This is a genomic window from Mesorhizobium sp. RCAM 05104, from assembly GCF_059683645.1.
The window spans coordinates 5050693-5106580 of sequence record NZ_CM185033.1; the positions used below are offsets into that span (position 1 = coordinate 5050693).

At 64.0% G+C, this 55888-nt stretch carries 61 protein-coding genes (1 of these 61 cut by a window edge); 18 read left to right on the forward strand and 43 right to left on the reverse strand.

Features of this window, described 5'->3' with window-relative positions; translation table 11 throughout:
- Positions 1-10 precede the first annotated feature (10 nt).
- The 7 genes from AC56QP_RS24740 to flhA all read right to left on the reverse strand — a co-directional run bounded on the left by AC56QP_RS24740 (position 11) and on the right by flhA (position 5578).
- Positions 11-295 (reverse strand): SCP2 sterol-binding domain-containing protein, encoded by a 285-nt coding sequence (locus AC56QP_RS24740; protein WP_489863086.1) that lies wholly within the window; start codon positions 293-295, stop codon positions 11-13.
- Positions 296-442: 147 nt separating this feature from the next.
- Entirely contained in the window at positions 443-958 is a 516-nt protein-coding gene (locus tag AC56QP_RS24745) for a hypothetical protein (RefSeq protein WP_489863085.1), read from the reverse strand.
- A 112-nt stretch (positions 959-1070) separates the two neighbouring features.
- Positions 1071-1496 (reverse strand): hypothetical protein, encoded by a 426-nt coding sequence (locus tag AC56QP_RS24750; RefSeq protein ID WP_489863084.1) that lies wholly within the window; start codon positions 1494-1496, stop codon positions 1071-1073.
- Between the two features lie 98 nt (positions 1497-1594).
- The gene (locus AC56QP_RS24755) at positions 1595-2137 is read right to left on the reverse strand and encodes a rod-binding protein (protein WP_489863083.1); all 543 of its coding nucleotides are present in this window, start codon (positions 2135-2137) and stop codon (positions 1595-1597) included.
- A gap of 209 nt (positions 2138-2346) precedes the next feature.
- Complete coding sequence (locus tag AC56QP_RS24760) at positions 2347-2739, reverse strand: hypothetical protein (protein ID WP_489863082.1); 393 nt, start codon at positions 2737-2739, stop codon at positions 2347-2349.
- 2 nt (positions 2740-2741) lie between these two features.
- A complete protein-coding gene (gene fliR, locus AC56QP_RS24765) occupies positions 2742-3494 on the reverse strand; it encodes a flagellar biosynthetic protein FliR (protein ID WP_256751510.1) in 753 nt (250 codons plus the stop codon).
- The gene (flhA, locus tag AC56QP_RS24770) at positions 3491-5578 is read right to left on the reverse strand and encodes a flagellar biosynthesis protein FlhA (protein ID WP_489863081.1); all 2088 of its coding nucleotides are present in this window, start codon (positions 5576-5578) and stop codon (positions 3491-3493) included. The genes fliR and flhA overlap by 4 nt, the downstream gene beginning before the upstream one ends.
- 116 nt (positions 5579-5694) lie before the next feature.
- Between flhA and AC56QP_RS24775 the strand changes: the two genes are divergently transcribed.
- The gene (locus tag AC56QP_RS24775) at positions 5695-5994 is read left to right on the forward strand and encodes a putative quinol monooxygenase (RefSeq protein ID WP_489863080.1); all 300 of its coding nucleotides are present in this window, start codon (positions 5695-5697) and stop codon (positions 5992-5994) included.
- Between the two features lie 40 nt (positions 5995-6034).
- Here AC56QP_RS24775 and AC56QP_RS24780 read toward each other — a convergent pair whose 3' ends face one another.
- A complete protein-coding gene (locus AC56QP_RS24780; RefSeq protein WP_489863079.1) occupies positions 6035-6514 on the reverse strand; it encodes a MarR family winged helix-turn-helix transcriptional regulator in 480 nt (159 codons plus the stop codon).
- Positions 6515-6576: 62 nt separating this feature from the next.
- On the opposite strand from AC56QP_RS24780, the gene AC56QP_RS24785 reads away from it, so the two are divergent.
- From AC56QP_RS24785 to AC56QP_RS24795, 3 genes are all read left to right on the forward strand, one after another.
- Complete coding sequence (locus AC56QP_RS24785) at positions 6577-7305, forward strand: NAD-dependent epimerase/dehydratase family protein (protein WP_489863078.1); 729 nt, start codon at positions 6577-6579, stop codon at positions 7303-7305.
- Between the two features lie 30 nt (positions 7306-7335).
- Positions 7336-7848 carry a cupin domain-containing protein gene (locus AC56QP_RS24790; RefSeq protein ID WP_489863077.1) on the forward strand — a complete coding sequence of 171 codons (513 nt, stop codon included), beginning with the start codon at positions 7336-7338 and terminating at the stop codon, positions 7846-7848.
- Positions 7849-8011: 163 nt separating this feature from the next.
- Positions 8012-9793, forward strand: coding sequence for a chloride channel protein (locus AC56QP_RS24795; RefSeq protein ID WP_489863076.1), 1782 nt, complete (start codon positions 8012-8014; stop codon positions 9791-9793).
- 22 nt (positions 9794-9815) lie between these two features.
- On the opposite strand, the gene AC56QP_RS24800 is transcribed toward AC56QP_RS24795, so the two are convergent.
- From AC56QP_RS24800 to AC56QP_RS24950, 31 genes are all read right to left on the reverse strand, one after another.
- The gene (locus AC56QP_RS24800; protein WP_489863075.1) at positions 9816-11459 is read right to left on the reverse strand and encodes an MFS transporter; all 1644 of its coding nucleotides are present in this window, start codon (positions 11457-11459) and stop codon (positions 9816-9818) included.
- 350 nt (positions 11460-11809) lie between these two features.
- Positions 11810-12076: a flagellar biosynthesis protein FliQ gene (gene fliQ, locus AC56QP_RS24805; RefSeq protein ID WP_023761707.1), complete on the reverse strand. Its 267-nt coding sequence runs from the start codon at positions 12074-12076 to the stop codon at positions 11810-11812.
- 13 nt (positions 12077-12089) lie between these two features.
- Entirely contained in the window at positions 12090-12497 is a 408-nt protein-coding gene (gene flgD, locus AC56QP_RS24810; protein WP_489863074.1) for a flagellar hook assembly protein FlgD, read from the reverse strand.
- On the reverse strand, positions 12497-12937 hold the full coding sequence (flbT, locus tag AC56QP_RS24815) for a flagellar biosynthesis repressor FlbT (protein WP_489863073.1): 441 nt from the start codon (positions 12935-12937) through the stop codon (positions 12497-12499). Before flbT ends, flgD begins: the two co-directional genes overlap by 1 nt.
- Positions 12934-13281, reverse strand: coding sequence for a flagellar biosynthesis regulator FlaF (flaF, locus tag AC56QP_RS24820; protein ID WP_489863072.1), 348 nt, complete (start codon positions 13279-13281; stop codon positions 12934-12936). The genes flbT and flaF overlap by 4 nt, the downstream gene beginning before the upstream one ends.
- A gap of 28 nt (positions 13282-13309) precedes the next feature.
- The gene (locus AC56QP_RS24825) at positions 13310-14353 is read right to left on the reverse strand and encodes a flagellar hook-associated family protein (RefSeq protein WP_489863071.1); all 1044 of its coding nucleotides are present in this window, start codon (positions 14351-14353) and stop codon (positions 13310-13312) included.
- A 3-nt stretch (positions 14354-14356) separates the two neighbouring features.
- Entirely contained in the window at positions 14357-15811 is a 1455-nt protein-coding gene (gene flgK / locus AC56QP_RS24830) for a flagellar hook-associated protein FlgK (RefSeq protein WP_489863070.1), read from the reverse strand.
- Positions 15812-15838: 27 nt separating this feature from the next.
- Positions 15839-17095, reverse strand: a complete 1257-nt coding sequence (locus tag AC56QP_RS24835) for a flagellar hook protein FlgE (RefSeq protein ID WP_489863069.1) — start codon at positions 17093-17095, stop codon at positions 15839-15841.
- A gap of 79 nt (positions 17096-17174) precedes the next feature.
- Entirely contained in the window at positions 17175-17843 is a 669-nt protein-coding gene (locus AC56QP_RS24840) for a response regulator transcription factor (protein ID WP_256751524.1), read from the reverse strand.
- Positions 17844-18065: 222 nt separating this feature from the next.
- On the reverse strand, positions 18066-18653 hold the full coding sequence (locus AC56QP_RS24845; protein ID WP_489863068.1) for a transglycosylase SLT domain-containing protein: 588 nt from the start codon (positions 18651-18653) through the stop codon (positions 18066-18068).
- Positions 18583-19974: a flagellar hook-length control protein FliK gene (gene fliK, locus AC56QP_RS24850; protein ID WP_489863067.1), complete on the reverse strand. Its 1392-nt coding sequence runs from the start codon at positions 19972-19974 to the stop codon at positions 18583-18585. Before fliK ends, AC56QP_RS24845 begins: the two co-directional genes overlap by 71 nt.
- The gene (locus AC56QP_RS24855; protein WP_489863066.1) at positions 19971-21353 is read right to left on the reverse strand and encodes a MotC family chemotaxis protein; all 1383 of its coding nucleotides are present in this window, start codon (positions 21351-21353) and stop codon (positions 19971-19973) included. The genes fliK and AC56QP_RS24855 overlap by 4 nt, the downstream gene beginning before the upstream one ends.
- A complete protein-coding gene (locus AC56QP_RS24860) occupies positions 21350-22729 on the reverse strand; it encodes a MotB family protein (RefSeq protein WP_489863065.1) in 1380 nt (459 codons plus the stop codon). The genes AC56QP_RS24855 and AC56QP_RS24860 overlap by 4 nt, the downstream gene beginning before the upstream one ends.
- The gene (locus tag AC56QP_RS24865) at positions 22726-23352 is read right to left on the reverse strand and encodes a hypothetical protein (protein ID WP_489863064.1); all 627 of its coding nucleotides are present in this window, start codon (positions 23350-23352) and stop codon (positions 22726-22728) included. The genes AC56QP_RS24860 and AC56QP_RS24865 overlap by 4 nt, the downstream gene beginning before the upstream one ends.
- A gap of 3 nt (positions 23353-23355) precedes the next feature.
- Positions 23356-25002: a flagellar basal-body MS-ring/collar protein FliF gene (gene fliF, locus AC56QP_RS24870; RefSeq protein WP_489863063.1), complete on the reverse strand. Its 1647-nt coding sequence runs from the start codon at positions 25000-25002 to the stop codon at positions 23356-23358.
- Positions 25003-25133: 131 nt separating this feature from the next.
- Positions 25134-26201: a flagellin N-terminal helical domain-containing protein gene (locus AC56QP_RS24875; protein ID WP_489863062.1), complete on the reverse strand. Its 1068-nt coding sequence runs from the start codon at positions 26199-26201 to the stop codon at positions 25134-25136.
- A 286-nt stretch (positions 26202-26487) separates the two neighbouring features.
- A complete protein-coding gene (locus AC56QP_RS24880; protein WP_489863061.1) occupies positions 26488-27471 on the reverse strand; it encodes a flagellin N-terminal helical domain-containing protein in 984 nt (327 codons plus the stop codon).
- Positions 27472-27673: 202 nt separating this feature from the next.
- Complete coding sequence (fliP, locus tag AC56QP_RS24885; protein WP_256751533.1) at positions 27674-28405, reverse strand: flagellar type III secretion system pore protein FliP; 732 nt, start codon at positions 28403-28405, stop codon at positions 27674-27676.
- Positions 28402-28896 (reverse strand): flagellar basal body-associated FliL family protein, encoded by a 495-nt coding sequence (locus AC56QP_RS24890; RefSeq protein ID WP_489863060.1) that lies wholly within the window; start codon positions 28894-28896, stop codon positions 28402-28404. The genes fliP and AC56QP_RS24890 overlap by 4 nt, the downstream gene beginning before the upstream one ends.
- 19 nt (positions 28897-28915) lie before the next feature.
- Positions 28916-29623 carry a flagellar basal body L-ring protein FlgH gene (gene flgH, locus AC56QP_RS24895; protein ID WP_489863059.1) on the reverse strand — a complete coding sequence of 236 codons (708 nt, stop codon included), beginning with the start codon at positions 29621-29623 and terminating at the stop codon, positions 28916-28918.
- A complete protein-coding gene (locus AC56QP_RS24900) occupies positions 29620-30201 on the reverse strand; it encodes a MotE family protein (RefSeq protein ID WP_489863058.1) in 582 nt (193 codons plus the stop codon). Before AC56QP_RS24900 ends, flgH begins: the two co-directional genes overlap by 4 nt.
- Before the next feature lie 9 nt (positions 30202-30210).
- Positions 30211-31452 (reverse strand): flagellar basal body P-ring protein FlgI, encoded by a 1242-nt coding sequence (locus tag AC56QP_RS24905; protein ID WP_489863057.1) that lies wholly within the window; start codon positions 31450-31452, stop codon positions 30211-30213.
- Complete coding sequence (gene flgA, locus AC56QP_RS24910) at positions 31449-31973, reverse strand: flagellar basal body P-ring formation chaperone FlgA (RefSeq protein WP_489863056.1); 525 nt, start codon at positions 31971-31973, stop codon at positions 31449-31451. Before flgA ends, AC56QP_RS24905 begins: the two co-directional genes overlap by 4 nt.
- A 6-nt stretch (positions 31974-31979) precedes the next feature.
- Entirely contained in the window at positions 31980-32768 is a 789-nt protein-coding gene (gene flgG / locus AC56QP_RS24915) for a flagellar basal-body rod protein FlgG (protein WP_489863055.1), read from the reverse strand.
- An 11-nt stretch (positions 32769-32779) separates the two neighbouring features.
- Positions 32780-33103: a flagellar hook-basal body complex protein FliE gene (gene fliE / locus AC56QP_RS24920; protein WP_489863054.1), complete on the reverse strand. Its 324-nt coding sequence runs from the start codon at positions 33101-33103 to the stop codon at positions 32780-32782.
- Positions 33100-33516: a flagellar basal body rod protein FlgC gene (flgC, locus tag AC56QP_RS24925; RefSeq protein ID WP_489863053.1), complete on the reverse strand. Its 417-nt coding sequence runs from the start codon at positions 33514-33516 to the stop codon at positions 33100-33102. Before flgC ends, fliE begins: the two co-directional genes overlap by 4 nt.
- A gap of 2 nt (positions 33517-33518) precedes the next feature.
- Complete coding sequence (gene flgB, locus AC56QP_RS24930; protein ID WP_256751541.1) at positions 33519-33899, reverse strand: flagellar basal body rod protein FlgB; 381 nt, start codon at positions 33897-33899, stop codon at positions 33519-33521.
- Between the two features lie 85 nt (positions 33900-33984).
- Complete coding sequence (locus AC56QP_RS24935) at positions 33985-34884, reverse strand: hypothetical protein (RefSeq protein ID WP_489863052.1); 900 nt, start codon at positions 34882-34884, stop codon at positions 33985-33987.
- Positions 34865-36268: a flagellar protein export ATPase FliI gene (gene fliI, locus AC56QP_RS24940; RefSeq protein WP_489863051.1), complete on the reverse strand. Its 1404-nt coding sequence runs from the start codon at positions 36266-36268 to the stop codon at positions 34865-34867. Before fliI ends, AC56QP_RS24935 begins: the two co-directional genes overlap by 20 nt.
- 3 nt (positions 36269-36271) lie before the next feature.
- On the reverse strand, positions 36272-36994 hold the full coding sequence (gene flgF / locus AC56QP_RS24945) for a flagellar basal-body rod protein FlgF (RefSeq protein WP_489863050.1): 723 nt from the start codon (positions 36992-36994) through the stop codon (positions 36272-36274).
- 7 nt (positions 36995-37001) lie between these two features.
- Positions 37002-38123 carry a DUF1217 domain-containing protein gene (locus AC56QP_RS24950; protein ID WP_489863049.1) on the reverse strand — a complete coding sequence of 374 codons (1122 nt, stop codon included), beginning with the start codon at positions 38121-38123 and terminating at the stop codon, positions 37002-37004.
- Positions 38124-38271: 148 nt separating this feature from the next.
- Between AC56QP_RS24950 and motA the strand changes: the two genes are divergently transcribed.
- From motA to AC56QP_RS24980, 6 genes are read left to right on the forward strand one after another with little or no spacing between them, the layout of a single operon-like run.
- The gene (motA, locus tag AC56QP_RS24955) at positions 38272-39147 is read left to right on the forward strand and encodes a flagellar motor stator protein MotA (protein WP_489863048.1); all 876 of its coding nucleotides are present in this window, start codon (positions 38272-38274) and stop codon (positions 39145-39147) included.
- A 32-nt stretch (positions 39148-39179) separates the two neighbouring features.
- On the forward strand, positions 39180-40127 hold the full coding sequence (locus AC56QP_RS24960) for a FliM/FliN family flagellar motor switch protein (protein WP_489863047.1): 948 nt from the start codon (positions 39180-39182) through the stop codon (positions 40125-40127).
- 17 nt (positions 40128-40144) lie between these two features.
- Positions 40145-40531, forward strand: coding sequence for a flagellar motor switch protein FliN (fliN, locus tag AC56QP_RS24965; RefSeq protein WP_489863046.1), 387 nt, complete (start codon positions 40145-40147; stop codon positions 40529-40531).
- 39 nt (positions 40532-40570) lie between these two features.
- Positions 40571-41581 carry a flagellar motor switch protein FliG gene (locus AC56QP_RS24970; protein ID WP_489863045.1) on the forward strand — a complete coding sequence of 337 codons (1011 nt, stop codon included), beginning with the start codon at positions 40571-40573 and terminating at the stop codon, positions 41579-41581.
- 9 nt (positions 41582-41590) lie between these two features.
- On the forward strand, positions 41591-42673 hold the full coding sequence (gene flhB, locus AC56QP_RS24975) for a flagellar biosynthesis protein FlhB (RefSeq protein WP_489863044.1): 1083 nt from the start codon (positions 41591-41593) through the stop codon (positions 42671-42673).
- On the forward strand, positions 42670-43107 hold the full coding sequence (locus tag AC56QP_RS24980; RefSeq protein ID WP_489863043.1) for a BspJ family T4SS effector nucleomodulin: 438 nt from the start codon (positions 42670-42672) through the stop codon (positions 43105-43107). Before flhB ends, AC56QP_RS24980 begins: the two co-directional genes overlap by 4 nt.
- 45 nt (positions 43108-43152) lie before the next feature.
- Here AC56QP_RS24980 and AC56QP_RS24985 read toward each other — a convergent pair whose 3' ends face one another.
- Both AC56QP_RS24985 and AC56QP_RS24990 read right to left on the reverse strand, forming a co-directional pair.
- Complete coding sequence (locus AC56QP_RS24985; protein ID WP_489863042.1) at positions 43153-43923, reverse strand: helix-turn-helix transcriptional regulator; 771 nt, start codon at positions 43921-43923, stop codon at positions 43153-43155.
- Positions 43920-44630: a helix-turn-helix transcriptional regulator gene (locus AC56QP_RS24990; protein ID WP_489863041.1), complete on the reverse strand. Its 711-nt coding sequence runs from the start codon at positions 44628-44630 to the stop codon at positions 43920-43922. The genes AC56QP_RS24985 and AC56QP_RS24990 overlap by 4 nt, the downstream gene beginning before the upstream one ends.
- 484 nt (positions 44631-45114) lie before the next feature.
- Here AC56QP_RS24990 and AC56QP_RS24995 point away from each other — a divergent pair, with 484 nt between their 5' ends.
- Positions 45115-46308, forward strand: a complete 1194-nt coding sequence (locus AC56QP_RS24995) for a TMEM43 family protein (RefSeq protein WP_489863040.1) — start codon at positions 45115-45117, stop codon at positions 46306-46308.
- A 36-nt stretch (positions 46309-46344) separates the two neighbouring features.
- Here the strand turns inward: AC56QP_RS24995 and AC56QP_RS25000 are convergent, their stop codons facing one another.
- Both AC56QP_RS25000 and AC56QP_RS25005 read right to left on the reverse strand, forming a co-directional pair.
- On the reverse strand, positions 46345-47376 hold the full coding sequence (locus AC56QP_RS25000) for a histone deacetylase family protein (protein WP_489863039.1): 1032 nt from the start codon (positions 47374-47376) through the stop codon (positions 46345-46347).
- Between the two features lie 23 nt (positions 47377-47399).
- On the reverse strand, positions 47400-48053 hold the full coding sequence (locus AC56QP_RS25005; RefSeq protein ID WP_489863038.1) for a TetR/AcrR family transcriptional regulator: 654 nt from the start codon (positions 48051-48053) through the stop codon (positions 47400-47402).
- A 259-nt stretch (positions 48054-48312) separates the two neighbouring features.
- Here AC56QP_RS25005 and AC56QP_RS25010 point away from each other — a divergent pair, with 259 nt between their 5' ends.
- The 7 genes from AC56QP_RS25010 to AC56QP_RS25040 form a co-directional block, all read left to right on the forward strand.
- A complete protein-coding gene (locus AC56QP_RS25010) occupies positions 48313-50007 on the forward strand; it encodes an amidohydrolase (RefSeq protein ID WP_497103679.1) in 1695 nt (564 codons plus the stop codon).
- Positions 50008-50127: 120 nt separating this feature from the next.
- Positions 50128-51228: an ABC transporter ATP-binding protein gene (locus AC56QP_RS25015; protein WP_489863036.1), complete on the forward strand. Its 1101-nt coding sequence runs from the start codon at positions 50128-50130 to the stop codon at positions 51226-51228.
- Between the two features lie 2 nt (positions 51229-51230).
- Positions 51231-52151 carry an ABC transporter permease gene (locus AC56QP_RS25020; protein ID WP_489863035.1) on the forward strand — a complete coding sequence of 307 codons (921 nt, stop codon included), beginning with the start codon at positions 51231-51233 and terminating at the stop codon, positions 52149-52151.
- A complete protein-coding gene (locus AC56QP_RS25025; protein ID WP_256751560.1) occupies positions 52144-52944 on the forward strand; it encodes an ABC transporter permease in 801 nt (266 codons plus the stop codon). The genes AC56QP_RS25020 and AC56QP_RS25025 overlap by 8 nt, the downstream gene beginning before the upstream one ends.
- A 23-nt stretch (positions 52945-52967) precedes the next feature.
- Positions 52968-54002: an extracellular solute-binding protein gene (locus AC56QP_RS25030; RefSeq protein WP_256751561.1), complete on the forward strand. Its 1035-nt coding sequence runs from the start codon at positions 52968-52970 to the stop codon at positions 54000-54002.
- A gap of 68 nt (positions 54003-54070) precedes the next feature.
- The gene (locus tag AC56QP_RS25035) at positions 54071-55267 is read left to right on the forward strand and encodes a serine hydrolase domain-containing protein (protein WP_489863034.1); all 1197 of its coding nucleotides are present in this window, start codon (positions 54071-54073) and stop codon (positions 55265-55267) included.
- A gap of 32 nt (positions 55268-55299) precedes the next feature.
- Positions 55300-55888, forward strand: partial view of a serine hydrolase domain-containing protein gene (locus AC56QP_RS25040; protein ID WP_489863033.1) — the 5' end (the start) only. The gene runs 593 nt beyond the window's last position; only the first 589 of its 1182 coding nucleotides appear in the window; it begins with the start codon at positions 55300-55302; its stop codon lies beyond the right edge, outside the window.

The window sequence follows — 55888 nt, forward strand, 5'->3', positions numbered from 1 at the left end:
CTGAAATCGATCAGCCCAGCAGCTGGCTGAGCGCCATGGCGACGGTCATGTCGCCTTCGACCTTGATCTTGCCGGTCATGAACGCCATCGTCGGGTTCAGGTCGCCTGATATCAGCGAATCCAGATCGTCGAGCGAGAGCTTGATGGTGCAATCGGCGGGGGCGTCGGTGGTCGAAATGGTCGCGCCGTCGATGACGATGACGCCGTCGCCGCCGGTGTCGAACTTCACGGAACGATCGAACCCGCTGCTGGCCACGCGCGACCTGATCTTCTCGGCAATCTCCTGAACGCTCACGCTGTTCTCCTTGTCTGGTTGCATCTGTCGCGCACCGACGCTTCGATCCGGCCGAAGCCCCATGCCGTGTTTTTCGCGATCCTGGTCGCTGCCGCATATAGCTTTGGGTTGACGTTTACGTCAACGCGAATTCCGGCTGCGGGCGGCTCAATGTTCCGTGGACGGCTTGGTCATTTCCGGCGCCGTCTCGCTTTTCTTGCGGCGCAGCCAGTTGTCGCGGATCTCGTCCTTCGACAGGAAGTTGACCTGATCGATCAGGACCTCATGCACCAGGGTGGCGCCGACACGCTTGTTGACGGTGTCGCGGATCGCGGCGCGGAAGGCATCGAGGTCGATCGCCTCCTTCTTGGTGAAGTCGACCTGCGGATTGGAATAGAGGTAGGAATAGACCTGGTCCGTAATGAGCGCTTCGGCCGGGATCGACAGCTTCTTTATCTGCTCGGGTTCCACGGTGTAGACGAGCTTGGTCAGGAAATAGCCGTCGATCCGGGAATCGCGGATCAGCGGCACTGAAATGATATCGGTCTTGACGTAGTCGAGCCCGCCCAGCATCGGCTTCGGGGTTTCGCCGACTCCTTTTTCGCCCGCCGCTTGGAACGAATAGAACACGGCGCCGAGCGTGGCGGCGCAGATCCAGATGGCGATGGCGATGACCTTGATCATCGGGCGTTGTCATTCCCTGGCGATGGAAACGCGGCGCTGTCTTCTTGCCTCGGCAAGATCGTCGGCGAAAACCGCTTCCCGTTTTTCGTCGACGCGGTCCTTCGGCTCGGCATCATGCCTTCGACCAGCCGAACTCGCCGGCGGAGTAGGTGCCGTCGGCTTCCGAGCGCTGGATGGCGCTCCGCAACAGGCTGGCGACTTCATTGACCGCGCTGAGGTGAGCCAGGATCGCCGCCTCGTTCTTCGCCAGCTTCTGGCGCAGCCGGGTCAGGCCCTCGCGGTGCTGTTCGAGGAACTCGGCTTCACCGCCGCCCTTCATGGCGCGGGCCAGTTCATAGAGATAGCGGCTCTTGCGGGCATTCGATGCCTTGAGGTCATAGCTGGTGTCGCTGCGGATGCCGGCGGTCTCTTCCTCGACCACTTCCTCGATGCGGCCGATGATGGCGGCGAGATTGCCAGGTCGCGCGAACGGGATCGGCGCTTCCGACGCGCTCGTGCGCGCGGGCAGGTTGGCGGTGAATTCCGAAAAGTCGGCCATGAGAATCCTGGTCTAGTTAGATTGAACTCGGATACGCGCTATCTCAGTGCTTGAGCATGATCTTTCCGCAAAACCGGTTCCGATTTCGGGGATCCTGCCTAGATCTTGATGTCGGTCTTGATGGTCGTGTCGTCACCGGTGATCGACCGCGCGGCCTTGCGCTGCAATTCGTGCACCAACGAGGTTGACAGGCTGTTCTGCTGATCGATCTCGGTCTTTTCCGGCCCGCCCGAAACCGGGCCGACCGGCACAACGCGTTTGCCTTCGAGATAGTGGTCGGCAAGCATCGACTTGGCGATGCCGATGCCGCCGCGCTCGGCCATGACGTCGGCCACCCGCTCGGCAAGCTGCGATTTCCACATGTCGCCGGCCAGGCCCTTGCCGTAGACGCCTTCGGTGTCCTTGGGCAGCATGTTCTGGATGAAGGTCTGCAGCACCATCGCCTCGAACTTCTTGAACTTCTTGGCCGGGTCGGTTGACGCGGCGGCCTTGTCGGCGGTGGCGCGCGACAGGATCGAGCCGGCATCCACCGACGCGGCGGTGTCGACCGAAAACGTCCCGGCGGCACCACCGGCCCGCTTTGTCAGCGCGGCGCGGGCAGCCTCGATATCCGTCGGGTCGACGGCTCGGGCAACATCCATAACGATGTCGCTGGGTGGAGAGATCGCCAAGAAAGTCCGCCTTTTGTCGGTTTTCCGTGGTTAGGACAATGCCTCAACAAGCTTGTGGCAGGCTTGCGCGGCCGCTGGCTGAAGCGCGTCGCCCCGAAACGCACTCCTGCGACGCGCTTCAAGTCCTTGTTTTCATGCATGCCGTTGTCCCAAGACCGGAACCACTTTTGGACCGTGCACTAATCGTCACTTTCCGGTTGCCGCTTCTGCGCGATCAGGTCGAGGCGCTCGCGGTCGGAGCGTTGGCGTTCGTCGCGGCTGCGCACATCCTTGTAGGTGCGCTCGACCATGTTGGTGCGCGCGGTTGCCGCGGCGATGAGGCCGGCCTCCTGCCTGGCGCTTTCGAGGTTCGCTTCCTGGCGCCCGACCGCGCTGGCGATGCGGCGATGATAAAGGTCGGGAAACAGGCCCGAAAGGGAATTGGCCTGGTCGAAATGTCCGACCAGATCCCTGGCCTCGGCCTCGGCAGCGCTGGCCGCGGCAAGGAAGGTGGCATGACGGGTTTCGTGCAGCGCCTTCAGTTGCTCCTGCACCTTGACCAGTTTCTTCAGGCGGTCCCTGCGTGCGCTCATTGTCATCTCGCCAGCGTCAGGTCGACAAAGCCGTTGACGAACAGCGACAGCATGGTGCCGACGGCGAAATAGAAGATGATCATGCCACCGGCGATGACGAAGGGCTGGGAGATGAAATAGATCGGGATCTGCGGGGTCAGCTTGTTGACGAAGCCGATCGTCAGATTGACCAGGATGGCATAGGCGACAAACGGGCTGCCGAGCCGGATGACAAGGAAGAACGTGTCCGACACCGTATCGGTGACATCGACGAGTGCGGCCTGCGGATTGAAGAAGATGTTGACCGGGGCGACCGTGTAGGAGGCGACCAGCGCCCGCACGATCTCATGGTCGAAATCGAAGACGAAGAGCATCAACAGCGCCGAGAACGAGATGATGGCGGCGAGCGCCGCCTGTGGTTCCGGCTCCTCGATCGCCGGTCCGCCGGTGCCGCCATAGCCGATCAGCATGGCGATGGCCGAGCCCATGAAGCGCAAGGCTTCCATGTACAGCCTGGTCATGGCGCCGATCAGTCCGCCGACCAAAAGTTCCGATATGATCATCGGCACGAGGATCTGCGGGCGCGGGTCGACGAAGGGAATGATGCGGTCCCAAAGGAAGGCGAGCAGGCCGCCGGTGGCGGCGACCGCCACGAACAGCCTGACCTGGACCGGAACGCGGGCGCTGGACAGGCCGGGCATCAGCATGAAACAGGCGCCGATGCGGCAGAAGGCGAGGAACGCCGCGATGACGACGCTCTGCGAAAGCACGCTCACGATATGGTTCCGAGCACCCTGATCTCGACGCCCTTGGCGATTTCGACATGGCTGAGCACCGGCAGGGTGGTGAACAGCCGCTCGATGATCATGCGCACATAGGGGCGGGCATCGGGCGCGGTGACCAGCACGAAACGCTCGCCGGCTTCCAGATATTTCTTGATCGCCTTGGTGGCGTCCTGGCCGAACTCCTCGAGCTGGCGCGGATCGATGTCGAACTCGCGCACCTCGCCCTTGGCGTCGCGCTTGAGGCTCTGGTGAAAGGCGAGGTCCCAGCGGTTGCCAAGCCGCAGCACCTTCAGCACGCCGCCCTCGGAGAGGTCGCCGCAGATCTGCTGGGCCATGCGGATGCGGACATGTTCGACGATCTGCTCGGTGCGGCGCACATGCGGCGCGATCTCGGCGATTGCCTCGATGATCAGATGCAGGTTGCGGATCGAGACCCGCTCGGCGAGCAGCAGCTTCAGCACCGCCTGCAGGCCGGGATAGGAGATATGCGTGGTGCAGATATCGTCGGCGAGCTTGCGGTATTCCTGGTCCTGCCGTTCGAGCAGCGCCTTCATGTCCTTGTAGGATAGAAGCTGCGGCAGGTTGTTGCGGATGACCTCGGAAAGATGGGTGAGCAGCACCGACATGTTGTCGGCGAAGGTATAGTTCTCGCGCTTCAAATCCTCGGCGAAGGTTTCGAGCACGGAGTAGGCGCGCATGCCGAAGGCCGGCTCGCGGATTTCCTCGCCCGGTATTTCGGGCAGGTCGCGATTGCCGAGCAGCACCATGATCTCGCCGACGCGCATCTGGTATTCGGCCACAACGGTGCCGTGCACCTTGATCTGGTAGCTCTTCGGCGGGATGGCGAAATCGTCGGCGACGCGCACCTCCGGCACGACGAAGCCGTACTGGGTGGCGAATTTCTTGCGCATCTTGGACATGCGGAACACCAGTTCCTGATGCGAAACCAGGAGCCGCGTCGAAAGCTGCTTGCCGATCAGCAGCTCGATCTCGGCGGTGGCGAGCGAGGCCTTGACCGAGTTCTTCTCCTCCTCCGCCTTGGTCGCCTTCTCCTGGTTTTTCACCGCTTCGGCTTCGGCGAGGACCCGGTTGGCGCGCATCGGGATGACGTAGCCGAGCCCGGCCATGCCGCCGGCCAGCGCAAAGAACGGAAACAGCGGCAGGCCGGGCATCAGGCCGAGCAGCACCAGTAGCGACGCCGCCACATAGAGGGCGCGCGGATGGGCGCCGAGCTGGCCGAAGACCGCCTGGTTGGTCGAGCCGCGGGTGCCGCCCTTGGACACCAGCAGGCCGGCGGCGAGCGAGACAATAAGTGCCGGGATCTGGGTGACGAGGCCGTCGCCGACCGACAGCTTGATGAACACGTCGGCTGCCTCGCCCATGCCCATGCCGTGCCTGATATAGCCGATGGCGATGCCGCCGACGATGTTGATGGCGGTGATGATGAGGCCGGCGATGGCGTCGCCGCGGACGAATTTCGAGGCGCCGTCCATCGAGCCGAAGAAGGAGGATTCCTCTTCCAGTTCGCGGCGTCGCAACTGCGCCGTCTTGTCGTCGATCATGCCGGCGGAGAGGTCGGCGTCGATCGACATCTGCTTGCCGGGGATGGCGTCGAGGGTGAAGCGGGCGCCGACCTCGGCGATACGGGTGGCGCCCTTGGTGATGACGATGAAGTTCACCACGATCAGGATCATGAAGACGATGAGGCCGATGACGAAGTCGCTGGCCATGACCAGCTTGGAGAAGCCGGCGATGACGTAGCCGGCGGCATGCGTGCCCTCATTGCCATGCGACAGGATCATGCGCGTGGTGGCGATGTTGAGCGACAGCCGCAGCATGGTGGCGATGAGCAGCACCGTCGGGAACGACGAGAAGTCGAGCGGCCGCTGGATCCACAGCGCCACCATCAGGATCAGCACCGAAAGGGCGATCGAGAAGGCGAGGCCGATGTCGATGAGAAAGGCCGGGATCGGCAGGAACAGCACGGCCAGGATGATGACGATGCCGATGGCAAAGAAGACGTCGCGGCCGTTCTTGGCTACTGCCCCTGCCGCTATGCTTTCGCTGATCGCCATGTCGTCCCCAAACCATAGGCTGCCGAACGTGCGACAGCCCGGTGAGGGTAGCTGGCCAAGCTTGCGCGAGGGTGGGAGACTGGCAGGTTCGAACGTCTTGCAAGAAGGGAAACCAGATGCTTCTGATCATCGGCACGATCCGCTTGCCGCCCGACACGCTCGGGGAGGCAAGGCCGGCGATGGAGCGCATGGTTCGCGCCAGCCGTGCCGAGCCCGGCTGCCTCGAATATTCCTATGCGCAGGATGTCTTCGACGCCGGGCTCATCCGGGTCACGGAAGTCTGGAGCGACAGGGCAGCGCTCGACGCGCATTTCCGCGCGCCGCACCTTGCGGACTGGCGTGCGAGCTGGCCGGCGCTTGGCATCGGCGAGCGCAACCTCGTGCTCTATGAAGCCGGGGAGCCCAAGCCGACCTGATCGATCCGCGGGCCGGTTCCCGCCCGCCGCTGACGAGCACTCAGGATTTGCTGGTTCCAGCCGTCGCGACGCCAACCAGCCAGCGCCTGACAGCTCGTTCTTCCGGCGCCGACAGGCCCTCGGTCAGTTCGCTCTCGATCGCATGCACCCGCTCGCGGCATGTCCGCAGCAGCGCCTGTCCGCTGTCGCTGAGATCGATATGCTGGATGCGGCCGTGGACGGCATGCGGCTTGCGGACCAGCGCGCCGGCCCGTTCCAAGTTGGCGACGATGACGCTGAGCGTCTGCGGCGTGAGCAGCGCCAGCCGGGCGAGATCGGCGTTTGAGATGCCGGGATACGCCGCAAGCATGGTCAGCGCCACAAATTGCGGTTGTGTCACGCCGAGATCGGCCAGCGCCCTTTCCACCCTGAGCCGATGAGCGCCGGCCGCCTGTCGCAAGAGATAGCCGAGATAGCCTTCCTCGCCGCGTTTGCCTTCGCCCGGAGCCGGAATCGATGGACGTTGATTTGGCTTGCGCATGATGTAAGAGCTCTTATATGTTGTTCGAATGCTGATATTATGATGACAGGGAGCTTGTGGCGATGGGTCATCGCATTTTTCTTGCCGGCGCCTCGGGCGCCATCGGGCAGCGGTTGATCCCGCAGCTTCTGGCGGCCGGCCATCATGTGACGGGCACCACGCGCAGTGCGGACAAGGCCGTCACGTTGTGCGCCCTTGGCGTCGAGCCAGCGGTGGTGGATGTCTTTGATGCCGAGGCCCTGTCGGGTGCAATGCTTGCCGCCCGACCCGACATGGTCATCGACCAGTTGACCGACCTGCCGCCGGGCCTGGACCCGAGCCGGATGGGCGAGGCGGTCGTGCGCAATGCGCGTGTCCGCGACGAAGGCACCCGCAATCTGGTCGCTGCAGCCACCGCATCCGGCGTCCGGCGCATGGTCGCGCAAAGCATCGCCTGGGCTTACGCGCCCGGTCCGGAACCGCATAGCGAGGCCGATCCGCTGGACAGCGCCGCGGGCGGAAACCGCGGCATCAGCGTCGGTGGCGTCATCGCGCTCGAAGCGGCGGTGCTGCACGCGCCATTCGCCGGCATCGTCCTGCGATACGGCCAGCTTTATGGCCCAGGGACGGGAGCCGACGCGCCCGCCGGCCCGTCGCCTCTGCATGTCGATGCCGCCGCTTATGCCGCGCTGCTTGCGCTCGACAAGGGTACGCCCGGCATCTTCAACGTGGCGGAACCCAACCAGGCCGTTTCGACGCAAAAGGCGGTCGAGGAACTGGGCTGGCGCGCCGATTTTCGCTTGCCGGCCTGAGGCCGCCGGTTCCTGTTCGGAGACATCGTCATGATCGGCACTCAATCCCGCTTGCGCACCGGCCAATATCTTGCCGCCGCCTGCACTGCCGCGGTTCTGCTCGTGCTCGCGGCAAGATGGGCCGGGCAGGGCCTCGTCGGCGCCGCGCCTGAGGGCATGGAAGGGCACATGGACATGCAAAGCGCTGATGCGGGCGGTTCCGCCACTGCACGGCCGAAGACGGTCGTCACGCCGATTTCCTGTGAAAAGCTGCCTGATATGCCGGGCAAGTCGGTCACCACGGTGATCGTGGAGTTCCCGCCCAACGCCTACACACCTCGGCACCGCCATCCGGGTTCGGTGAGTGCCTTCGTCCTGCAAGGCACGCTGCGCTCGCAGTTGGAAGGCAGTCCCGCCGGCACCTACACCGAGGGACAGACCTGGTTCGAGCCGCCCGGTGCGATCCATTTGTTCGCCGAAAACGCCAGCACGACGGAGCCGGCGGCGTTGCTGGCGACCTTCATCGCCGACGACGATTGCGGCGCGCTGACCATCCCGGACTGACGGCAGCGCCGCTCGCGCCCCAGCCCAGGCAGTAAAAGGCCGCAACCAGCCGGTCCAGCGCCACAATGGCGCCTTGCATGTCGCCATTGTGGTTGCCACGCCGTGTCGCCGGGCGTATCAGGCGAGCCTTCGATTGCCTTTCTGATATCGGCGAGCCGCCCCGGTGCTTTCCAGAAACCAACCGCAAGTCTACGCCCGCCGGCTGCGCGCGGTGCTGATCAGGTCGCTGCCGCTGCTCGAGGCGCGCGGCATCGCCGTGGTTATTCTGGCTGGCGGCGTCGGCGTGATGGCGGGTATCCTGGTCACTGCGATGAGCCAGATCGTGCAGGACCTGCACGGGTTGTTGTTCGGCGTCCAGCCCGGCGGCCGGCTTTCCGGCATGTTCTCGCTCGCCAACCCGCTGCAGGCGCTGATACCGGCGATAGGCGGCATCCTGCTCGGGCTTTCGGTGCTCTGGCTGAGAAAGCGGAAATTCCGCACCCCCGTCGACCCGATCGAGGCCAACGCGCTCTATGGCGGGCGCATGTCGCTGACCGACACCTTCATCATTGCCGGCCAGACGATGATTTCCAGCGGCTTCGGCGCTTCGGTAGGGCTGGAAGCCGGCTATACCCAGGTCGGGTCCGGCCTGGCGTCGCGGTTGGCGCGCGTGTTCAGGTTGCGCCGCAACGATGTCCGCATCCTGGTGGGCTGCGGTGCGGCCGGCGCCATTGCCGCCGCCTTCGACGCGCCGCTGACCGGCGCCTTCTATGGTTTCGAACTGGTCATCGGCATCTATTCGGTCGCCAATGTGGCGCCGGTGATGACGGCCGCGATCTCGGCCTCGCTGACCGCCGAAATGTTTGGCGGGGTGCCGTTTCCGCTTGAGCTTTCGGGCCTGCCGGCGCTCACCGCCAGCCAGTACGTGCCGTTCCTGCTGCTCGGCCTGCTCGGCGGTGCGGCCTCGATCGCCATCATGCATCTGGTGACGTTGATCGAACGCGCCTTTGCCAGGCTGTCGGTCGATGCGTCGCTGCGTCCCGTCATCGGTGGTGTCGTCGTCGGGCTGCTCGGACTGATCACCCCGCAGGTCCTGTCCAGTGGCCATGGCGCGCTGCATCGCGAATTCGCCATGAATTATGGGCTGGGCGTGGTGGCGAGCGTCTTCGTGCTGAAACTGGCGGCGTCGGCGATCTCGCTGGGGTCGGGTTTCCGCGGCGGCCTGTTCTTCGCCTCGCTGTTCCTCGGCGCGTTGCTCGGCAAGGCATTCGCCGGCGTGATGGCTTTCGTTTCGCCGGCGACCGGCATCGACCCGTCCGTCGCCGCCGTTGTCGGCATGACGTCGCTGGCCGTCGGTGTAGTCGGCGGTCCGCTGACGATGACCTTCCTGGCGCTGGAATCGACCCGCGACCTGACGCTGACCGGCGTTGTCCTGGCCGCCTCGATCATGGCGGCGATCCTGGTGCGAGAAACTTTCGGCTATTCGTTCTCGACATGGCGCTTCCACCTGCGCGGCGAAACGATCCGCAGCGCCCACGATGTCGGCTGGATGCGCAGCCTCACCGTCGGCTCGATGATGCGCAAGGATATCAAGACCATCGACGCGGCAACGACGCTGGCCACCTTCCGCAAGGAAGTGCCGCTCGGTTCGGCCCAGCGCGTCATCGCCGTCGACGCGGGCGATCATTATGTCGGCGTGCTGATCGTGGCCGAACTGCACAGCGATCCCTCCGACGGCGAGGTGCCGGTGCGCTCGCTCGCCCAGTTCCAGGACGCCGTGCTGGTGCCCAGCATGAACGTGCAGTCGGCCGCGGAGACGTTCCAGCGTGCCGGCGCAGAAGAACTGGCCGTCGTCGAGGATTTCACCGACCGCATCGTGCTCGGGCTTCTGACCGAGGGCCATCTGATGCGGCGCTATGCCGAGGAACTCGACAAGGCGCGCAGGGACCTTTCGGGCGAAGGGTAGGGAGCGCAAAGCCCCCCGGGTGTCAGTGCTCGATCGGCCCCTTGGCCATGACGAGAGTCGTGCCGGCGGTCGTCGGGCGCTCGATCATGCGGCGCACGCGGGGCGGCTCGCCGCCGCTGTGCAGGGCGCGCAGGCGTTCGCCGACGACGGCGTCGGCATGGGTGATGCGTCCATTGTGGCGCACATATTCGAGCCAGGTCGGCGTGTGATAATGCTCGATCCAGATCGCCGGGTTTTCAAGGTCGCGCGCCAGCGTCCAGTTGCGGGCGCCGTCACGGCGGCGGATGCGGCCACGTTCAGCCATGGTGGCAAGGAACTCCGGCACGTCGTCATCGCGGATGATGTATTCGATCATGATGGCGATGGGGCCGCTGCGCGGCTTCAGGTCGAGTGCCAGGTGCGGTTCCTTGAAGCGGTTGAGCGGGTCGAGGTTGAGCACCTGCTGTTGCGGCAGCGGCAACAGCAGGCCGATGGCGCCGCCGGCCAGCATGGCGATGCTGGCCGCGATCAGCGCGGTCTCGGCGCCATGCGCGTCGGCGACGACGCCCCAGATCCAGCTGCCGAGCGCGATGCCGCCGAAGGTCGCGGTCTGATAGACCGACAGCACCCGGCCGACCACCCAGCGTGGTGTCGCCATCTGCACCGTGACGTTGAAATGCGAAAGGGCGATCACCCAGCAGGCGCCGCCGACAAGCAAGCCAAGCGACGTCTGCCAGGCATGATGGCTGACGGCGGCATTGAAGGCGCAGACGGCGAAGCCGGCGAAGGCCGAACGCACCATCGTCTCGCTGGACAGCAGCTGGCGCAGCCGCACGCTGATCAGCGCGCCGCCGACGGCACCGATGCCGAAGGCGCCAAGCATGATGCCGTAGGTCAGGGCGTCGCCCTTGACGACATCGCGCGCCACCAGCGGCAGCAGCGCCAGCACCGCGCCGGCGCTGAAGCCGAAGGCGGCGCCCCTGACCAGCACCTTGCCGATGTTGGGCGACATGGCGACATAGCGCAGGCCGGCGCCCATGGCAGCGCCCAACGATTCGCGCGGCAAGGTCGATACCGGCACGTCCGGCTTCCAGCGCGCCAGCACGACGATCAGGCCGATATAACTCACGGCATTGGCCGCGAAGGCCGCCGCCGCACCGGCCGCCGCGACGATGATGCCGCCGATCGCCGGGCCGACGCTGCGGGTCAGGTTGAAGCCCATCGAATTGAGCGCGACGGCGGCCGGCACCTTGTTGCGGGGAACGATGTCGCCGACCGAGGCCTGCCATGACGGGCTGTTCAGCGCCGTGCCGCTGTCGATCAGGAAGGTGAAGGCAAGCAGTGTCCACGGTGTGATCAGGCCGGAATAGGTGAACAGGGTCAGAAGCACCGAAACGACCAGCATGAAGGTCTGGGCGACCAGCATCACCTTGCGCCGGTCGAAACTGTCGGCAATGGCACCGGCGACGAGCGCAAACAGCATGATCGGCAGGGTGGTCGAGGCCTGGACCAGAGCCACCTGGTAGGACGAGGTGGCGATCGTGGTCATCATCCAGGCAGCGCCAACGCCCTGGATCAAGCCGCCGAAATTCGAGACGAGACTTGCGGCCCATACGGCGCGGAAAATGCCATGCCGGAACGGCGCCAGCGCCGAGGCGCCCTCGCTTTCCGGCTTTTCGTCAATCATCGGGAGTTCCTGCCATGTCGTGCGGATTCGTCAGATGACCCGTTTGCTGAGATCATTTGCCGAAAGTAGGGCATCGCACCGCAAAGGGCGAACGCCTTTCAAAAAGGATCATGGTCCAACAATGGGATAGCTGCGGTCCACGCCTTTATCTCCGGCCGAGGGGCAAGCGTGAATCAGCGCGCGTCACCGACCGCGGCATGCAGCGTCCGCAAAGACATCGATGCGCATGCGGTGACATCGGGCCGGCGACCGCCTTGCCGGCACGGACGGACCGAACCCGCTGCCCGCAAGCGGGGCGGTTGCTTTCACGCAATTGCGGACGGAAGGCCGCCGCGCCTGTCCTGAAGTGCTCAGAACCCGTTCTGGATGCGCTCGAAGATGACGTTGGTGAAGGCCGATATCTGGCTGCCGATGAAAGGCCCGGTCAGCGCCACCACCAGCATGATGGCGACGATCTTCGGCACGAAGGTCAAGGTGATCTCCTGGACCTGCGTCAGCGCCTGGATGAGGGCGATGCCGATGCCGACGACCATGGCGACCAGCACCACCGGAGCGGACGCGGTGAGCACCGTCCACACCGCGTACTGAACGATGTCGAGAGCGTCGGCCTCGTTCATGTGGGAGGTTGGCCTAGCTTGCCGGCTTGATCGACACGCCTGCGCCGACGGGGACCAGGGTGCCATCCTGCAGCACCGCGATCAGTCCGCTGCTGGAGAGTGTCACCGAAGCCACTATTCCGGTGGTCTTGCCGTCGGCCGACGTGATCGAGCGACCGATAATCGCGTCGGCCTGCGACAGCGCCGACGACTGCATGATCTGGTCGAGCTTGGTGTTGGTCTGCACCGATTGCTCGACCTGCGAGAAGGTGGCGAGCTGCGCGACATACTGCGTCGAGTCCATCGGCTTGGTCGGATCCTGGTTCTTCATCTCGGCGATCAGAAGCTTCAGGAAGGACTGGTAGTCGACTGCTGTCTTCGAGGTCGACGTGGTCGTCGAATTGGCGCCAGTCGGTATCGTCGTCGTCATGTCCACATTCATCAGTATCGTGCTCCCACAGCCAGCGGGCGCGCGCCCGGAACGTCGTCATTGCCGCCAAGCGCGCGGCGTTCGAGCGGATAGAGCGATCGGATCGCCTTCAGCGCCTCATAGATGTGATCCTCGCTGACCATACGGTCGATCTGCTTGAGCGCGGTGCAGATCTGGGCGTCCTCGAAGCTTACCAAAAGCAGCGGCAGCGAACGCCTGAACATGTCGCGCGCCTCGGCCGCGCCGGCCGGATTGATCAGCATGACCTGGAGGATGAAATACAGCTGCTTGAGCGGCGTCGAGGCGTCGTCGGCCTGTATCACATGGCTCTCGAGCAGGAATTGCACGTCGTTCATCAGTTCGACGGTGACCTTGCGGTCGACACGTATAACCGCGCCGTTAATGTAGATTTTTTCGTTCGGCTTCAGCGATATCTTCAGCGTGTTGGTCATTGAATGCCGTCCCGGATGATCTGGGACACCTCGATCAGCCCTTCGAAATTGTTGGTGCGGCCCTGGCGTATGTCCTCAGCCTCGCGCAGCAGCCACAGGCCGATGGAGATGAGGTTGGCGCGCAGTTCCTTGGGCAGGGCGTTGTCGCTGGAGCCGAGATCCTCGACGAACGCGGTCCAGACACGGTTGGTGAAATGCAAAGCCTCGATCGCCTCCATCGAGTCGTGGCCGATGGCCGCCGCCGCAGCCAGCATGTCGATGGAGCGGGTCAGGAGCTGCCGCTCACGGTCCTTCGCGTCGGCAACGGAGTTGCTCTGGATGTCGGCGTAGGAGAATTGGTACATCGTGGGGCTACCGTTCCGTTATGAGGTGTCAGGTCAGGTAATTCAGCAGGCTGAGCTGCTGCAGGCGTGCTGTCAGCGCGAAGGACGTCTCGATATGCTGGGTCAGATTTGCGACCCGGGTCGCGGCTTCGGCCGGGTCGACGGCTTCGAGATCGAGGATGTGCCGTTCGAACAGGTCGACCTGCGTCTTCATGCGGTCGCTGGCATCGGAGACACGCTTCTGCACGATGCCGGTTTCGGACTGGACCTGGGCGATGCCGCTCAGCGCCTCGCCGACCAGTGTCTGCGAGTGGCTGACGATGCTGTCCTTGGCCGCCTGACTGATGTTGCTGGTCATCAGGCTGGAGACCATGGCGGCCGCCATGGCGAGCTTGCGGATGCCGTCGCTGTTGGCGCTGGTCGAAGTCGCGGTGGTTTCGTTGAGCGCGATGCGGCTGACAATCTGCTGGTCGGTGGCATTCGACCAGTTGGTCTGCCAGCCAGAGCCGAGGAACTGCGGCGCGACATCGTTGGTGATGTAGTCGTCCATCTGGGCGGCGGTGATGTTGGCAGCGGCCGGGTCACTGGGCGTGAAACCGAAATGGGACACGAAGGAGGCGTCGAAGGCGGCCTTGGCGGGTGAGCCGGCCGCCGTGAAATCGTTGATCGGCTTGACGTCGGTGTTGGTGCCGGCGAACAGATATTCGCCGTTGACGCTGGTGTTGAGGATCGAGCCAAGCTGCTGGATGGTCGTGTTGGCCGTCGATTGGGTGAGGCTATCGGAGGAATCGCCTGATGTCGCGGTGGTCAGGCTGGACAGGAAGGTCTGCGCCACGCTTGAGAGCTGGCCGAGCGAGGTCTGCGTCGACGAAAGCCGGGCGGCGACCAGCCCGTTGGAATCGATGATGACGTTGAGCCGGTCGAGATCGCGCGAGAAGGTGACGGACTGGGCCGTGCGCCCGCCCAGCGCCAGCCCGACATCGGCGACCTTGCCGGTCGAGGACTCCTTGGTGGCTTTGACGAGATCGGCCTGCATGCGCATCTGCTGGTAGCGCATGGCGTTGGAGATGGCGGCCGAGGAGACTGAAGTCATGGCTTATCCCACCGCGTTCAACAAGGCCGTCATCATGTCGTCGACGGTCTTCATCATCCGGGCCGATGCCTGATAGGTGTGCTCGAGGTCGAGCATGAGCGACATCTCCTGATCGACATTGACACCGGTTGCGTTGGACAGTGCCTCGGCGCTGCGCGACGCCAGCGCTTCCTTGGCGTCGGCGGCGGTCGAAGCCTGCTGGCGCACCCCCTGAAGCCAGCCGATCGAATTGGCCGCGTAGTCGGAGACGCTGGATGTGACCGAAATCCCGGCGGTGGGATCGAAGGTCATTGGCTGGTCGAGACGGTCGCCATAGGCAACCAGGAGGCTGGAATAGGAAGCGCCGCCGCTTGTATTGGCGACATAGGCCGCGCCGTTGGCGCCACCGTCGCGCAACAGCGTCGGATTGCCGCCGATGCTCGGATCCATCGCCGCGTTGATGCTGATCGAGGCGGCAAGGCCGTTGACCAGCGTGCCGGCGGCGGGCACGGCCGGCGCGCCCGACCAGGTGAACAGGCCGGCGGCATCGGGCATAGAAGGTGCCGTCTCGGCAAAGGCGGAGATCAGGCCGCGCGCGGTCTCGTCGAGCTGGCTCTGCATGGTCGAGGCGACGCCGTCGCGCAATTGCAGCAGGCCGGCAAGCTTGCCGCTGGCGCTGGTGTTGCCGCCGGTTCCCGCCGAGATCGGCACGTTGTCGATATAGACGGCATTGCCGGCGGCACCGGCGCTGTAGCCGGACGACGGCGCGAAGCTGACCGAGCGTGGGATGGTTTCGAACAGCGTTGTGCCGTCACCCGTGGTGATGACCATGTCGTTGTCGCCGCGCGTGAAGGTCGACACCGGAACATAGTCGGCGATCTTCTTCAAAAGCGCGTCGCGCTGGTCGAGCGCATCGGAAACATCGGTGCCGGAACGGGTTCCGGAAATGACCGCCGTGTTGGCATCCTGGAACTGGCTCAACAGCGAGTTGAGGTCGTCGACGGCCGTGGCGATCTGGCCGTCGGTCTGGGTGCGGAAATCCTGAATGGCCTTGGAGCCGTCATTCAGAGAACGCACGACCTGCTGGGCCGCGTCGATGACGCTGACGCCGAGATTCTGGTTGGACGGGGAGGTGGCATAGAGCTGCAGCGCCTGCTGCAGATTGCCGATCGCGGTCGACGGCGAGGATGCATTATCGACGCCATTGACCGAAACGTCGAGCTGATCCATGCCGCTGTAGAGCGCATTCTGGCCGCTATACGCCGACAGAGCGCTGAGGTTCTGACGGAACAGCAGGTCGTTGGTGGTCCGCTGTATGTCGACCGAACGCGCGCCCGGGGCCGTGCTGGTGACGACGGCAATGCGGCGCGTGTAATCCGGGTTGGAAGCGTCGGAGACGTTGCGCGTGACAACGCTTGTCTGCCGCGCGGTGTTCATAAGCGCCGATTGGGCGATACTCAATGCGGTGGATAGCGACATGCGGGTCTTTCACGGGCCACGCCCGTTTTATCTCTTCAGGTTGACAAGGACGTCCATCAGGTCGGAACCGGTCTGGAAGACTTTCGAATTGGCGGTGTAGCTGCGCTGCGCCGCGATCATGTTGGTCAGTTCCTCGGCGATATCGACGTTGGAGTTCTCGAGCGCGCCGGAGACGATGGATCCGAGCTTGCCCTCATTGGCAAAGCCGACACGGACCGCGCCGGATTCGGTGCCCTGCGCGTAGACGTTGCCGGGCAGCGCCATGAGCTGGTCCGGGCTCTGCACGTCGGCCAGCGGGATCTTGTAGAGCGGTTTGGTGGAACCGTCCTTGTACTGTGCGTAGATGGTGCCGTCCTTGCTGATCTGGACCTTGTCGATGGTGCTCGGCGCATTGCCGTTGACCTCTGCATCGGAAACCGTGAAGCCGGTGCCGAGCTGGGTCAGCTTGGAAAGGTCAAGCGAGAAAGCACTGCCGTTGGGCACCGTCAGGCCGACGCTGGTGACGGCGCCGGTGAGCTTGCCGGTGGTGGTGTCGAAGGTGAGGTTGGCCGTGCCCAGGGCCCCACCGGTGTAGGGGAACGATGTTCCAGCCGTCGCTTTCGACTGGTCGAAGACCGATACTTCCCAGGTGCCGGCGCCGGTGTTGGTGAAATAGACGTCGAGCAGCACCTTGTTGCCGAGATTGTCGTAGGCGACCATCGAGGATTTCGACGTGTACTGCGCGCCCGCGGCGTTGGTGCTGGGCAGGCTGCCAGCCGCGACCGGCGTGGCGCCCGCGGGCAGGTTTCCGTTGAATGTACCCGCTGTGCTCGGCGTTGCCGTCATTTCCTGATCGGAGATGACCACAGGAACAAGCCCCTCGAAGCCGTTCACCGTCGCTGCCGGCACGCCATTGGCGTAGCTGTAGCCCATCAGCTGGAAGCCGGCCGCGTTGACCAGCCTGCCCTGCGCATCGGGAACGAAGGCACCGGCGCGGGTCAGGAATGGGGTTCCGCTCGGATCCTGAACGACAAAGAAACCATCGCCACTGACGGCAAGATCGGAGACCGAGGTCGTATATTGAAGCACGCCCTGGGAGCTGACCGCCGATCGGATCGTCGTGGTGACGCCGCCGGAATTGTAGGCGCCGCCCGTGTTCGGCATGACCAGGGTCGAAAATTCGGCGGAGGATCGCTTGTAGCCGGTGGTGTCGGAATTGGCGATGTTGTCGGCCACGGTGGACAGCCGATTTGCCTGTGCATTCATGCCGGAAACGCCGGTCCGCATCATTCCGTAGAGGCTCATCGAAACGTCTCCGCTATGTCCATGCCACTGGCTGGGAGGCTACGCGTCCTGTCTTGCGCGAGGCTGGCGCGGTGCGGCATCAGAAGACCAGCCGGTAGCCGAGGAAGCGCTTGGAATCGATCGGGTCGGAACCCAGCTTCTCGCGCAGCTTCTTGCGCAGCTTGCTGATGTGGCTTTCCACCACGTTCTCTTCGACCTCTTCGTCGAAGATGCCGTAGATGGCGTTGAAGACCTGGGTCTTGGTGACGCGACGCCCGCGATTGCTCGCCAGATATTCGAGGATGCGGCGTTCACGACGCGGCAAGGGCAGCGGCTGACCGTCGATCTCCGGGTCACGTCCATCCATGAAGATGCGCATGGCGCCGATCTCGGTGTAGGCGACGTCTTCGTGGGCGCGCCGACGGATGGCGGTGATGCGAGCCAGTATCTCGCGGATGTGAACGGGCTTGCGAATGACATCGTCGACGCCGCTCTCGAACAACCGCAGCGTGTTCTCCAGGGAATGCTGCTCGCTGAGCGCAATAACCGGTGCGCCGGTGCGGTCGCGGATCTGCCGTGGCGAGATGACGCCCTCGCGGCAGTCGCCGATGAGGAAGGCCCTGACCGAGCGTAGATCGGTGTCGGCCGCCGAGTTCACCCACTCGCCGAACTCGCCTGGCGCGAAGCCTGCACAGGCGACGCCCTCGCGGTCAAAAAGTGAGTTGTATCCCTCTGTTACGAGCTCGCGCTCGTCAACGATTACAATCATCGGCCCCGCCTCCGAATCAAATTATTTGCCCCGTGAGGAGAGGCGTAGCCGTTGGCGAGAATCCTGAACAACCGTCATTTCTTGTAACTAGTTTCTTGGGAGTCTGGAATCGTGGCGGTTGTATTAGCGTGCAACCAGATATGCTTGCGGTGGCAAGTCTTGGCCAAGTCGAAGCGGCAAACCAAGGACTATGCGATTGGTGTCCTGGAAGCTGAAATACGCCTATGGGTTGCAGAAGGTGCGGGCGTTGGCGGTCCATTTTCCGAACCCGGTGGCGACCATGTTGGCGATGACGCGGCAGACATAGACCTTCTGCGCCGGATCGTTGTCTGGACCGGCATGGTAGCGGGCGACGGCCATCGACCATGTCTCGTGACGGGCATGGAGACTGGCCAGGAAGCGCGCCGCATAGTCGACGTTCTGACGCGGATCGAGCATGTCCTCGACGCTGCGAAAATGCGACGCGTGGTAGTGATGGTTGATCTGCATGCAGCCCAGATCGATCAGCGTCTTGCCCTCGCGCTGGGCATTGGCGAAGGTGGCAAGGGCTTCAGCACGGCTTCTCGGAAAGACCGCTTTTCCTTCTATATTCAATGCGTTGGGTTGAAGGCTGCCTTTCTTTCCGGTCTCGGTCAGGCCGACGGCATAGAGGATGCCGGCGGGCACGCCATAGCGATCGGCGGCGCGCAGGATCTCCGGCTCGCAAGGGTTGGTGGCAGCAGCGACGGCGCTTGCGACGCTAGATAAACATATCGCCGCCAGCGCGCTCGCGAGAAGGCGAAGCGCCGCGGCCGTAGTCCTGCGCGTCATCGTTGCGTTTCCCCGCTGATTGCTGACCTGGTTGCTGGCCGCCGGCCCCGCTGTTGCCGCCGCCTGAATTTCCGGGTTGGAAGGATGACGGGTCGCGGCCCGGCGCCGCGGTCAGGGAAGCGGTGGCATCAGCGCGGGTTGCAGCCGGAACCGCTACCGAAGGTTGCAGAATGGTGACCTTATCAACCTCAAAACCGAGTCCGCGCAGTGACTTTACGATCGCCTCGCTGTCGGTGGAAAGCCGGCGATAGGCGTCGTGTGTTTCGGGCTTCAATTCAATCGAGAGTTGTTCTCCGGAGAGACGAAGGCTGGCTGTAACCATGCCGAGCTCGGCGGGGTGAAGTTCGATCTTCAACACATGTGTCGGAACCGCAACAGAGCCGGCCAATTGGGAGGTCGCGGAGGACGCCGAGAACGCCTGTTGCGCGCCGCCATCGGCTGTTATGGCGCCGATCACATTGATGGCTGCCTGGCTCATTGTGTTCTGCGGCGGCGTCGGGAAGCTCTGCTCGGAGACCACGTCGATGCGGCCAGCCGGCGAAGGCTGCTTTCCGGGGTCGGACCGCATCGAGGACTGGACGTCGGCGATGGTCTTCATCGCCGGCGCCGTCTGTCTCGGCTGTACGCCCGGCACATCGGCTGTTGGCGCGTCCGGCAGAGGACGGGCAGCGATCGCAGTGTCGCGCTTCGGCGCGCCGGGGGCCGCGCCGGCATCGCGGGTATCCTGGACGTCGAGCTTGGTCAAAGGCCCGTCGACGATCGACGCCCGCTCAGATTTCGACATGGTTTCGAGGTCGTCGCCCCCGGCAGCGGATTTCGACCGGTGAGCCTTTGGCAATTGCCCGGCGAGCACCGGGTCCTGTCCGGTTTCGCTTGCGTCGGCTGCCTTGGCAGATGTCGAGAAATGGCGCAGGTCGTGAAACGCCATCAGCAGCGGCAGATGGTCCTGGAGCGGCGTCGTTGCGGTGTCGTCCGCCGTCGCTTCGGTATCGGTGGCGTTGTCCGTGCCAGACCCGGTGTCCACCGCATCCTTGGCGGCCTTTGTAGCCAACACTTTGGCTGACACGATCCTTCCTGGATCGGCCGATGCCGGCTCGGCCTTGTCGCCATGTCCGGCAAGGCCGGCGGCGAGCTTGCCCCAGCGCTGCTCGCGCGAGCCCGCCTCGATCGTCGGCCGCCGTTCCGGGCGGGCAGGATCTGTGTCGCCGTCCAGCATCTTGCCGAAGCCCGCGTCGTCCGTCTTGCCGTTCGCTGCCGGTTGTTCCGGCGTCGCACGCACAGCGGCAAATCCTGGCAAGGCCGAACCGAGGCTGGTGGTCATTTTGGGGCGGCTCCAAGCATCTGGTCGATCAGGTCGAGCTGTCGACGTGTTCTGGTCATGGCGGCATCGGTCGGATCGGCGGGTTCGGGAGCGGCCGCCGGCGATGGCGCCGACGCCGGCATGACAGTCGCCGCGTCGGCAGGCGCGGCCGCGACAGCCGGCGTATCCGGCGCGTGGGTGGCTGGTCCGCTCGAGACCGTGGTGGCGGCAGGTTGCTCCGAGATCGCGCCTTCGACCGGTGGCAGCCCGCTCGCGTCGGCGCCTTGCGCCGCGGCGGTCTGGGGAACCGGAGGTTGCCCGGCCGCGGCAGGAGCGGGGTTTTCCTCGGGATGGGCGGCGGGCGGCGCGACGACTTCGCTGGCGATGGCCTGGGCGGCGTCGAGCAGGGCGCGGTCGCCTTCCGACAATCGGCTGCGGTCGATCTTGCCCAGCCTGGCACGCACGTCCTCGATGGTGCCGGAGGTGACGGTGGACAGGCTGGCGTAGAGCAGGGCGCGTGGGTCGTCCTGGTTGGTGATGCCGTCGCGCCCTTGCTCGGCTCGAGCCGAGGCGAAGGCCGACAGGTCGTTCAGGCCGTCGATCGCGGCTCGGCGGGCGATGCGCAGGTAGATCACCTTCTCGCGCTCCGGATCCATCATCGAGGTGATGTCGGCCAGCTTGTCCTGGCTGATCGACATATGCAGCGTGATGACGCCGGTGACGAAGGAGTCGGCGAACTGGCTGGCATAGGGCGAATAGAGGTAGCGCTCGACATACTGGGTGGAGGCAAGCGCGAAGTGTGCCGCGTCACCTTGCGTGGCGGCAATGCCCACCGAACGGCGAAGTGCTGCTTCCTCGACAAGCGTGCCGGGGCTGAGCAATTTTGCCTCGTCGAGCAGCTTGAGCGCCGCCACCGGCTGGTCGCCGGCGAGCAGCGAGCCCTTGACCAGGGCAAGGAAGGCGCCGAGATCAGGCGGCAGCGCCATGGGATCGATCGGCTTCAAGGCTGCGATAGCTTCACCGGGCCTGCCGTTGAGGTAGTCTATCACGCCTTTGGCAATGGCAAGGTTCCGCGGGTCGCTCGTGGCGCGCGACGCGGCTGCCTCGACGGTCACCGGGTTGCCGCCGCTCATGCCGTAGACAAGCAGGGCGCGAAAATTCTTGGGATCCTTGAAATCCTCGGCATCCGCCGCCCGCAGGCGCGCATCCGTCATCTCAAGCAACTTGGCCTGCATCGGCAAAGCGGCATGATCGCCGGCGGCGATACGATCCTGGATGAGTTGCAACGAGCGCACCAGCTGATACGGCTGCAGCGTGTCCTGGGCGAAGCCCGCCGACGGAAATCCGCCGGCCAGCAGCAGCAGGCCAATCGACCGGCTGATGACGGTCGCCCGCCTCATCCGCCGGTCGCCATCAGGATTTCGATGCGGCGGTTCACGGCCGCCATTGGATCGGCGGGATCCTTCGGCTGACGGTCGGCGAAGCCGGCGACCTCGGTGATGCGACGTTCGTCGACGCCGCCGCGCACGAGCATGTAGTAGGCTGAATGCGCGCGCGCCGTCGACAATCGCCAATTGTCGTAGCTGTCGCTGCGGAACGGCCGTGCGTCGGTGTGGCCATTGATGCTGATGGTGCCTTTCTGGCCGTTGACGATGCGACCGATCTTCTCCATCGCCAGCACCAGTTCGCGTCTCGGCAGCGCCGAGCCCACTTCGAACATGCCGAAGTCGAGCTGGTCGGTGATCGAGATGACGACGCCCTTGTCGGTGGCTTCGACCGAGACGCCGTCATGCAGCTTGTCGCCGGGCTTGAACGCATCGGCCAACTGTTGCTTGACGTCAGCCGCGGCCTTGAGGGCGGCGGCGGTCGGCGCTTTTTCCGCGGCGTCTGGCTTGGCGGCCTCTTGCGCCGCGGCGGCGTCCGCTTTGACCGCATCCGTGGCCTTGGTGCCTTCGGGCTTGGTGTCTCCGGGCTTGGCATCGCCAGCCTTGGTTTCGCCAACCTTGGCCATCGTCGTGGCGGCGGCGTCCTTGCCGTCCTTTGCGAGGGGCTCGAGCGGTGCGCTTGTGACGGGCGGGGCCGGCGGCACGGCCTTGACCTTGGCGACCTGCGTCTCGGCGGCCTTGTCGCCGGGCTTGAGCGGGTCGCCGTCGATCCTGGCGCGCTGGGCACTTGCCTCGGCGCCGGGCGCGGCGACCTGCTGCGACCAGAAATCCGGCTCGAAAGGATCGCGATAGGAGGCGCCACCGGAGGCGCCCGTCGCCGGGCCGGCAGCCTGCGCGCCGCCATCGCCCTTCTGGCTGACATTCTGCATGACGCCGGTGTCGGTGGCGATTTCCGAAAGCACCGCATAGGGGTCGGCGAAGAGATGCTCGTCGGAACGTTCCGACTGTTGCTGCTCTTGCTTGTCCTGTTTGTGATCCGACGAGCCCGCGCCAACGGCGCTATCCTGCCCGGCCTTGGCTTTGGCCTGCTGAGGGTTGTCGGCCGCCGCGCCCATCGCATGCGGACCGTCGCCGAGATCTTCCAGGCCCTTGCGGCTCGAATTGCGGTCGACCAGCTTGACCGGGTTGAAGTAGCTGGCAACGGCTGCCTTGGTCTGCTCGTTGGCGGCGTTGATCAGCCACATCACCAGGAAGAAACACATCATGGCCGTCATGAAGTCGGCGAAGGCGATCTTCCAGACGCCGCCATGGTGGGCTTCGTCGTGGTCGTCGTGACCACGCCGCACGATGATGATTTCCTGGTGGGCGTGTCCGGCATCGGCGACGCTCATGCCAGAACCTCGGAAAGCGTCGTCGACCATTCAGCCATGCGCGTCTCGAACACCGCCTCGTCAATTGCGACCGTGAGGTCGAAGCCCGGTGTCTCGACGAAGTCGAGATTGGCGGCGCGGGGGCCAAGCGATGCCTTCAGTGTCTCGAACAGCGACAGCGGTCCGCGTACCGCGATGCGCACAGCCTCGGCATCGCCGACAGCTTCGCGGATCGCGCCGGCGAGTGCCTCGAGCGAGCGTTTCTGCAGGTCCTCGCTGACGATGCCGCCGATGATGCGGGCGACCGTGGCGGCGACAAGCCCGGTCACGCGTGCCTCCATGGCGTCGATGCGCGACGAGACCGCCTTGCCGACATCGTCGCCGAGGCTTTCGAGAAACAGCCTTGCTTCCTCGGCATTGGCCTGGCGTTCGGCTTCGAGCGCCGCTGTATGAGCAATCGACAGGCGTGCCTCCAGCGCGGCTTCGGCCTGGGCGACCGCCTCCGCGATCAGCGTGCCGATATCGGCCCGGGGCGCCTGCGCCTCGGGCTTGGTTTCGGGATCGACCGCGGCCCGCGGCTGGTCGGCACGGGGCGTGCGGGTGCCGAAATCGGGCAGAAGGTCGAACAGGGCGGCGGAAGGCATGGTTTACACCGCGACTTCCTGGGCAGCCCATTTGCGCAGGATCTGCGCGGTGCGTTCCTCGTTGAGGTCGACCATTCGGGCAAGCCGATCCTGTGGCGCGGGCCTGATCCTCTGGCGAAGATCGTCGAGCGGAGCGGGATTTGGGCGTGAGCTGGGCAAGGCGCCAACGGCAGCGCTTTCCGCGTTCGCGGTGGCTTCCGGCGTTGGCAGCGAGCGCTGGACCTCATCGAAGTTGGGGCCTGACAGAGCCGGTGTCGACTTTGCCGTCAGCGCGGCCGCCATTGGCCTCAGACCGAAGAAGGCGACCATGAACACCACAACAATGAAGGCGCCGGCGTTGATCAGGGTGCCGGCGTGCTGGCCGATGGAATCGAGCATTCCAGCCTGCGGGATCGCCTCGCCATCCAGCCCGTCGATGAATTCGACCGCCGAGACGTCGATGACGTCGCCGCGCTTGTCGTCGAAGCCGGTGGCCGAGGTCACCATCTTCTGGATGTCGGCGACGCGTTTGGCAATCTGCTCGGGCGTGGCGTCCTTGCCGAGAATGGCCATCAGCCGCTGCTGGTTGACGACGACCGCAATCGACATCTTGGTGACGGTGTAGCCGTTGGACACGGTAGCGATCTTCTTCGAATTGATCTCGTAGTTGGTGATCTCTTCCTTGCGGTCGTTCTGCGAGGAGGATTGCGGACCCTCGGTGGCGGTCGCCTGGGTCTCGGGCAGGTTCTGCTCGACGCTGGCCGGGGTGGAGGCCTGCTTCTGGTTGTTGTTTTCGTTGGCGCGCACCGACTGCACCGAGCGTTCGACGCGGGAATTCGGATCGAAAATGGTTTCTTCGGTCTGGCGGGTGTCGGTATTGACCTCGGCCTTGACGCTGGCGCGGAAGTTGTCGGGACCGAGATAGGCTGTCAGCGCCCGGCGGATGTTGTCGCCGATCTGCGCCTCGACCGTCTGCTCGACGCCGAGCGTGCGGGCGGCGCTGGTGTTGGAAGGATCGTCACCGGCGGCCAGCAGGTTGCCATTGGAATCGAGCACCGTGACCTTGTCGGCCGACAGGCCGGGGACGGCGGCGGCGACGAGATGGCGGATCGACATGGCGCTCTTCTCGGCGTCGATGCCGGAGTAGCGGATGACCACCGATGCGGAAGGCTGCTGCTCGTCGCGGCGGAAATTGGCGCGCTCGGACATGACGATATGGACGCGTGCCGCCTTGATGCCTGCGATGGACTGGATGGTGCGGGCGATCTCGCCTTCCAGCGCACGCACGCGGGTGATCTGCTGCATGAAGGAGGTAAGGCCGAGCGAGCCGACATTGTCGAACAGTTCGTAGCCGGCGTTGGCGCTGGTCGGCAGGCCCTTTTCGGCAAGCAGCATGCGCGCCTGCGCGGTGGTGCCGGCCGGCACCAGAACGGAGGTTCCGTCGGCGCCGACATCGAAGCCGATGCCAGCCTCGCCCAACACCAGGCCGATCTGGTTCACGTCGGCACGATCGAGCCCGACATAGAGCGTGTCGTAGGCCGGGCGGTTGAGATAGACCGAGGCGACGCCGATGACGCTCATCACCAGAATGGCGATGCCCGCCAGCATGGCGAGGCGCTTCACGCCAAACCCGCGGAGATTCGAGATGATGCTCTGGATCTGTTCCGGCACGATTCAGCGACTCCCAGCATGACTGTCCGCCGGAACACTAGCCCTCGAAGCTTGTGCGAAAATGAAATCGGGCCGCGCTTGCGGCGCGGCCCGTCAATCGGAAGCGAAAGCGTGCCTCGGCTGCGGCCGGGTTAGCCGTTCTTGAACAGCGACAGGATCGACTGCGAGGAGCTGTTGGCGATCGACAGCGCCTGGATGCCGAGCTGCTGCTGAACCTGCAGTGCCTGGAGGCGGGTCGATTCCTTGTTCATGTCGGCATCGACGAGCTGGCCGACGCCGCGGTCGATGGAGTCCATCAGGCTCTGCGTGAAGGTCTTCTGCAGGTCGATGCTGCTCTTGGCCGAACCGAGGATGGTGGCCTGGTCGGTCAGCTGGCTCATGACCTTGTCGATCTTGCCGATCATCTGGGTGATGATGTCGTCGGTCACGCCTGATGCCGTGATGTCGAGATTGTAGGCGGAGACGTTGTCGATCTTGGTGACCGCCCCCGCCGCGGTCTGGCCAGCGGTGTTGGCGGCGATGTCGGTGGCGCCGCCAGCGAGCGCGGTCGCATAGGCGGTGTCATAGAGGTTCTGGGCCGCCGCCGTCGAATAGACGGAAGTCTGGCGATCGAGAGTGCCTTGGTTCTTGACGGCCGTGGAAAGGCCGGAATCAAACAGCTTGGTGCTCTCGACATTGATGTCGATCGTTCCGAGCGAAATGGCGCCCGACGAGGAGCGGTTGAACGAAGAGACGATCTTGGCGTCGGGCTGGACGCCATCATTGGCGGCCGCGACCTGCGTGGAGGTCACCGACAGGAAGTTCGAGCCGGAGAAGGTCGCGGCATCGGCGAAGGACTTCATCTGCGCCTGCAGTGCCGTGATTTCGGTCTGCGTCTTTGCCTTGGCGGCATCCGTCTGGCCAACGGTCGAAAGCAGCTTGGTCTTGATCTGGCCGATCGTCGTCAGCACATTGTTCATGCCGGTGTAGGCGGTGTCGACCTTCGACGCGCCGAGGCCGAGCGCGTCCTGCACGGTCGACAGCGCCTGGTTGTCGGAGCGCATCGTGGTGGCGATCGACCAGTAGGCGGCGTTGTCGGAGGCCTCGGAGACCCGGTAGCCCGTGGAAATCCGGGCCTGCGTCTGTTCGAGCGATTTGTTGGTGGCGTTGAGGCTTTGAAGTGCGGTCAACGCCGCAGCGTTTGTCATGATGCTCGCCAAGAAACTCGCTCCTTTTCTAAGGCTGGCCTTCTCGAAGAACCAGCGTTGCCCTCGCAGGCCGGATCGGCCTGTGCATCGGTTGTCATCGTGCCCGATACGGCCGATTCGCCAACCGTTGTAAGCTATTGGTTAACCATGACTAGCGCGTTATGGTTAACGGCTTGTTAAAGGCTAGCTTTCGAGAGTTAAGGAACGAGGATTGCGTGAGCCTTGAGCAAACGCAAATCGGGCCGCGCTTTTAGCGCGGCCCGATGTCTTGGTGCGAACTGTGGTTGATCGAAGTCGATTAGCGGAAGAGCGACAGGATCGACTGCGAGGAACCGTTGGCGATCGACAGCGCCTGGATGCCGAGCTGCTGCTGAACCTGCAGGGCCTGGAGGCGGGTCGATTCCTTGTTCATGTCGGCATCGACGAGCTGGCCGACACCGCGGTCGATGGAGTCCATCAGGCTCTGCGTGAAGGTCTTCTGCAGGTCGATGCTGCTCTTGGCGGCGCCGAGCTTGGTGGCGGCGGTCGTCATGTCCTTGAGCGCGGCGTCGACGACGTTCATCTGCTGGGCGATCTGCGCATCGCTGGCGGCCACGCCGCCGGTGGAGATGGACAGGGTGGCGACCGAATAGGTGTCGCCGGCGGCGGGAGCCGCACCCAGGGTCGGGGCCTGGGCCGTGCCGGTGATGGCACCGGTGGTGCCGAGGCGGGCCGCGTCCAGAATGCCCTTCGTGGTCGGGGCGGCGCCACCGTCATAAAGCTTGATGCTTTCGACGTTGACGTCGATCGTCGAGATCGAAGCCGCGCCGGCAGCGCTACGGTTGAAGGCCGAGACGATCTTGACGTCGGCCGAGGTGCCCGTGGCGTTGGACACCGAAAGCATGTTCGTGCCGGAGAAGGTGGCGCCATCGGCATAGGCCTTCAACTGCTTCTGAAGAGCAGCGATTTCGACCTGGGTCTTTTCCTTGTCGGCATCCGTCTGGCCGTAGGAAGCGGTCAGCTTCTCCTTGATCGTGTTGATGGTGTCGATCGCGCTGCTCATGCCGGTGTAGGCGGTGTCGACCTTCGACGCGCCGAGGCCGAGTGCGTCCGAAACGGTGGACATTGCCTGGTTGTCGGAGCGCATCGTGGTGGCGATCGACCAGTAGGCGGCGTTGTCCGAAGCCTGGGAGACGCGATAACCCGTCGAGATGCGGGCCTGGGTGTCCTGGAGGGATTTGTTGGTGGCGTTAAGGCTCTGCAGGGCCGTCAACGCGGCGGCGTTCGTCATGATACTGGACATGGCTACTCGTACCTTGTTTTTACAGGTGTTTTTTTGACATACCGGCTTGTCCGGTATGACGGAGCGGCATCATGCCAATGACCGTCGAAATCGATCACCCGCCATCTGCGAGCGAATATGGCGGCAAGTCCCTACCAAAGGGCTAAACCGGACGGTTAATCGAAAATATATCGCGTGAATTTTGAGCCGGCGAGGCGCGGGATCAGTTGAAGGAGCGCACCAGGCTGCCGACAAGCAGATTCCAGCCGTCGATCAGCACGAAGAACAGGATCTTGAACGGCAGCGACACCACGGTCGGCGGCAACATCATCATGCCCATCGCCATGGTGATGGTGGCGACGATCAGGTCGATGACCAGGAATGGCAGCACGATCAGGAAGCCGATCTCGAAGCCGCGGCGGATTTCCGAGATCATGAAGGCCGGCACCAGAATGCGCAGGTCGACGGTCTCTTTTGCAACGACCTGGCCGCGTTCGCGGGCGAGGTCGGCGAACAGGTCGAAATCCTTGTCGCGCACATTGCGCAACATGAAGGTGCGGAACGGATCGGAGATCTTTTCGAAGGCTTCGGTCTGGCTGATCTGGTTGTCCATCAGCGGCTTGACGCCGGTGTTCCAGGCCTGATCGAAAGTCGGCGCCATGACATAGAAGGTCATGAACAGCGACAGTGAAATGAGGATGAGGTTTGCCGGCGTCGATTGCAGGCCGATGCCGGCGCGCAGGATCGAAAAGGCGATCACGAAGCGGGTGAAGCTCGTCACCATGATCAGCAGGCCCGGCGCCACCGACAGCACGGTCAGCAGGCCGAACATCTGGATGATGTAGCCGACGGTGGTACCGTCGGCCTTGCCGATGCCGCCGAGGTCGAGTTGCTGGGCCGCCGCGACGGAGGTGGCGGCGGCGATCAGCGCCGCGGCGAGAAGGAACTTCTTCATTCGACCAGCAATGTCCTGATGAGAATCTGCTTGGCGTGCCCCTGGCTGCGGATCGCGGCGCGCTCCTCGAGATCGGCCTTCAGGTGCTGGTAGCCGCTGGCGCCCTCCATTTGATGCATCTTCAAGGTGCGCACCAGGGCGAGCAGGTCCTGGTGGATGTCTTCCGACATTGCCGGCGACTGCGGCCCGTCATAGACCACCGATACTTCCATTCTGATCCAGGTGTCCGCCGGCGAGGCGATGTTGGTGGTGATCGGCGCCAGCGCGACGAGCGTCGGCCCCGCGCCCGGCGACTCGGCCGCGGCTGGCTCCATCACTTTGCCTTCATTCTCGGGCGCGACCGGCACGGGCACCGGTCCTCCGACACCCTTGAGATAGCCGCCGGACAGCCAGCCCATGCCGATGGCGGCTGCCGTCACAAACAGCAGCATGGCGGCCTGGATGGCAAGGGAGGGACCCTTGCGCGGCTGTACCTGTTCGACATTCGCCACGGTGCCGTGTTCCCCAATCCTAGAACGGAAGAACCTGATCGAGAACCTGCTGGCCATAGGCAGGTTGCTGGATCTCGGTTATGCGGCCGCGCCCGCCGTAAGAGATGCGCGCTTCGGCGATGCGTTCGTAGGGGATCGTGTTCTCGGCGCCGATATCGGCCGGCCGCACGATGCCGGCGATGGTCAGCACCCTGAGTTCGGCGTTGACGCGCACTTCCTGCGAACCCCTGATCATCAGATTGCCGTTGGGCAGCACGTCGGTGACGACGGCGGCAACGTTGAGCTCCAGCGTTTCCGAACGCTTGATCTCACCGTCCGCGGTGGTATCCGTGGCGGAATTGAGAGTGCCGGCGCCCTTGCCGGCGGTGCTCAACTTGTCCCATTGCGCGCTGATGTCGAAGCCGAACTTGCGGTTGGCGGTGCGGCTCCTGTCGTTCTGGTTCTTGAAGTTGGCGCGGTCGTTGATCTTGATGTTGACGGTCAGGATGTCGCCCTGGGACAGCGCTCGCGGATCGGTGAACAGCCGGCTCTGGCGGTCATCCCACAGCGAGAACTTCTTCGGTGCCGCCGGCGGTGTCTCCGGATATCTATAGAGGGAAGACGTGTTGCCGCCGTCGATGCCCGAGCCAACCGGAGACAACGCCGGTTCCCTGCCGACCTCCTTGAGGTTGGTTCCGCAGCCGGACAGCACGGCAACCGCGCACAGGACAAGCATCTTGCGGATCATGACGGATCTACCCTTCGGGCTGCGCTGGCCATGATGCCGGTGAGCGTCGCCGCCGCCTTCTGGTCCATTTCGTTGAGGATGACGCCGGCCTTGCGTGAATCGAGCTTCATCAATATGGCCGCCGCCAGATCGGCGTTGACGATTGCCAGCCGCTCGGCGGCGGCGTCGGGTTTCATGCCGGCATAGATCTGGACGACGCCGTCCTCGGCCCGGGCCAGGAAAACCTCGCGCCGCTTCAGCCAGGTCTCGTATTCGGCCTTCTTTTCGTCCAGTGCCTTCATGCGTTGGTCGATGCCGATCTGGAGTTGTTTCAGTTCCTCGGCCTGCAAGGCGTAGCGACGGTCGCGAGCGGCGTCGGCTATGTTGGAGCAGAAGCGCTCGATCTCGCTTTGGTCTGGAGCCTTTTCCCGCGCCAATTGCTGCGGCGCCTCCGCGGCCGGTGCTCCGGGCAGGACCTGGCGAACCTTTTCCTCACCACGCGCGGTACCGACGGCAAGGGGCATGGCGGCAAGGATGGCGGCCGCGAGCAGGATCCCGGCGGGGCGACGTCTGTCGGTGGGCGAGGGGGAGCGTGTCATCGGCATCGCCTATTGGAGAACCAGGTCGGCCTGCAGGGCGCCGGCCGACTTGATTCCCTGCAGAATGGCAATGATGCCGTCCGGCTTGACGCCGAGACGGTTGAGGCCGGAGACGAGCGTTTCGAGATCGGGTCCGTCAAGCACGGCGACGCGGGCATTGGGCCGGCTGGCGTCGATGGCTGTGAACGGTTCGACGGCGGTTTCGCCCTTGGAGAAGGGTTCGGGTTGCACGACGCGCGGCGCTTCCGTGATGCGCACCGTCAGTGTGCCGTGGCTGATGGCGACGCGGGAGATCTTGACGTCGTTGCCGATGACGATGGTGCCGGTGCGCTCGTCGATGACGACACGGGCCGGCGTATCGGATTCAACCACCAGGTTCTCGATCTCGGCATAGAAGCGCGCCGCTGAAACAGCCTTGGGCCTTCTGATCTGCACGGTGCGGGAATCGCGTTCGGCCGCCACGCGCATGCCGAAGCGCTGGCTGGTATAGTCGTTGATGGCATCGGCGATGCGGATGGCGGTCGAGAAATCGGGGTTGCGCAATTGCAGCGTCAGCGTTGCCTGATCATCGAATTCGGACTGGACCGCGCGCTCTACGATGGCGCCGTTCGGCACACGGCCGGCGGTCGGCACGCCTTGCGTCAGCTGCTCGGCCTGACCCTTGGCGGTGAAGCCGGAAACGATAACCGAGCCCTGGCCCACGGCGTAGATCTCGCCGTCCGCCGCCTTCAGCGGCGTCATGATCAGCGTGCCGCCGGCGAGCGAGGTCGCGTCGCCCATCGAGGAGACGTCGATGTCGATGCGCGCGCCCGACTGCACATAGGGCGGCATGTTGGCGGTGACGATGACGGCGGCGACGTTCTTGGCGCGCGCGCTGCCGCCTTCGGTGGCAATGCCGAGATTTTCGAGCATGGCGCGGATCGACTGTTCGGTGAACGGCGAATTGCGCAAGCTGTCGCCGGATCCGGCAAGTCCGATGACCAGGCCGTAGCCGACGAGCTGGTTGTCGCGCGAACTCTGCAACTGGGCAATGTCCTTGATGCGCGAGGCGACCTGGCCCGGCGGCAGCGAACTCGGCCCGGACGAAACCCGGAACATGCGGTTGGTGGTGGCCGGATCATATTCCGGGTCGTCGTAGACGCCGCCATTCCTGGCGGCGAGTTCGCGCTTGGCCTTGGGCGTCAGGCCGTCGGCCAGCGCCGGCTGAAGGCCAAGTGCCGCGGCGAGCAGAAAGGCAAGCGGACGCATCATGAAGCGCTGACCCTGATGGAGCCGTCTGCCATCACCGTGCCGGACAGGATCTTGCCGCTGTCGATGTTGCGAACCTTGACGAGATCGCCGGCGGCACCTGGCTGCAGTGTCACCGCCGTCGCCGAAATGGTGAGTCCGCCGGCAATGAAGAAGACCTGCACGGCCGCACCCTGTTCGACCAGCCAGGCCTCGCGGATGGCGGTGGCGGGGATGTAGCGGCCAGGCAGCAGCGTGCGCTTGGCGATCTTGCCGTTGAGGTCCTCGGCCCGGGTCGCCATCGCATCGGGCTTGTGCTTGCCCGCCATGAGGGTCACCTGCTTCAGGGCGGCGAGTTCGATGGTCTCGCCGGGATAGATGACCCGGTTGGGGATCAGCACAATCTCGCCGGCAGGCTGGCTGCTGGCGATCTGAGTGGCCGACTGATTGTCCGACTCCTGGGCGAAAGCCGGCATGGCGCCGGTCACCAGCGCAAGGACGAGCGCGGTGCGGCGGAATGCGGGGCAGGAGATCGGCATGGCCATCATCAATTACCTGATGTTCTTGGAGACGACGGAGGCCATGTCATCGGCGGCCTGGATGACCTTGGAGTTCATCTCATAGGCCCGTTGCGCCGAGATCAGCTCGGTGATCTCCTTGACCGGGTCGACGTTGGAAGCCTCGAGATAGCCCTGCTGGATGGTGGCGAAGCCAGGGTCGCCCGGCACGCCGACATTGGCCGGGCCGGACGCGGTGGTCTCCTTGAACAGGTTGTCGCCAAGCGGCGCGAGGCCTGCTTCGTTGGCGAAATTGGCGATCTGAATCTGGCCGAGATTCTGCAGGTCGGTCTGGCCGTCGATGCGGGCGAAGACCTGCCCCGTCTTGTTGACGATGACCTCGACGGCATCGACGGGAACGGTGATCGCCGGAATGACGCTGGCGCCATCCACCGTCACCAGCTGGCCCGTGGCGTTGGTGTTGAGGGCGCCGGCGCGGCTGTAGAGCGTGCCGCCATCGGCGCCCTCGATCTGGAACCAGCCCCTGCCGGTGAGCGCCAGGTCGAAACTGTTGCCGGTGCTGGTCAGTTCACCCTGGGTGTGCACGTTGCGCACGGCCGTCGTCTTGACGCCGAGGCCGATCGAGACGCCCTCCGGCACCAGCGAGGCGTTGGAGCGGTTGGGCACGCCCTGGGTGCGATCGACCTGGTAGAGCAGGTCGGAGAATTCGGCGCGGGCGCGCTTGTAGCCGGTGGTGTTGATGTTGGCGATGTTGTTGGCGATGACTTCCAGGTTTGTCTGCTGGGCATTCATGCCGGTGGCGGCGATGGAGAGTGCTTTCATGGCGGAGCTCCTCAGATGCCCATTCGGCTGACTTCGAGATAGGCGGAAACCACCTTGTCGCGGATGGCGACGGCGGTCTGAAGCGCCTGCTGCGCGCTCATCACGGCGTCGACCACCTGACGGGTATCGGCGTCGCCCTTGAGCGCCTGCATCGACACCTGCTCGGCATTCTGCAGCGTGTTGACGGTCTTGGAGGCCGCCTGGCTCAACGCTTCGGCGAAGGAGGTGCCGAGGTTGCCGCCGGTCGCCGGCGCAACGCCACCCTGAAGCAGGTCCGTCGCCGTGTCGCTCAACCCAGGTTTCAGGTTAAGCGCGCCGATGCCACTCACGATCATTGGTTCCTCATCAGGTCGATGGTCATTGAAATGAGATCGCGCGCCTGCTTGACGACCTGAAGGTTGGCCTCATAGGAGCGGTTGGCCTCGGTCATGTCGGCCATTTCGATGAGCACGTTGACGTTGGGCATCTTGACGTAGCCCTTGTCGTCGGCGGCCTCGTTGCCAGGCTGGAATTCGACCGGAAAGTCACTGGGGTCACGGTCGATCGAGTTCACTACAACCGTCGAGCTGCCAGAGGTCCGATCGAGCTCGGAGACGAAGCTGATGGTCTTGCGGCGATAGGGATCGGAACCCGGTGTCGTGCCGGTCGACTGGGCGTTGGCCAGGTTTTCCGACACCACGCGCAGGCGCTCCGACTGGGCGCCAAGGCCGGATGCCGCGACTTTGAGGGCTGCGGTCAGTGCGTCCATGGTCAGCTCTTCACCGCCATCATCATCATCGAATGAAACGCCTTGACGATCGCCGTGTTGAGCTCGAAGGAGCGACGCACCTCGCCGGCCTTCATCAGCTGGTCTTCCAGCACGACCGAGTTCTTCGACGGCATGACGACGCCGTCGTCTTCCTGCGGCTTGATGGTGAAGCCGGCATTGGTCGCGGCGTTGCCAAGATGGCCGGCCTGGGTGGCCTGCAGCGACACGGCGGTGCGGTCGAGCACCTTTTCGAACGGCTCGACGTCGTTCGCCGTGTAGCCGGGCGTGTTGGCGTTGGCGATGTTGCCGGCGATCGCGGACTGGCGCACGGCCAGCCATTGCGCTTGCTTGGCAGCGAGGTCGAAAAGGGAAACGGGCTCCATGGGAATCTCCGGGCAGGTTCCCGCAGACTAGGCCGTCAGTCTTGCGCGGACCTTGCGGATAGCAGGGCCCTCAAACGCGGGGTGTCTACCTGGAAAGCTCGATCACCTGGTCGGTGCTGGTGACCATGACCCATTTGCCGTTGCGCTGCTCGATGGAAGACACCTGACTGGAGTCCGGCAATATCGATCCGCGCTGGACGATCCAGAGGCCGGCATCGTCCTCGATCATGGCGCGGCCATTGGCGACATGAACCATGCGGAATTTCGTGGCGTCTGTCGGAAAGGGCTGCTCGGCGGGTGCGGGATTGGGGTCGTCCTGCACCGTTCCGGTGGCGAGCAGATCCAGATTGGCGGCCGGAACGTCCTTTGCCGTTAACGGCGCGCTGCGTTCGGCGACCACGCCGCCGCCGGCTCGCCCTGAATTGGTGCCGGTGCCGCCGAACTTGATCGCCTGGACGCCAAACTGTTCCTGGTTGAAGAAGATATACCAGGGAAACAGGGCGCAGATCAGCCCGAGCGTGATGCCGAGCGCGGCGACGACGAAGTCACTGCGCCGGCTGGACTCTTTCTTCAGCCTGGGAAACGGCGCCTTTGGTGGCTGCGGCCATTCGGTGAGCGGGAACAGGCCGTCGATCAGCGAGTCGCGGCTGGCCTGCGCAAGCTCGGCAGCCTCCGCCTGGCGAACCTCGGGCAGCGCGAGTTCGGGTGCTCTGACCAGGACAGGCTCGGCCTTGGCAGCCCTGGCCAGGACAGGCTCAGCCTTGGCGGCCCTGGCCAGGACCGGCTCAGCCCTGGCGGCCCTGGGCAGGACCGGCTTGACAGCTCTGGCAAGAATAGCCTCGGCTTTGGCAGCTATGGCGCGGGCAGCCTTTGCCTTGGCAACTCGCGTTTCGTCAGCCCTGGCTTTCTCCGCAGCCTTGGCCTCGTCGATCATTTCGCGCAGGATGCGCTCGGTGTACTGGCGTTCAGTCTCCTGCATCGGCATTCATCTTGCTCTTGAGGTGACGGGCGAGATCGGAGAACGGATCGGCGGATGGGCGGTCCTTCGGCGATTGCGTGAGCGCCTCGTAAATCAGCGGCACCTGACGCACCGCGATATCGAGCTCGGCATCGGCGCCGCCCTGGTAGGCGCCCAGCAAGCGGATGTCGCGCGTGTCCTCGAAGCGGGAGATCATCGACTTCAGCCTTGTCACCAGCGCGCGCTGTTCGACGCTCCAGGCCTTGCCGGCCAGTCGTGATATGGACGACAGCGGATTGACCGGCGGATAGCGGCCCTGCTCGGCGATGGCGCGGTCGAGCACGACATGGCCGTCGAGGATGCCGCGCACGGAGTCGGCGACCGGGTCGTTGTGGTCGTCGCCGTCGACCAGCACGGAAATGATGGCGGTGATCGATCCCTTGCCTTCGGCGCCGGGCCCGGCGCGCTCAAGCAGCTTGGGCAGTTCGGTGAACACCGAGGCGGGATAGCCACGGGCGACCGGAGGCTCACCGGTTCCCGTCGCCACCTCGCGCAAGGCGTGGGCGAAGCGGGTGATCGAGTCCAGCACCAGGAGCACACGTTGTCCCTGGTCGCGAAAATGCTCGGCGACGCGCATGGCGGTGTCCGGCGCACGCCGGCGCATCATGGCGCTCTCGTCGCTGGTGGCGACGATGGCGACGGTCTTGGCCATGCTGTCGCCGATCGTGTCCTCCAGGAATTCACGGACTTCGCGGCCGCGTTCGCCGATCAGCGCGACGACGACGGTGTCGAACGCGTCGGCACCGGCGAGCATGGCGAGCAGCGTCGACTTGCCGACGCCGGAGCCGGCAAAGACGCCGAGGCGCTGGCCGAAACAAAGCGGGGTGAAGATGTCGATGACCTTGACGCCGGTCATGAAGGCGGTGCCGACGCGCTGCCGCGCCATGGCGCCGGGCGTCGTCAGGGCGGCGCTTGACGCGTCGTCTCCCCTGATCAGCGGCGGGCCGCCGTCGATCGCCCTGGTGAGCGCGTCGATGGTACGGCCGCGCCACGAGGCATGCGGCGCCACAGCGAGCGGACCACGGCGGAACACGGCATCACCGATACCGGCATCGGCGCTGCGTTCGAAAGGCGCGACAACGATTTCGTCGCGGCTGATCTTGACGATCTCGCCGCGGCGCGTACCGGCCTGGCCGCGCTGCTCGACGATGTCGCCCAGCCTGGCGAAGTCGGAAAGGCCACGAACCTTGTAGTGCGTGGGCGTGACTTCGGCGACGCGGCCGCCGCGCTTGAGCAGCGCCTCGGTGTCGACGAAGCGCCGCCACACTCTTTCCAGTGCGGCAAGCCGGTCTTCCGGCGCCGGCTGGAGCTGTCGTTCGGGTGCGCGTATGGATGGCAGGTCGAGCGACATGGGTTACTTCGAGCCGAGTGTCTTGATCGCCTCGTCGGTGGAAGAGTCCGTCTGCCGCATCAGGGCGGCGGTGTTCTCGAAGGCGCGCTGAACCATGATCAGCCGGGTGATCTCCAGGACCGGATTGACATTGGACTCTTCGAGAAATCCCTGGGCGATCCCGACATCGGAACGATCGGTGACCGGCTCTGGCGTGCGTGCCGGAACGACGCCGGAATTGCCGTAGCGGACGAAGTTCTCGCCCGGATCGAAATTGTAGAGGCCAATGGAGCCGACAAGCTGATCGTTCTGGCGAAGCGAACCGTCGGCGCCGGCCTTGGGCGGACCGTTGCGTGGGTCGAGCTGGATCGGCGCGCCGCCGGCATCGAGCACCGGGTGGCCCTCGATCGACATCAGTTCGCCATTCTCGTTCATCGAAAAGCGTCCGTCGCGGGTCATGACGGTGCCGACCGGAGTGTCGATGGCGAACCAGGCGTCGCCCTGGACGGCGAAATCGAACGGATTTCCGGTCTCGGTCAAGGCACCATGGGCGCCGGAAAGATAGGTCTTGCCTGGGGACGCGAAGGATACCGATTTCGGTCCGCTGCCGGAGACGACGTCCTCGAATTTCACACCGGTGGCGCGAAAGCCGATCGTCGAGGCGTTGGCGACGTTGTCGGCGATCGTGTCGAGGCGGCGCTCGAGCGCGATCTGCGAGGAAAGGGCGACGTACAGGCTGTCCCGCATGATGGTTTCAGAACCTCAGCTTCTGCATGGCCATCATAAGGTCGGTGGAGATGCCCACCGTGAGCGGCTGGGCAAACAGCACGCTGACCGAGGTGACGGCCGATGAGGTCGGGTTGTTGATCTCCCACATGCTGGTGAAGCGGGTCAGGAACTTGCCGAGTTTCTCCGGGTCGGAGAAGTCCGAGATGTCGAGTTTCTGCTCGAACAGCTGCGCCTGCTTGTCGATGTTGGCGGTAGCGAAGGAATCGGGGAGGCCGAGCGCGGTGCGCACGACGCTTGCAAGGGCGGTGTCGGCAAGCACGTCGTACCAGCTGGTGATGGTTGGCGCCTTGCGATCGAAATAGAGCGCCAGCCGCACGCCCTGGTTTGTATTGCCGGCATCCTCTTCGAGGGTCTGGCGCATGTATTTGTCGACAGTCGGCTGCTGCGCGGGATTGTAGGTGGTGGCGTTCTCGCCATAGGCCTTGAAATTGAAGGCGGAGGCCAATGCCGCGTAAGCCGGATTCGTCTGCTTGTTGGCGACGCTGTCGGGATCGCTCACGCCACCTTGCAGGACCTGCTTGATGAGGTCCTTGTCCTCCGTCGCCGAATCGAGGCCGAACGCGGCCAGCGCATAGGTGTAAAGCCGGTTGTTGCCCATCAGATCATCGATGGACTTCACCTTGGTGATGTTGGCGAGATAGTATGTCGTCTCGCCCTTCACATAGTCCGAATTCGGATCGACGCCGGCGATTTCCGCCTGTGCGGCGTAGTTCTTCGTCACCAGCTGCTGCGCCTTGTTGTAGATGGTCGCATCGGCGCCATTGGCGGCGAAGTTGAAGGCGCTGACAAACTCGGCATAGCGCTTGTCGGTGAGCTTGTTGGCGAAACTGTCGGGATCGGAAACGCCTTCCTTGAGCGCCTTGACCATGAAGGCCTTGGCGTAGTCCATGTCCTCGAGCCCATAGGCCTTCATCGCATATTTGAACAACCGGTCGTTGTTGACGAAATCGTCGATCGATTTCACCTTGGTGATGTTGTCCAGATAATATTTGGTATCGCGGTCGACCACGGGCTGCTGCTCGATCCTGTCGAGCGACTTGCCGATGTCCTTGGTGATGAGCTGGTAGCTGGTAAAGGTATTGAGCAAGAACGCGCCTCCGGCCGTAGCTTATGCCAGCACAATAGCCCCACTTCCTTGCGCGAAACTGAATCGTCTTCGACACGCCTCGATTCAAGCCTCACACAAGGCACGGGGACTATCCGTTGCTCCTGATGTGAAATGCGAAGGACCTGCCGTGGGCATTCTGATTGGACTGGTGGTTACGCTCGGCTGCGTCCTTGGCGGCTTCATGGCCATGGGTGGCCATCTGCACGTGCTGGTCCAGCCGTGGGAAGCCGTGGTCATCTGCGGCGCGGCGTTGGGCACCTTCCTGGTCGCCAATCCGATGAAGACGGTCAAGGATACCGGCAAGGGCATCATAGAGGCGTTCAAGCAAGCGGTGCCGAAGGAACAGGACTATCTGGAAACGCTCGGCGTGCTGCACAGCCTGATGCGCGAGCTGCGCTCGAAGTCGCGCAGCGAGGTCGAGGCGCATATCGACAACCCCGAGGAGTCGGCGATCTTCCAGGCCTTTCCGACCGTGCTCAAGAACCACGACTTGATGGCCTTCATCTGCGACTATTGCCGCATCATCATCATCGGCAATGCCCGCTCGCATGAGATAGAGGCGCTGATGGACGAGGAGATCCAGACCATCAAGTCCGACAAGATGAAGGCCTATCACGCATTGGTGGCGGTCGGCGACGGCTTGCCGGCGCTCGGCATCGTCGCCGCCGTGCTTGGCGTGGTCAAGGCGATGGGGGCGCTCGACCAGTCGCCGGAAATCCTCGGTGGCCTGATCGGCGCGGCCCTGGTCGGCACCTTCCTCGGCATCTTCCTGTCCTACGCGGTGGTCGGGCCCATCGCCACCAAGATCAAGACGGTGCGCGAGAAGAAGAACCGCCTCTACATCATCGTCAAGCAGACGCTGCTGGCCTACATGAACGGCGCGCTGCCGCAGGTGGCGATCGAGTTCGGCCGCAAAACCATATCGTCCTATGAGCGGCCGACGATCGACGCCGTCGAGCAGAGCACGATGAACACCGGCTCCGCCGAAAAGAAGGCCGCCTGAACGATGCGCGACAGCTTGGTCCAAGCCCTGCCATGACCAGCCCCGGAAGCCCAGCGGAAGCCCGCTCGCTGATCATCGAGCGTCTGATCGGCGACAGTGGCGAGGCCGCCCAGGTCATCGGTACCGGCCGGGCCATGGCCGAGCGCGCCGCGCCGCTGCTGCAGAAGAGCCTGACCAGTGAGCTTGGCGTCCCGGTCACCGTCGATCTCAGGGCCGTCGAGGTCAGCCGCGTCTCGGAGGCGCGCTCGCGTGCCGGCGACACGTTTGCCATGACAATCGTCGCATCGTCCACCTCCTCCGACGCCATGACCCTGGTGATCGATGCTCCGGCGATCGCGATCATGGTCTGCACGCTGTTCGGCGGCGATCCGGACCTGCCGGTGTCGCCGATCGAGCGCGATCTGTCGCAGATCGAGGTCGATGTCTCGACCATGGTGTTTCAGCAGGTCGCGCAGGCGCTCAACGGATCGGGACGGCGCTCGCTTGACCTGCGCCTGCCCGTGCCGCGGGCGATGTCGGGCAGCGAGGCGAAACGGCACGTGTTGCGCGACGGCGCGGCAGTGCGCATCGTCCTTGGCATTTCGACACCGGCCGAAACCGGCACCGTCACGGTGACGATGCCGCAGCGTATCGTGCTAGCCAGCCGCGGCGGCGGCGCCGGGGCGAGCGAGGGCGATCTTGGCGCCATCTGGCGCGCGCGCTTTTCGGAAGAGGTGATGCGCTCCACCGTCGCGCTCGAGGCGACCATGCCTCTGGCCCGGCTGACGCTCGGCGACCTCGCCGATTTCGAAATTGGCCAGGTTATCGAATTCGAGGAAACCGCGCAGTCGCGGGCGCGCCTCGGCGCCCGCGGCCAGACGTTGTTCGTGTGCGAGTTCGGCAAACTGGGGCAGAATTACACCGTTCGAATCCGGCATCCCTATGATGCCGGGCAGGACTTCATCGATGGGCTGATGCCGGCTGCCGCCGGGCGTGCCTGAGCATTTGGAGACGAAGCATGGCCATGACCAAGGTGGAAGCCGACCTCGACCAGCCGGACGAGCAGCTCGACCGTGCCATCGAAGAGTTGCGCGGTGTCCTGCATGAAGAGGAGAAACGCCCCGATGCGGCGTTCAGGGCCGCCTCCGGCGCCAATTCGAACGTCATCATGAACATCCCCGTCGATGTCCAGATCATCCTCGGCAGCACCGAGATGCCGGTGTCCGACCTGATGGCACTGCAGAAGGGGTCGACGGTGGCGCTCAATCGCCGTATCGGCGAACCTGTCGACGTCGTGGTCAACGGTCGCAAGATCGCCCGCGGCGAGATCACCGTGCTGGAAAGCGATCCGTCGCGCTTCGGCATCAGGCTGACCGAAATCATCGCCGGCTCGAAGGGTGCCTAGCATGGGTTGCGAGGCTTGCCGGTGGCGGAGGCGAGAGGCATGACGACGGCAGCGACGCTGACGCGCGCGCAGAAGGCGGCCGCCATACTGGTGGCGATGGGCAAACCGTCGGCCAGCCGTCTGTTGAAATTCTTCAAGCAGGAAGAATTGAAGGCGCTGATCGAGGGCGCTCGCCTGCTGCGGACGATCCCGCAAAGCGATCTCGAGCGCATCGTCGCCGAGTTCGAGGCCGAGTTCACCGAAGGGGCGGGATTGCTCGATTCGGCCGACAGGATGGACACCATCCTCAATGAATCGCTCTCGCCCGAGGAGATGAGCGCCATCATGGGCGACAAGAGGTTCGAGGTCGCGCCAGAAAGCCCGCCGCCGATCTGGCCCGAACTCGAGAAGCTCGAGCCGGCACGGCTCGGCACCTTCCTGGCTGGCGAACATCCGCAGACCGCGGCCATGGTGCTGTCGAAGCTGGCGCCGCAGGCGGCGGCGAGCGTCCTGTTGACCATGACGAAGCCGATGCGCGGCGAAATCATCAAGCGCATGGTGACGATGGCGAATGTTCCGGACGCCGCCAGCAGGATTGTCGAGGACCGCTTGCGCTCCAGTGTGCTGACGGAGACCTCGACCAAGGACACATCGACCGGACAGGCCCGCGTCGCCAGCGTGCTCAACGAACTGGACAAGCCGCTGCTCGAGGAGGTCATGCAGGATCTCGAGGCCGCCGGCACGCCCGATCTCGACGGCGTCAGGGCGCGCCTGTTCGCCTTCGACGACCTGCCGCTGCTGACACAGAAAGCGCGGGTGCTGTTGTTCGACGGGCTGTCGACCGAACTGGTCACGCTGGCCTTGCGCGGTGCTCCGGCCGCACTCGCCGAGGCGGTGCTGTCGGCGATCGGCGCGCGGTCGCGGCGCATGATCGAGTCCGAACTGGGACAGGGTTCGGAGGGGATTCCTCTTGCCGACATCATGGCCGCCCGCAAGACGATCGTGACGACGACGATCCGGCTGTCGCGCGAAGGCGCGTTCGAGCTGCCCGCGACCCAGAACGCCGCCTAAGATTGCGGTATGGCTGACGCGGTCGACAAGGATTCGAAAACCGAAGAGGCGACGGAAAAGAAGATCCGCGACACCATCGAACAGGGCAAGCTGCCCCATTCGCGGGAAACGGCGCTCCTGGCATCCTTTGTCGCGATCCTGGTGTTCACCGTCTTCTATGCCAAGGACGCCATTGTCGATCTCGGCATGTTCCTGTCGATGTTCCTGGAGAAGCCGGAAGCCTGGCCGATGGACACCGAGACCGACGTCATCGCGCTCTACAAGATCGTCCTCCTCGAAGTGGGCCGCGCACTCGTCAGCCTGCTGGTGCTGCTGACCGTTGCGGGTGTCGGCGCTTCGGTGTTCCAGAACATGCCGCAATTCGTCGGCGATCGGGTGCGGCCGCAACTCTCGCGCATCTCGATCGCCAAGGGCTGGAGCAGGCTGTTCGGCATTCAGGGCTGGGTCGAGTTCCTGAAGTCGCTTGGCAAGGTCGGCTTCGCCATTGCCGTGCTCGCCTTCACGCTGTCGGAAGACCATCGCAAGCTGCTCGCCGGAATGATCACCAATCCCGTCGCCTTCGGCCTTGTCATCCGCGGCATCGCCGTCGACATCCTGGTGGCGATCGTCTTCGTCATGGGGCTGATCGCGGCGGTCGATATCGTCTGGTCGCGCTTCCACTGGAAGCAGGACCTGCGCATGAGCAAGCAGGAGGTCAAGGACGAGTTCAAGCAGTCCGAGGGCGACCCGATCGTCAAGTCGCGGCTGCGTTCACTGGCGCGCGACCGCGCGCGCAAGCGGATGATGACGGCGGTGCCGCGCGCGACGCTGATCATCGCCAACCCGACGCACTTCTCGATCGCGCTGAAATATGTGCGCGACGAGGACGCGGCACCGCTGGTGCTGGCCAAGGGACAGGATCTGATGGCGCTCAAGATTCGCGAGATCGCGCGGGAAAACAACATCCCGATCTTCGAGGACGTGGCGCTCGCCCGCTCCATGTACAAGCAAGTTTCGGTCGATAATGTGATCCCGTCGCAATTCTATCAGGCCGTCGCCGAACTGGTGCGGATCGTCTACTCGAAAAAGGCTGAGCGCAGACAGACTTCATGAACCGCCAACCGCACGCAAATTCCCGCGAGATCATCGTCGCCGACGCCATCGAACAGGTGGTCGGGGAACTCAGGCTGATCGATGTCGCCGACTATATCGCCTTCATCCGGCTTGAGCATTTCGCTTGCCTGTCGGATCTGGTCGATTCAGCGGCGGAGCTGTTTTTCATGCCGGGCACGCTGAGGCTCGGCCATGGCGGCGAGGCGCATGTCGACTGGAGCGGCAGTCCGCGCATCGTGCTCGATCTGGAGCTGCGGCCGCCCGGCGTCACGGTCTATTTCCAGCTGACGCTGAGCGAGCGCGGCACCTCGGTGACGGTCAATTATGTTTCGTTCGAGAAGCCGGGCGAGAACCCCGAGCACAACACGGCCCTGCTGGAGGCGGTGATCGAACAGGCGCGTATTCGCAAGGTCGAGCCCCTGGCCTTTCGCTGAGAGGCGATCGATTCCCGGCGACCGCCGGCCAGTCCTCGAACCGCTCTATTCGATCAAGCCCAGCCGCAGCGCCTTGGCCACGGCCTGGTTGCGGTTGACGGCGTTGAGCTTCTGGGTCGACTGGGTCAGGTACTGGTTGGCGGTGTGCACCGACAGCTTCAGGAGGCGCGCGATCTCCTCGCTGGTGTTGCCATTGGCGGTCAGCTTCAGGCATTCGAGCTCGCGCTTGGAGATCGAGCGCGTCCGACCTGCGTCGCTTGGACGGATGCGGGCGACAGCGGCGAACAATGAAAAGCAGCGGGCATGGATTTCGTAGAGCGCGTCCTGCGGCAAGATAATCTCCGAACCGAGGAAAACGACGAGGCCGCATTGCCCGCGGTCAGCGTGGACGGGGAATGCGATGCCGCTGGTGCCTGGCGCCAGCGGCGCCATCTGCTCGGTCCAGGCAAGATTGCGGAACGTCTCCGCCGCGGCGGCCAAGCCGTCGTCGGTCCACCAGCGCGGCTCCGTCGAGATGCGGGTGTGGCGCACGATCTCCTCGCCATTGGCGCCTGAAATGAATTTCGTCGCTACCCCAACGCCGGGATAGTCGGAATCGAAGCAAGGGACGAGCCGTGCCCGCTCCGGCGACGGGCTGACGAAGAACAGGCCGAAGGCCGCCGCGTTGATGTCGACGGCGATCCAGCGGCAGCGGCGCACGGCATCGGGGATGGTGACGGCGTGATGGGTTTCGGAACCGAGCGAAAAGGCGCCGAACGGATTGCGCTGCTCGTTGAAAAGGGCTTCGGCAGCCTCCTTGATGTCGGCGTTTTTCAAATGATGCCGCTCCTGATCGCCGTGGCGATGGCCATCGCGCGGTTGCTGGCCGCGAATTTCTGGATCGCGTGGGTGATGTAACTGTTGACGGTGTTGGAAGAGACGCCAAGGATGACGGCGACCTCGTCGGTGGTCTTGCCTTCGGAGACCCAGAACAGGCATTCGCGCTCGCGATCCGACAGCGGATCCTGCATGGCGGCGGCGGCGATCAGTTGCGGGATGTTCGAGAGCGCGTAGCAGCACTTCAGCTGGGCCTTCATCAGCGCCGGCGGGTCGATGCTGCCGGCGGTCGCCGCCGAGAACAGGGCGAACAGGCGCTGACGGCCGACATGGAGGCGCAGCGAATAGATTTCGGCATGGCCAAGCACGTCAAGGAGGCGGGCCTCCTCGCCGGTGACCAGGCCGCCGGCGTCTGGTGCCTGGGCCGCCACCAGCGGCTTCGGACGGATGCCGGGCGCGACGGTGAGCGCCCCTTGCGCAAGGCCGGCGATCAGCCGTTTGCCGATCAGTTCGATGGCGTCGAAAATCCAGTTGGACGAGACGATGCGCGCGTCGTTGCGGTCCTGGTCGTGAACGATGGCGACCAGCATGTAGCTGTCGGCGCCGATCTCGGCGGTCAGTTGCATGAAAAAGCTGGTCAGATCACCGCGCGACGCCAGGCGCGAGCCCAATGTGTCGGATTGAAGTTGCGCGGCGGGACTGCTCATTCTTGTTGCTTTTGGCCGGAATCGTTTCTGCTGTCCGGATGCTGGAAGCCAGCCGCCGAACCCGAATACGCATTACTTTGACGAAGACACACACGTGGCGCAGAGTTGCGCCAACCAGATCCGAATCCATTCAGGGAACGCGAAGACGTCCGCGTCTGGCGCCGGAAAACTCCGGAACGTGAGACTTTGGGTGGTCGCCGCCCCCCGAGGACCGGCTGATTCGCTTCTAATCTATCCGCAGATGAATCCGACATCAAATGCGATTTGACAAAATCGAATCGCGTCGACTCGCATGCGACTCAGAGGCCCATTTTCGCGCCTTTCGAGACCGGGCACGAAAAGCCGGCTCTGGTTGCAAGCCAGCCATATCGGCGGCCGATCGATTCCGGTAGGTTCCGGAGCGACTGAAGAGGTGGGCGCCTCTTGCAACCGCGCCCGCGGGCGACAAGACCGGCGCGGCGGAAATCTTGGTTTCGGGGAAACGATGAGCGATTCATTTCGGGAAGTTACATCCGTCTCGTGGTTCGGGCGGATCAAGCGCGCGGTCGGCGGGGTCATCTTCGGCCTGCTTTTGATTGTGCTGATGGTGATCGGGCTGTTCTGGAACGAGGGCCGCGCTGTGCAGACGGCGCGCTCGCTGGCCGAGGGCGCGGGTACCGTGGTCTCGGTAGGGGCCGACAGCGTCGATGCCGCCAATGACGGCAAGCTGGTGCATGTCAGCGGGCCGGTGACGGCCGACAGCGGCCTGTCCGATCCGGATTTCGGCATCGCGGCGCAAGGCCTGCGCCTGTCACGCAGTGTCGAGATGTATCAGTGGAAGGAGGAATCCAAATCGGAGACCACCACGAAGCTGGGCGGCGGCGAAGAGACGGTGACGACCTACAGCTATTCGAAGGTGTGGGAGGACAGCCAGATCAATTCGTCGGACTTCAAGAAGCTGGACGGCCACGAGAATCCGCCGATGGCGATCCACGGCCGAACCTTCCAGATTCCACAGGGCAAGCTCGTCGCCTTCGATCTCGACACGCCGGTGCTCGATCGCATCGGAGGCGACAAGGAGTATTCGTTGTCGCCTGACAAATCGTCCGCGATAAAGGCCGCCTATACCGGCACCAAGCCGCTCAGCGTCGTTGACGGCAAGATCTATCTCGGGGCCGACACGACAAGGCCGGCGCTGGGCGACTATCGCATCGGCTATGAACTGGCGCCGCTCGGCGTGGTCAGCATCGTCGCGCGCCAGGCCGGTAGCCGGTTCGAGCCTTACCAGACAGAGGCGGGCGATGCGTTGCTGATGGTCGACACCGGCGCCGTGCCGGCCGACAAGATGTTCGCCGAGGCGGTCAGTGCAAACACGCTGATCACATGGCTGCTGCGCGCCGCCGGCCTGCTGCTGCTGACCATCGGCTTTGCCCTGTTCCTCGGCCCGATCGGCGTGATCCTCGACGTCATCCCGCTCCTCGGCAGCATGGCGCGGATGGGAACCGGCATTATCGCCTTCTTCCTGTCGATCCTGGTTGGCACGACTACGATTGCGATTGCCTGGTTCTGGTACCGGCCGGTCCTGGCGGCGGGCATCCTGGCGGCCGGCGTGATCGCGGCGGCGGCGGTCTATTATCTCGGCCGCTCACGCAAGGCATCCGCACCGATGGCCACGCCGAGCACTGGTGCTGCCGCCTAGTTGGAAACGAGGGGGCGCTTGCGCCCCCGTTGCTTCCTACTTGTCCTCGAAACCGGTCAGCACGCCGACGGCGTTGATGCCGATCTCCTCGACGGCATAGCCGCCTTCCATGACGAACAATGTCGGCAGGCCAAGTTTGGCGATGCGGCGGCCGATCTTGGGATAGTCCGATGTCTTCAGCTTGAACTGGCTGATCGGATCCTTCTCGAAGGTGTCGACACCCAGCGAAACGACGACGATGTCCGGCGCATAGGCGGCAAGCTTGACGCAGGCGTCCTCAAGAGAGGCGTTCCAGGCGCCCCAATCGGTGCCGAACGGCATCGGGTAGTTGATGTTGAAGCCTTCGCCCCCGCCGGCGCCGCGTTCATCGGCGTGGCCGAGGAAGAAGGGGTATTCCGTCATCGGGTCGCCATGCAGGTTGATGACCTGCACGTCGGCGCGGTTATAGAAGATTTCCTGCGTGCCGTTGCCGTGGTGGTAGTCGACATCGAGGATGGAGACACGGGCCGCGCCCTGGTCGCGGAACCATTGCGCGGCGACGGCGGCGTTGTTGATGTAGCAATAGCCGCCCATGAAGCCGGCGCCGGCATGGTGGCCAGGCGGGCGGCAGAGCGCGAAGGCAGAGGCCTCACCATCCTTGACCAGGCCAGCGGCGGTGAGCGCCACGTCATAGGACGACTTGATCGCGGTCCAGGTGCCTTCGACGAAGGTGGCGCCGCCATCGAAGGAATAGTAGCCGAGCAGGGCGTCGATGCGCTTTGGCGGCACGTCGCCGCGCAGGCCGCGCGTCGGCCAGGTGAAAGGCATCGCCGAGCCCTTGAATCCGGCTTCCGTCCATTGCGGCCAGACCGTCGGCAGGAAGTCGATGTAGTCGACCTTGTGGACACGCCTGGCGGCGGCAAGATCATGCTCGAGCGGCAGGATGATCGGACCAAGCTTCTCGCTTTCGACCCGCGCCTTGATGAATTCGGCCCGCGAAGGCTTCTCAAAACCCGGCACGATGGCTGATGTGACCAATTCCATCTGGCCGGTATGGCCGGCATGAAGCGGCGAATAGACAGTCTTCATAAGGTTCCTCTCGATGTGCGAAGTCAGTCAAGGTTGAGATAGGGCGTCACCAAAGCGAGCCACATGGATTCGACATCGTCCTCGATGAGGTCGAACGTCTTGCGATCTCTTTTCATGCCGACAAGCCGGCAGGCGTGCCCGACCTCCATCATGACCAGGCCGAGCCGTTTGGCGATCTTGTCTTCCAGCGCAGGGTTCACGTGTCGCAGCCAGGCGGCGTAAAGCGCGATGATCTGCTCGTCATATTCGTTCTGGATCGGCCTGAGGTCGGCGTTGCCTGAAATAGCCTCGATCACCGGCATAAGGGTGGCGTTCTCGAGATAGAGCCTGGACGTGTCGATGAAGAGCTTGCGCACTTCCCGCCGGAACTCTTCGCGGTTGGTGGGCGGGGCGACCTTGATGCGCTTCGCGATCACCTCGGGAAAGGATGACAGCCAGCGCCGGGCGAGGTCCAGAAGAATGGCTTCCTTGTTGGGAAAGTATTGATAGATCGAACCAACCGACAGGCCCGCGCGCTGCGCGATGGCAAGCGTCGTCGGCGTCCTGGTTCCTTGCTCCCGCGTCAAGATCAGCGCCGCGTCGAGAATCCGGTCGACCACCTTGCTCGAGCGCTGTTGCCGCGGCTGCTTGCGCGGCTCGAGCGCTATCCTGGTTTTGCGATCGAGACTGCGCTTCACTGCTTGATGTCCTCGTTCCCCGCCCGGTCCGAACACAGGCGGAGGATGCTGCCCACAATACATTCTAAATTCCGCATGTTGACAAACGCGAATAATCAATCGCATTCTTTATCCACGCTGTCCTCAGGGATAACAAGGGGAATTTCGAAGGCAGCGGACTGGCATCGTTTTTGTTCCGTGGCGCCGCTCCGGTGGGAGCGGCAGGTCGTTGAGCGCAGGATTGTCGGTCTCAATCGGTCATCAAAAGCGCGGAGTCGCGATGTCTGTCACGGGTGCGGGTCGTAGTGCGGATCTGATCGTCATCAATGGTCGTGTGCTGACCATGGACGATGACAATCCCGCCGCCGAGGCAGTTGCCATAAAGGACGGCGCCATCCTCGCCATCGGCAGCCGCGCCGCAATCGAAGAGCTCAAGGGGCCGGGCACCAAGGTCATCGACGCCGAGGGCGGTTCGGTGATCCCGGGCTTCATTGAAGCCCACATGCATCTTTTTTCGGGCGCGGCCGAGCTTGCCCATCTGCAGCTGTCGGGCGTCCACGGGTTCGAGGCGCTGCAAAAGGCGATCCGCGACTATGCATCGACACGGCCGGATGCGAAAATGCTGGTCGGGCAGGGCGTCGACTACACCGTGCTCGGCAGCGAGCGGGTGACGCGCCACCATCTCGACGCGATCCTGCCGGACCGGCCTTTCGTCATGGCCGCGCCCGATCATCACACCATGTGGGCCAACACCAAGGCGCTGGAAATGGCCGGCATCCTGCATGGGCGCACGCTTGGTCCGGGCAACGAAATCGTCATGGGCGATGATGGCCTCGCCGCGGGCGAATTGCGCGAGGGCGAAGCCTTCGGCGCGGTGCTCGACCTTGCCGGCGAAAGCCGGGTGCGACTGGGCCTGGCGACCGGCGGCGAGCCGGACCCGATGCCGACAGTGGCCGAGCGGGCCGCCGACCGTGACATCATGCGGCGCGGGCTCGCCTGGTGCGCTCGCCACGGCATCACCTCGATCCAGAACATGGACGGCAACCTCTACCAGCTCGAACTGCTGGCCGAGATCGAGGCCGAGGAAGGGTTGCCGTGCAGGGTGCAGATACCCTTCCACTACAAGAATTTCATGACACTCGACATGCTCGACAAGGCGTCCGACATGGCCGGGCGCTACGACAGCGAATGGCTGTCGTCGGGCATGGTCAAGGTGTTCTACGACGGGGTGCTCGATTCCTGGACCGCTGTCATGGTCGAGCCCTACGCGGACCGTCCGGACTGGGTGGGTGAGCCGCTCTTTACACCACAACAATTCATCGATCTGGCTGTCGCTGCCGACAGACGCGGGCTGCAGATCGCCGTGCATTCGATCGGCGATGGCGCCGTGCGCGCGGTGCTCGACGGTTATGAAGCTGCGCGGAAGGCGAACGGCAAACGCGACAGCCGCCACCGGGTCGAGCACATCGAGGTCATCACGACCACCGACGTGCCGCGCTTCGCCGAACTCGGCGTCATCGCGTCAATGCAACCGCCGCATCCGCCTGGCGCCATGGATTTTCCACTGGAGCCGACAGTATCGCGCATCGGGCCGGCGCGTTGGCCGCTGAGCTATGCCTGGCGGACCTTGAAGGATGCCGGCGCGCATGTCGTCTTCGCGTCGGACTGGCCGGTGTCGCCGATCGATCCGATCCTTGGCATTCAGGCGGCAGTGATGCGCAAACCGTGGGCAGACGGCGACCCGGACCAAAGCTTCTCGCTGCATGAAGCGCTCGCCGGTTATACGGTCGAAGGCGCCTATGCCGAATTCGCGGAGCACCGCAAGGGCTCCCTGCAGCCGGGCTATATGGCCGATCTGGTGGTGCTTTCGGCCGATCTGGAAGCGACCGCGCCGGAGGCGTTGCACAAGGTGCGGCCGGTAACAACGATCTGTGGCGGCAAGGTTACCTATCAGGCCTGGCATGCGGCTTGCTAGCCGAAATGACTGACTGAACTGTGATTCAATGCCGGGCTTGCCAATATACCGGCCTTGTGTTCACATCCAACAGGGGAAGAGCTCCGCCAGCAAGAGTGGGGTCAACAGTGAGGCGTAATCGTGCCGGACAAACCGGATCGGAATGCGATTGAAGTAGTAAACGTCAGCAAAATTTTCGGATCAGGTGAGGGGCAAGTTGCCGCCCTCGACACGGTCTCGGTATCCATCCGCGAGAACGAGTTCTTCACGCTGCTGGGCCCCTCCGGCTGCGGAAAGACGACGTTGCTGCGGCTGATCGCTGGTTTCGACTTTCCAACCGCCGGTGAAATCCTGCTCTACGGCCAGGACATCGCGCCGCTGCCGCCCTTCAAGCGGCCGGTCAACACCGTCTTCCAGTCCTACGCGCTGTTTCCGCATATGACGGTCGCCGACAATATCGGCTTTGGCCTGGAAATGCTGGGCAAGCCGAAGGCCGAGATCAAGGCGCGCGTCGCCGAGATGCTGAAGCTGGTCCAGATGGAGGCGCTGGCGGCCCGTCGCACCAGCCAAATTTCCGGTGGCCAGCAGCAGCGCGTGGCGCTGGCCCGGGCGCTGGCGCCGCAGCCCAAGGTGCTGCTGCTCGACGAACCGCTGTCGGCGCTCGACTACAAGCTGCGCAAGGAGATGCAGATCGAACTGAAGCGGCTGCAGCACGAGACCGGCATCACCTTCATCTTCGTCACCCATGACCAGGAAGAAGCGCTGACGATGTCGGACCGCATCGCGGTGATGTCGTCGGGCAAGATCCTGCAGGTCGGCTCGCCGCGCGACATCTATGACCGGCCATCCGAACGTTTCGTCGCCGATTTCATCGGCGAGTCGAATTTCCTCAAGGCCGATGTGGTTGGTGTGTCCGGGAGCCGGGCGACAGTGAAGCTGTCATCGGGCGCGGAAATCCCGGCCTCGTTACCGGAGGGCCTCGTTCCCAAGGGCAAGGTCACGATCGTCGTGCGCCCCGAACATGCGCAATTGAGTGCCGCCAGCCCCAGTGCTTCCCTGTTGGGCACGCTCGAGAACATCGTCTATCTCGGCACGGATACGCATTTCCATCTGCGTCTTGCCGATGGCGAGCACTTCATCGTGCGGCGCCAGAACAGCCGTGGCGCCGGCGATGGGATCGTGCAGGGCGGCAAGGTCGGCATCCTGATTGGCGGCGATGCCGCCCAGGTCCTGAAGGACTGACGATGGCGACCGCAGAGGAAATCGCCAAGGCAGCGGAGCGGCGCGATATCCGTGATCGCTGGCTTTTGTCAGCGCCGGCGCTGCTGATCATTTTTTTCGCCGCGACCGGCCCGTTGCTGATCGTGCTCGTCTATTCGTTCCTGACACCAGGATCCTATGGCGACGTGAAGTGGCAGTTCTCGCCGGAAGCCTGGATAGCGGTGTTCCTGGAGCGCGATATCTTTGACGATACGCTTTCCGTCGCCGCAGCCCACGTCACCATCTTCCTGCGCTCGATCAAGCTGTCGGTGGTGACAACCATCGCCACCTTGGCGCTTGGCTTCCCGACCGCCTACTTCATGGCGACGCGCAGTGAAAAGACACGCGATCTCTGGCTGTTCCTGATCACGATACCGTTCTGGACCAACCTTCTGATCCGCACCTTCGCGGTGCTGCAGATCATCCGCAACGAAGGCATCATCAACACGGTACTGCTCAAGCTCGGCATCATCTCGGCGCCGATCCAGATTCTCTACACCGACACGGCGATCCTGATCGGCATGGCCTATGTCTATCTGCCGCTGATGGTGCTGCCGATCTATGCCAGCATGGAAAAGCTCGATTTCCGCCTGGTCGAGGCGGGTTATGATCTCTATGCGACGCGCTTCAAGGTGCTTCGGAAGATCATTTTCCCGCTGGTCAAACCCGGCGTCATCGCCGGCTCCATCCTGGTCTTCATTCCAGCACTTGGCGCCTATGTGACGCCAAGCGTGCTTGGCGGCGGCAAGAACATGATGCTTTCCAACCTGATCGAATTGCAGTTCGGGCAAGGCCGCAACTGGCCGCTTGGCTCGGCGCTGTCGATCGCGGTCATGATCATCGTCATGGTGGCGCTGCTTGCCTATGTGCGCAACGCCGGCAAGTCGGGGGTGCGTCATGGCTAATCGCTTTTCCATCAAGCATCAGCCGGGATTCACCGCGATCGCCGCGACCTGCTTTATCGTGCTCTATCTGCCGATCATCGTGCTGGTCGTCTACGCTTTCAACGCGGCGACATCGACATCGGAATGGGGTGGCTTCTCGCTCAAATGGTTCCAGTCGGCGTGGCAGAACACGCAGGTCATCGATGCGACCCTGCGCTCCTTCCAGATCGGCGCCATCGCGGCGATATTCTCCACCATCTTCGCCACCATGGCCGCGCTCGCCACGACACGCACGGCGCCCTATCCGGGCCTGACGTTCAAATACGCGGCGATCAACCAGCCGCTGATGGTGCCTGAGATCGTCACCGGCGTGGCGCTGCTGATCTTTTTCTCGCGCATCAAGATCTTCACCGGCTACTCCGGCCTCGGCTACCTGATCGCGGCGCACACGGCCTTCTGCATTCCGTTCGCCTATCTGCCGATCAGGGCGCGTCTTGAAAACATGGACCTGACGCTGGAGCGCGCCGCCGCCGACCTCTACGCGACGCCGTGGCGGACCTTCAGGCGCATCACGCTGCCACTGCTGTGGCCCGGTATTCTGGCCGGCCTGATGCTGGCTTTCGTCATTTCACTCGACGATGTTGTCATCACCGAATTCGTCAAGTCGGGAGGCCAGGATACGCTGCCCACCTACATGCTCGGCCAGATACGCCGCGGCATAACGCCTGAGATAAACGCGATATCGACCGTGTTCCTGCTCTTGTCGGTCGCTATCGTGACGTTGTTCTTCTTCATCAGCAGGAAACGAGACTGAATCTGAAAATGGGAGTTAACACCATGAACTGGAAGACAACAGCGACCGCCATGGGGTTGGCGCTGCTCGCATCGACGAGCCTGGCTCGCGCCGATGGCGAACTGAACATCTACAATTGGGGCAACTACACCAGCCCCGACGTGATCAAGAAGTTCGAAGCGAAATACAACGTCAAGGTGACCATCACCGACTACGATTCCAACGATACCGCGCTGGCCAAGGTTCGCCAGGGCGGCACCGGTTTCGACATCGCGGTTCCGTCACAGACCTACGTGCCGATCTGGATCAAGGAAGGCCTCGTCCAGGAGACAGATCCGGGCAAGATGGAGAACTTCAAGAACGTGGCGCCGGAATGGGCCAATCCCGATTTCGACCCGGGCCGCAAATATTCGGTGCCGTGGGCCCTAGGCACTGTCGGCGTCGTCGTCAACACCGACGCCTACAAGGGACCGGCTGACAGCTGGGGCATCATCTTCAACACCCCGGATGAGTTGAAGGGCAAGGTCAATGTCGTTCCCGAAATGAACGACGTCATCTTCGCGGCGATCAAGTATGTCGGCGGCCAGCAGTGCACCACCGACAAGGACGTGCTGAAGAAGGTGCGCGACACGCTTGTCGCGGCCAAGCCGAACTGGATCGCGATGGAGTACAACACCATCGAGAAGATGGGCGCCGGCGATTTCAAGGCGACCAGCGACTGGAACGGCTCGGCGCTGCGTCAGCGGCTGGCCAACCCGGCCATCCATTACAATTATCCGAAAGAAGGCTTTGGCCTGTGGAGCGACAATGTGGTCGTTCTGAAGGAAGCCAAGAATGTCGAGAACGCCAAGCTGTTCCAGAACTTCATCATGGATCCGGAAAACGCGGCAGGTCTCTCGGCTTTCCACCGCTACGCCAACGCCATCGTCGGCTCGGACAAGTACATGCCTGCCGACATGAAGGACGCACCGGAAGTCGTCATTCCGGCAGCCGACAAGCCGCATGCCGAGTTGCAGCAGATGTGTGCTCCGGAAATCCAGGACATCTACACCAAGATCTGGACCGAACTGCAGAAGTAACGGCCTTTCGACGGACCCGGCGGTACACGCCGCCGGGTCCGTTTTCATGTTCACCGGGGCTCGGCTTCATGGACTCCTACCGCAATTCCGATCCGCGGCCGCCGATCATGCAGGGCTCGCCGCCCGTCATGGTGCCGCCGAAGCTCGACTGGGATCGGCCGCCGTGGAACCGCTGGGCGTTCCAGCACATCCGGGAAATCCTGCCAACCGCCGAAGTCTGGCGCGGCAACGGCCATCGCCATCGTCTCGAACGCGCCGAGGTCGATCTTGACGGGCTGGCGGTCGAGGACAGCGAGGGCAAGCCGACGACGCTCGCCGGGCTGCTCGACGAGACCTACACCGATGGCTTCCTGGTGCTCAAGCACGGCAAGGTCGCCTACGAACGCTATTTCAACGGCATGGGCGAGCGCACGCTGCACCTGTCGCAGTCGATGGCGAAGTCCGTCACCGGCTCGGTGTTCGGCATATTGGTCGGCCGCGGCCTGATCGATCCGGCCAAGCCGGTGACGACCTATCTGCCGGAACTGGCGCAAACAGGCTGGGCCGGCGCCAGCGTCCAGCACGTGCTCGACATGACGAGCGGGGTGCGGTTCTCCGAGGAGTATACCGACCGCTATTCCGACATCGGTCAGGTCGATGTCGCCACCGGGTGGAAGCCGGTGCCGCCGGGCAGCGATCCGGCCTTCCGCTGGCCCTCGCATGTGTTCGAGCTGATCCTGGGCTTGAAGGAAACGGTCCGCCCGCATGGGGCCGCGTTCGAGTACCGCTCGATCGAGACCGATGTGCTCGCCTTCATCATGGAACGGGTGACGGGCAAGCGTCTGCCGCAGCTGGTTTCGGAAGAACTCTGGCAGAAGCTCGGCACCGATGAAAGCGCCTGCTTCACCGTCGACAGCGCCGGCTATGCGGTGGCCGATGGTGGCTTCAACGCAACGCTGCGCGACTATGGCCGCTTTGGCCAGCTGATCCTCGACAATGGCGGCGGCATCGTGCCGGCCGATTGGATCGAGGCGACGCGCAATGGCAGGCACGGACCAGATTTCAGCCCCAGCCTGCCGGAAGGCAGCTATCGCAACCAGTTCTGGGTCGAGGATCCGCGCTCGCGCGCGCTGATGTGCCGGGGCGTGTTCGGACAGATGATCCATATCGACTGGAACACCGGAATGGTCGTGGTGAAGCTTTCGACCTATCCGGATTTCAGCAATATCGCCTATTCCATGGCGACGCTGAAGGCCGTGCACGCCATCGCCGCCGCACTCAGCTAAATCCCAAAAGAAACGACCCGGAAGGAAACGCCATGACCGGCAAGACCGCGTTCGAGACCCGCCATGGCTTCCGCCGCAACGAGGTGCTGCTCGCCAACTGGCGCGAAAACCCGTTCAACCGCTGGTCGTTCCAGAATCTGGGCGAACTGGTGCCGACCGCACGCGTGGCGGCAGCGCCGGGCGTCGTCGAGGCGCCGGTGCGGGATCTGAGTGGCCTGCTTGGCGACAAGGTCACGGTGGCGAGCGCTCCCGAGACGGTGGCCGAGTTCCTCGTACGATCGAGCACCGATGCGCTGACGGTGATGAAGGGTGGCCAGATCGTCGGCGACTGGTTCGCGCCGCACATGGATTTCGGCGCCCGCCACATCATCTTTTCGATCAGCAAGTCGCTGACCGCGATTGTCGCCGGCATACTGGAAGGCGAGGGGTCGTTCGACCCGGAAGCGCCGGTGACGGCCTACATCCCTGAAGCCGCTGGCTCAGCCTATGGCGATGCGAGCGTGCGGCATGTGCTCGACATGAGCGTCAGCCTCGATTTCGAGGAAGCCTATCTGGACCCGGAAAGCGCCTTTGCCCGCTATCGCCGCGCCACGCTGTGGAACCCGGGCGGCGGCACGGAAA

Coding starts and splice junctions, on each gene's coding strand:
- AC56QP_RS24980 (WP_489863043.1), top strand. CDS start 42,670: ATGAACCGCCAACCGCACGCAAATTCCCGCGAGATCATCGTCGCCGAC.
- AC56QP_RS24860 (WP_489863065.1), bottom strand. CDS start 22,729: ATGAGCGTCGCCGATGCCGGACACGCCCACCAGGAAATCATCATCGTG.
- AC56QP_RS25025 (WP_256751560.1), top strand. CDS start 52,144: ATGGCTAATCGCTTTTCCATCAAGCATCAGCCGGGATTCACCGCGATC.
- AC56QP_RS24745 (WP_489863085.1), bottom strand. CDS start 958: ATGATCAAGGTCATCGCCATCGCCATCTGGATCTGCGCCGCCACGCTC.
- fliN (WP_489863046.1), top strand. CDS start 40,145: ATGGCCATGACCAAGGTGGAAGCCGACCTCGACCAGCCGGACGAGCAG.
- AC56QP_RS24780 (WP_489863079.1), bottom strand. CDS start 6,514: ATGCGCAAGCCAAATCAACGTCCATCGATTCCGGCTCCGGGCGAAGGC.
- flhA (WP_489863081.1), bottom strand. CDS start 5,578: ATGGCGATCAGCGAAAGCATAGCGGCAGGGGCAGTAGCCAAGAACGGC.
- fliK (WP_489863067.1), bottom strand. CDS start 19,974: ATGACCACCAGCCTCGGTTCGGCCTTGCCAGGATTTGCCGCTGTGCGT.
- flgD (WP_489863074.1), bottom strand. CDS start 12,497: ATGAATGTGGACATGACGACGACGATACCGACTGGCGCCAATTCGACG.
- AC56QP_RS24825 (WP_489863071.1), bottom strand. CDS start 14,353: ATGACTTCAGTCTCCTCGGCCGCCATCTCCAACGCCATGCGCTACCAG.
- AC56QP_RS25000 (WP_489863039.1), bottom strand. CDS start 47,376: ATGAAGACTGTCTATTCGCCGCTTCATGCCGGCCATACCGGCCAGATG.
- AC56QP_RS24835 (WP_489863069.1), bottom strand. CDS start 17,095: ATGAGCCTCTACGGAATGATGCGGACCGGCGTTTCCGGCATGAATGCA.
- fliI (WP_489863051.1), bottom strand. CDS start 36,268: ATGTCGCTCGACCTGCCATCCATACGCGCACCCGAACGACAGCTCCAG.
- fliE (WP_489863054.1), bottom strand. CDS start 33,103: ATGATCGTGAGTGGCATCGGCGCGCTTAACCTGAAACCTGGGTTGAGC.
- AC56QP_RS25030 (WP_256751561.1), top strand. CDS start 52,968: ATGAACTGGAAGACAACAGCGACCGCCATGGGGTTGGCGCTGCTCGCA.
- AC56QP_RS24905 (WP_489863057.1), bottom strand. CDS start 31,452: ATGATGCGTCCGCTTGCCTTTCTGCTCGCCGCGGCACTTGGCCTTCAG.
- flgA (WP_489863056.1), bottom strand. CDS start 31,973: ATGGCCATGCCGATCTCCTGCCCCGCATTCCGCCGCACCGCGCTCGTC.
- AC56QP_RS24840 (WP_256751524.1), bottom strand. CDS start 17,843: ATGATTGTAATCGTTGACGAGCGCGAGCTCGTAACAGAGGGATACAAC.
- AC56QP_RS25010 (WP_497103679.1), top strand. CDS start 48,313: ATGTCTGTCACGGGTGCGGGTCGTAGTGCGGATCTGATCGTCATCAAT.
- AC56QP_RS25035 (WP_489863034.1), top strand. CDS start 54,071: ATGGACTCCTACCGCAATTCCGATCCGCGGCCGCCGATCATGCAGGGC.
- flhB (WP_489863044.1), top strand. CDS start 41,591: ATGGCTGACGCGGTCGACAAGGATTCGAAAACCGAAGAGGCGACGGAA.
- AC56QP_RS24865 (WP_489863064.1), bottom strand. CDS start 23,352: ATGCCTTCCGCCGCCCTGTTCGACCTTCTGCCCGATTTCGGCACCCGC.
- AC56QP_RS24995 (WP_489863040.1), top strand. CDS start 45,115: ATGAGCGATTCATTTCGGGAAGTTACATCCGTCTCGTGGTTCGGGCGG.
- AC56QP_RS24790 (WP_489863077.1), top strand. CDS start 7,336: ATGATCGGCACTCAATCCCGCTTGCGCACCGGCCAATATCTTGCCGCC.
- AC56QP_RS25020 (WP_489863035.1), top strand. CDS start 51,231: ATGGCGACCGCAGAGGAAATCGCCAAGGCAGCGGAGCGGCGCGATATC.
- flgH (WP_489863059.1), bottom strand. CDS start 29,623: ATGATCCGCAAGATGCTTGTCCTGTGCGCGGTTGCCGTGCTGTCCGGC.
- AC56QP_RS24935 (WP_489863052.1), bottom strand. CDS start 34,884: ATGCCGATGCAGGAGACTGAACGCCAGTACACCGAGCGCATCCTGCGC.
- AC56QP_RS24900 (WP_489863058.1), bottom strand. CDS start 30,201: ATGACACGCTCCCCCTCGCCCACCGACAGACGTCGCCCCGCCGGGATC.
- flgF (WP_489863050.1), bottom strand. CDS start 36,994: ATGCGGGACAGCCTGTACGTCGCCCTTTCCTCGCAGATCGCGCTCGAG.
- AC56QP_RS24750 (WP_489863084.1), bottom strand. CDS start 1,496: ATGGCCGACTTTTCGGAATTCACCGCCAACCTGCCCGCGCGCACGAGC.
- AC56QP_RS24755 (WP_489863083.1), bottom strand. CDS start 2,137: ATGGATGTTGCCCGAGCCGTCGACCCGACGGATATCGAGGCTGCCCGC.
- AC56QP_RS24970 (WP_489863045.1), top strand. CDS start 40,571: ATGACGACGGCAGCGACGCTGACGCGCGCGCAGAAGGCGGCCGCCATA.
- AC56QP_RS24880 (WP_489863061.1), bottom strand. CDS start 27,471: ATGTCCAGTATCATGACGAACGCCGCCGCGTTGACGGCCCTGCAGAGC.
- AC56QP_RS24775 (WP_489863080.1), top strand. CDS start 5,695: ATGCTTCTGATCATCGGCACGATCCGCTTGCCGCCCGACACGCTCGGG.
- fliP (WP_256751533.1), bottom strand. CDS start 28,405: ATGAAGAAGTTCCTTCTCGCCGCGGCGCTGATCGCCGCCGCCACCTCC.
- flbT (WP_489863073.1), bottom strand. CDS start 12,937: ATGACCAACACGCTGAAGATATCGCTGAAGCCGAACGAAAAAATCTAC.
- AC56QP_RS24855 (WP_489863066.1), bottom strand. CDS start 21,353: ATGAGGCGGGCGACCGTCATCAGCCGGTCGATTGGCCTGCTGCTGCTG.
- flgB (WP_256751541.1), bottom strand. CDS start 33,899: ATGGAGCCCGTTTCCCTTTTCGACCTCGCTGCCAAGCAAGCGCAATGG.
- AC56QP_RS24760 (WP_489863082.1), bottom strand. CDS start 2,739: ATGAGCGCACGCAGGGACCGCCTGAAGAAACTGGTCAAGGTGCAGGAG.
- AC56QP_RS24785 (WP_489863078.1), top strand. CDS start 6,577: ATGGGTCATCGCATTTTTCTTGCCGGCGCCTCGGGCGCCATCGGGCAG.
- flaF (WP_489863072.1), bottom strand. CDS start 13,281: ATGTACCAATTCTCCTACGCCGACATCCAGAGCAACTCCGTTGCCGAC.
- fliQ (WP_023761707.1), bottom strand. CDS start 12,076: ATGAACGAGGCCGACGCTCTCGACATCGTTCAGTACGCGGTGTGGACG.
- AC56QP_RS24845 (WP_489863068.1), bottom strand. CDS start 18,653: ATGACGCGCAGGACTACGGCCGCGGCGCTTCGCCTTCTCGCGAGCGCG.
- AC56QP_RS24800 (WP_489863075.1), bottom strand. CDS start 11,459: ATGATTGACGAAAAGCCGGAAAGCGAGGGCGCCTCGGCGCTGGCGCCG.
- flgG (WP_489863055.1), bottom strand. CDS start 32,768: ATGAAAGCACTCTCCATCGCCGCCACCGGCATGAATGCCCAGCAGACA.
- flgC (WP_489863053.1), bottom strand. CDS start 33,516: ATGGACGCACTGACCGCAGCCCTCAAAGTCGCGGCATCCGGCCTTGGC.
- AC56QP_RS24990 (WP_489863041.1), bottom strand. CDS start 44,630: ATGAGCAGTCCCGCCGCGCAACTTCAATCCGACACATTGGGCTCGCGC.
- flgK (WP_489863070.1), bottom strand. CDS start 15,811: ATGTCGCTATCCACCGCATTGAGTATCGCCCAATCGGCGCTTATGAAC.
- AC56QP_RS24960 (WP_489863047.1), top strand. CDS start 39,180: ATGACCAGCCCCGGAAGCCCAGCGGAAGCCCGCTCGCTGATCATCGAG.